This window comes from Sulfobacillus sp. hq2 (assembly GCF_002903155.1).
In the GTDB taxonomy this organism is placed as follows: domain Bacteria; phylum Bacillota; class Sulfobacillia; order Sulfobacillales; family Sulfobacillaceae; genus Sulfobacillus; species Sulfobacillus thermotolerans.
The window spans coordinates 230,686-288,356 of record NZ_NWUL01000047.1; the positions used below are offsets into that span (position 1 = coordinate 230,686).

General features: G+C 51.6%; 49 protein-coding genes and 8 tRNA genes (1 of these 57 running past the window's edge). 7 read left to right on the forward strand and 50 right to left on the reverse strand.

Annotated elements, in window-relative coordinates; genetic code table 11:
• From CO251_RS14585 to CO251_RS14730, 30 genes are all read right to left on the reverse strand, one after another.
• Nucleotides 1-502, reverse strand: the start of a protein-coding gene (locus CO251_RS14585) for an NAD+ synthase (RefSeq protein ID WP_103376540.1). Its footprint begins 1,205 nt before the window's first position; only the first 502 of its 1,707 coding nucleotides appear in the window; the start codon lies at nucleotides 500-502; its stop codon lies beyond the left edge, outside the window.
• Entirely contained in the window at nucleotides 499-840 is a 342-nt protein-coding gene (locus CO251_RS14590) for a hypothetical protein (protein ID WP_103376541.1), read from the reverse strand. The genes CO251_RS14585 and CO251_RS14590 overlap by 4 nt, the downstream gene beginning before the upstream one ends.
• The gene (locus CO251_RS14595; RefSeq protein WP_103376542.1) at nucleotides 827-1,465 is read right to left on the reverse strand and encodes a ThiF family adenylyltransferase; all 639 of its coding nucleotides are present in this window, start codon (nucleotides 1,463-1,465) and stop codon (nucleotides 827-829) included. Before CO251_RS14595 ends, CO251_RS14590 begins: the two co-directional genes overlap by 14 nt.
• Nucleotides 1,466-1,497: 32 nt before the next feature.
• Entirely contained in the window at nucleotides 1,498-2,220 is a 723-nt protein-coding gene (locus CO251_RS14600; protein WP_158246371.1) for a tetratricopeptide repeat protein, read from the reverse strand.
• Nucleotides 2,221-2,231: 11 nt separating this feature from the next.
• Nucleotides 2,232-3,425: a tyrosine--tRNA ligase gene (tyrS, locus tag CO251_RS14605; RefSeq protein WP_103376544.1), complete on the reverse strand. Its 1,194-nt coding sequence runs from the start codon at nucleotides 3,423-3,425 to the stop codon at nucleotides 2,232-2,234.
• A 60-nt stretch (nucleotides 3,426-3,485) separates the two neighbouring features.
• On the reverse strand, nucleotides 3,486-5,855 hold the full coding sequence (locus tag CO251_RS14610; RefSeq protein WP_103376545.1) for an endonuclease MutS2: 2,370 nt from the start codon (nucleotides 5,853-5,855) through the stop codon (nucleotides 3,486-3,488).
• Nucleotides 5,856-5,968: 113 nt separating this feature from the next.
• Nucleotides 5,969-6,253, reverse strand: coding sequence for a cell division protein ZapA (locus CO251_RS14615; RefSeq protein ID WP_103376546.1), 285 nt, complete (start codon nucleotides 6,251-6,253; stop codon nucleotides 5,969-5,971).
• 85 nt (nucleotides 6,254-6,338) lie between these two features.
• Nucleotides 6,339-8,681: a phenylalanine--tRNA ligase subunit beta gene (pheT, locus tag CO251_RS14620; RefSeq protein ID WP_103376547.1), complete on the reverse strand. Its 2,343-nt coding sequence runs from the start codon at nucleotides 8,679-8,681 to the stop codon at nucleotides 6,339-6,341.
• Nucleotides 8,678-9,736: a phenylalanine--tRNA ligase subunit alpha gene (gene pheS / locus CO251_RS14625; RefSeq protein ID WP_103376785.1), complete on the reverse strand. Its 1,059-nt coding sequence runs from the start codon at nucleotides 9,734-9,736 to the stop codon at nucleotides 8,678-8,680. Before pheS ends, pheT begins: the two co-directional genes overlap by 4 nt.
• A 261-nt stretch (nucleotides 9,737-9,997) precedes the next feature.
• The gene (locus CO251_RS14630; protein ID WP_103376548.1) at nucleotides 9,998-10,840 is read right to left on the reverse strand and encodes an RNA methyltransferase; all 843 of its coding nucleotides are present in this window, start codon (nucleotides 10,838-10,840) and stop codon (nucleotides 9,998-10,000) included.
• Nucleotides 10,841-10,842: 2 nt separating this feature from the next.
• Nucleotides 10,843-11,196 carry a 50S ribosomal protein L20 gene (rplT, locus tag CO251_RS14635; protein ID WP_103376549.1) on the reverse strand — a complete coding sequence of 118 codons (354 nt, stop codon included), beginning with the start codon at nucleotides 11,194-11,196 and terminating at the stop codon, nucleotides 10,843-10,845.
• A gap of 42 nt (nucleotides 11,197-11,238) precedes the next feature.
• Nucleotides 11,239-11,439, reverse strand: coding sequence for a 50S ribosomal protein L35 (rpmI, locus tag CO251_RS14640; protein WP_103376550.1), 201 nt, complete (start codon nucleotides 11,437-11,439; stop codon nucleotides 11,239-11,241).
• 3 nt (nucleotides 11,440-11,442) lie between these two features.
• Complete coding sequence (gene infC / locus CO251_RS14645; RefSeq protein WP_103376786.1) at nucleotides 11,443-11,955, reverse strand: translation initiation factor IF-3; 513 nt, start codon at nucleotides 11,953-11,955, stop codon at nucleotides 11,443-11,445.
• Nucleotides 11,956-12,010: 55 nt separating this feature from the next.
• Entirely contained in the window at nucleotides 12,011-12,421 is a 411-nt protein-coding gene (locus CO251_RS14650; RefSeq protein ID WP_103376551.1) for a hypothetical protein, read from the reverse strand.
• 151 nt (nucleotides 12,422-12,572) lie between these two features.
• Nucleotides 12,573-14,471, reverse strand: coding sequence for a threonine--tRNA ligase (gene thrS / locus CO251_RS14655; RefSeq protein ID WP_103376552.1), 1,899 nt, complete (start codon nucleotides 14,469-14,471; stop codon nucleotides 12,573-12,575).
• 348 nt (nucleotides 14,472-14,819) lie between these two features.
• Nucleotides 14,820-15,641: a sporulation protein YtxC gene (gene ytxC / locus CO251_RS14660; RefSeq protein ID WP_103376553.1), complete on the reverse strand. Its 822-nt coding sequence runs from the start codon at nucleotides 15,639-15,641 to the stop codon at nucleotides 14,820-14,822.
• A gap of 252 nt (nucleotides 15,642-15,893) precedes the next feature.
• Nucleotides 15,894-15,971 (reverse strand) — tRNA-Val (locus tag CO251_RS14665).
• Nucleotides 15,972-15,979: 8 nt separating this feature from the next.
• Nucleotides 15,980-16,054, reverse strand: a tRNA-Cys gene (locus CO251_RS14670).
• A 20-nt stretch (nucleotides 16,055-16,074) separates the two neighbouring features.
• A tRNA-Gly gene (locus CO251_RS14675) sits at nucleotides 16,075-16,149 on the reverse strand.
• A 78-nt stretch (nucleotides 16,150-16,227) separates the two neighbouring features.
• Nucleotides 16,228-17,037, reverse strand: coding sequence for a 3-hydroxyacyl-CoA dehydrogenase family protein (locus CO251_RS14680; protein WP_103376787.1), 810 nt, complete (start codon nucleotides 17,035-17,037; stop codon nucleotides 16,228-16,230).
• Between the two features lie 64 nt (nucleotides 17,038-17,101).
• Nucleotides 17,102-17,881: an enoyl-ACP reductase gene (locus CO251_RS14685; RefSeq protein WP_103376554.1), complete on the reverse strand. Its 780-nt coding sequence runs from the start codon at nucleotides 17,879-17,881 to the stop codon at nucleotides 17,102-17,104.
• A 218-nt stretch (nucleotides 17,882-18,099) separates the two neighbouring features.
• The gene (locus tag CO251_RS14690; protein WP_103376555.1) at nucleotides 18,100-18,765 is read right to left on the reverse strand and encodes a Crp/Fnr family transcriptional regulator; all 666 of its coding nucleotides are present in this window, start codon (nucleotides 18,763-18,765) and stop codon (nucleotides 18,100-18,102) included.
• Between the two features lie 66 nt (nucleotides 18,766-18,831).
• Nucleotides 18,832-20,088 (reverse strand): hypothetical protein, encoded by a 1,257-nt coding sequence (locus CO251_RS14695; RefSeq protein WP_103376556.1) that lies wholly within the window; start codon nucleotides 20,086-20,088, stop codon nucleotides 18,832-18,834.
• Between the two features lie 280 nt (nucleotides 20,089-20,368).
• The gene (locus CO251_RS17955; protein WP_103376788.1) at nucleotides 20,369-21,034 is read right to left on the reverse strand and encodes a 3D domain-containing protein; all 666 of its coding nucleotides are present in this window, start codon (nucleotides 21,032-21,034) and stop codon (nucleotides 20,369-20,371) included.
• Nucleotides 21,035-21,159: 125 nt separating this feature from the next.
• Nucleotides 21,160-21,235 (reverse strand) — tRNA-Phe (locus CO251_RS14705).
• A gap of 5 nt (nucleotides 21,236-21,240) precedes the next feature.
• Nucleotides 21,241-21,318: transfer RNA gene (locus tag CO251_RS14710), tRNA-Asp, on the reverse strand.
• A gap of 103 nt (nucleotides 21,319-21,421) precedes the next feature.
• Entirely contained in the window at nucleotides 21,422-22,072 is a 651-nt protein-coding gene (locus CO251_RS14715; protein WP_242968649.1) for a histidine phosphatase family protein, read from the reverse strand.
• 514 nt (nucleotides 22,073-22,586) lie between these two features.
• Nucleotides 22,587-23,522, reverse strand: coding sequence for a LysR family transcriptional regulator (locus CO251_RS14720; protein WP_103376557.1), 936 nt, complete (start codon nucleotides 23,520-23,522; stop codon nucleotides 22,587-22,589).
• A gap of 76 nt (nucleotides 23,523-23,598) precedes the next feature.
• Nucleotides 23,599-26,082: a YbcC family protein gene (locus CO251_RS14725; protein ID WP_103376558.1), complete on the reverse strand. Its 2,484-nt coding sequence runs from the start codon at nucleotides 26,080-26,082 to the stop codon at nucleotides 23,599-23,601.
• Nucleotides 26,079-27,719, reverse strand: a complete 1,641-nt coding sequence (locus tag CO251_RS14730; RefSeq protein ID WP_158246372.1) for a proton-conducting transporter membrane subunit — start codon at nucleotides 27,717-27,719, stop codon at nucleotides 26,079-26,081. Before CO251_RS14730 ends, CO251_RS14725 begins: the two co-directional genes overlap by 4 nt.
• A gap of 397 nt (nucleotides 27,720-28,116) precedes the next feature.
• On the opposite strand from CO251_RS14730, the gene CO251_RS14735 reads away from it, so the two are divergent.
• Complete coding sequence (locus tag CO251_RS14735; protein ID WP_369825297.1) at nucleotides 28,117-28,473, forward strand: PucR family transcriptional regulator; 357 nt, start codon at nucleotides 28,117-28,119, stop codon at nucleotides 28,471-28,473.
• 536 nt (nucleotides 28,474-29,009) lie between these two features.
• On the opposite strand, the gene CO251_RS14740 is transcribed toward CO251_RS14735, so the two are convergent.
• Entirely contained in the window at nucleotides 29,010-29,534 is a 525-nt protein-coding gene (locus CO251_RS14740; protein ID WP_103376561.1) for a GNAT family N-acetyltransferase, read from the reverse strand.
• A 464-nt stretch (nucleotides 29,535-29,998) separates the two neighbouring features.
• On the opposite strand from CO251_RS14740, the gene CO251_RS14745 reads away from it, so the two are divergent.
• The gene (locus CO251_RS14745) at nucleotides 29,999-30,769 is read left to right on the forward strand and encodes a sulfite exporter TauE/SafE family protein (RefSeq protein WP_158246373.1); all 771 of its coding nucleotides are present in this window, start codon (nucleotides 29,999-30,001) and stop codon (nucleotides 30,767-30,769) included.
• 212 nt (nucleotides 30,770-30,981) lie between these two features.
• Here CO251_RS14745 and CO251_RS14750 read toward each other — a convergent pair whose 3' ends face one another.
• Nucleotides 30,982-31,836: a hypothetical protein gene (locus CO251_RS14750; RefSeq protein ID WP_103376563.1), complete on the reverse strand. Its 855-nt coding sequence runs from the start codon at nucleotides 31,834-31,836 to the stop codon at nucleotides 30,982-30,984.
• A 1,456-nt stretch (nucleotides 31,837-33,292) separates the two neighbouring features.
• Between CO251_RS14750 and CO251_RS18115 the strand changes: the two genes are divergently transcribed.
• The 3 genes from CO251_RS18115 to CO251_RS14765 all read left to right on the forward strand — a co-directional run bounded on the left by CO251_RS18115 (nucleotide 33,293) and on the right by CO251_RS14765 (nucleotide 36,845).
• The gene (locus CO251_RS18115) at nucleotides 33,293-33,679 is read left to right on the forward strand and encodes a cysteine-rich VLP protein (protein WP_103376564.1); all 387 of its coding nucleotides are present in this window, start codon (nucleotides 33,293-33,295) and stop codon (nucleotides 33,677-33,679) included.
• 202 nt (nucleotides 33,680-33,881) lie between these two features.
• Nucleotides 33,882-35,246: a helix-turn-helix domain-containing protein gene (locus CO251_RS14760; RefSeq protein ID WP_158246374.1), complete on the forward strand. Its 1,365-nt coding sequence runs from the start codon at nucleotides 33,882-33,884 to the stop codon at nucleotides 35,244-35,246.
• Nucleotides 35,247-36,134: 888 nt separating this feature from the next.
• On the forward strand, nucleotides 36,135-36,845 hold the full coding sequence (locus CO251_RS14765) for a M48 family metallopeptidase (RefSeq protein ID WP_103376566.1): 711 nt from the start codon (nucleotides 36,135-36,137) through the stop codon (nucleotides 36,843-36,845).
• A gap of 2 nt (nucleotides 36,846-36,847) precedes the next feature.
• Here CO251_RS14765 and CO251_RS14770 read toward each other — a convergent pair whose 3' ends face one another.
• The 4 genes from CO251_RS14770 to CO251_RS14785 all read right to left on the reverse strand — a co-directional run bounded on the left by CO251_RS14770 (nucleotide 36,848) and on the right by CO251_RS14785 (nucleotide 43,811).
• The gene (locus CO251_RS14770; RefSeq protein WP_146039103.1) at nucleotides 36,848-38,089 is read right to left on the reverse strand and encodes a hypothetical protein; all 1,242 of its coding nucleotides are present in this window, start codon (nucleotides 38,087-38,089) and stop codon (nucleotides 36,848-36,850) included.
• 122 nt (nucleotides 38,090-38,211) lie between these two features.
• Nucleotides 38,212-41,154, reverse strand: coding sequence for a type I restriction endonuclease subunit R (locus tag CO251_RS14775; protein ID WP_103376568.1), 2,943 nt, complete (start codon nucleotides 41,152-41,154; stop codon nucleotides 38,212-38,214).
• Nucleotides 41,147-42,346: a restriction endonuclease subunit S gene (locus CO251_RS14780; RefSeq protein WP_103376569.1), complete on the reverse strand. Its 1,200-nt coding sequence runs from the start codon at nucleotides 42,344-42,346 to the stop codon at nucleotides 41,147-41,149. Before CO251_RS14780 ends, CO251_RS14775 begins: the two co-directional genes overlap by 8 nt.
• Complete coding sequence (locus CO251_RS14785) at nucleotides 42,339-43,811, reverse strand: type I restriction-modification system subunit M (RefSeq protein WP_103376570.1); 1,473 nt, start codon at nucleotides 43,809-43,811, stop codon at nucleotides 42,339-42,341. Before CO251_RS14785 ends, CO251_RS14780 begins: the two co-directional genes overlap by 8 nt.
• A gap of 1,459 nt (nucleotides 43,812-45,270) precedes the next feature.
• On the opposite strand from CO251_RS14785, the gene CO251_RS14795 reads away from it, so the two are divergent.
• Together CO251_RS14795 and CO251_RS14800 are read left to right on the forward strand one after the other, a co-directional pair.
• Complete coding sequence (locus tag CO251_RS14795; RefSeq protein WP_103376572.1) at nucleotides 45,271-45,453, forward strand: helix-turn-helix domain-containing protein; 183 nt, start codon at nucleotides 45,271-45,273, stop codon at nucleotides 45,451-45,453.
• A 162-nt stretch (nucleotides 45,454-45,615) separates the two neighbouring features.
• Nucleotides 45,616-46,767: a tyrosine-type recombinase/integrase gene (locus tag CO251_RS14800; RefSeq protein ID WP_103376573.1), complete on the forward strand. Its 1,152-nt coding sequence runs from the start codon at nucleotides 45,616-45,618 to the stop codon at nucleotides 46,765-46,767.
• Between the two features lie 77 nt (nucleotides 46,768-46,844).
• Here CO251_RS14800 and CO251_RS14805 read toward each other — a convergent pair.
• The 14 genes from CO251_RS14805 to CO251_RS17270 form a co-directional block, all read right to left on the reverse strand.
• Nucleotides 46,845-46,920 (reverse strand) — tRNA-Phe (locus CO251_RS14805).
• Nucleotides 46,921-46,926: 6 nt separating this feature from the next.
• Nucleotides 46,927-47,004 (reverse strand) — tRNA-Asp (locus CO251_RS14810).
• 17 nt (nucleotides 47,005-47,021) lie between these two features.
• Nucleotides 47,022-47,096 (reverse strand) — tRNA-Val (locus CO251_RS14815).
• A gap of 147 nt (nucleotides 47,097-47,243) precedes the next feature.
• A complete protein-coding gene (locus tag CO251_RS14820) occupies nucleotides 47,244-48,275 on the reverse strand; it encodes a hypothetical protein (RefSeq protein ID WP_103376574.1) in 1,032 nt (343 codons plus the stop codon).
• Nucleotides 48,276-48,343: 68 nt separating this feature from the next.
• Nucleotides 48,344-49,315 carry an electron transfer flavoprotein subunit alpha/FixB family protein gene (locus CO251_RS14825; RefSeq protein WP_103376575.1) on the reverse strand — a complete coding sequence of 324 codons (972 nt, stop codon included), beginning with the start codon at nucleotides 49,313-49,315 and terminating at the stop codon, nucleotides 48,344-48,346.
• 28 nt (nucleotides 49,316-49,343) lie between these two features.
• The gene (locus CO251_RS14830) at nucleotides 49,344-50,111 is read right to left on the reverse strand and encodes an electron transfer flavoprotein subunit beta/FixA family protein (protein WP_103376576.1); all 768 of its coding nucleotides are present in this window, start codon (nucleotides 50,109-50,111) and stop codon (nucleotides 49,344-49,346) included.
• A 26-nt stretch (nucleotides 50,112-50,137) separates the two neighbouring features.
• Nucleotides 50,138-51,526, reverse strand: coding sequence for an L-seryl-tRNA(Sec) selenium transferase (gene selA / locus CO251_RS14835; protein WP_103376577.1), 1,389 nt, complete (start codon nucleotides 51,524-51,526; stop codon nucleotides 50,138-50,140).
• Nucleotides 51,527-51,583: 57 nt separating this feature from the next.
• A complete protein-coding gene (locus tag CO251_RS17560; RefSeq protein ID WP_173677119.1) occupies nucleotides 51,584-51,760 on the reverse strand; it encodes a hypothetical protein in 177 nt (58 codons plus the stop codon).
• 86 nt (nucleotides 51,761-51,846) lie between these two features.
• Nucleotides 51,847-52,821 carry a porphobilinogen synthase gene (gene hemB / locus CO251_RS14840; protein ID WP_103376578.1) on the reverse strand — a complete coding sequence of 325 codons (975 nt, stop codon included), beginning with the start codon at nucleotides 52,819-52,821 and terminating at the stop codon, nucleotides 51,847-51,849.
• Nucleotides 52,822-52,836: 15 nt separating this feature from the next.
• Nucleotides 52,837-54,159 carry a uroporphyrinogen-III synthase gene (locus CO251_RS14845; protein ID WP_103376579.1) on the reverse strand — a complete coding sequence of 441 codons (1,323 nt, stop codon included), beginning with the start codon at nucleotides 54,157-54,159 and terminating at the stop codon, nucleotides 52,837-52,839.
• 13 nt (nucleotides 54,160-54,172) lie between these two features.
• A complete protein-coding gene (gene hemC, locus CO251_RS14850) occupies nucleotides 54,173-55,069 on the reverse strand; it encodes a hydroxymethylbilane synthase (protein ID WP_103376580.1) in 897 nt (298 codons plus the stop codon).
• Between the two features lie 41 nt (nucleotides 55,070-55,110).
• The gene (ccsA, locus tag CO251_RS14855; protein WP_103376581.1) at nucleotides 55,111-55,872 is read right to left on the reverse strand and encodes a cytochrome c biogenesis protein CcsA; all 762 of its coding nucleotides are present in this window, start codon (nucleotides 55,870-55,872) and stop codon (nucleotides 55,111-55,113) included.
• A gap of 18 nt (nucleotides 55,873-55,890) precedes the next feature.
• On the reverse strand, nucleotides 55,891-57,201 hold the full coding sequence (gene hemA / locus CO251_RS14860; protein WP_103376582.1) for a glutamyl-tRNA reductase: 1,311 nt from the start codon (nucleotides 57,199-57,201) through the stop codon (nucleotides 55,891-55,893).
• Nucleotides 57,202-57,421: 220 nt separating this feature from the next.
• On the reverse strand, nucleotides 57,422-57,589 hold the full coding sequence (locus CO251_RS17270) for a helix-turn-helix transcriptional regulator (RefSeq protein WP_146039104.1): 168 nt from the start codon (nucleotides 57,587-57,589) through the stop codon (nucleotides 57,422-57,424).
• Nucleotides 57,590-57,671 lie beyond the last annotated feature (82 nt).

Below are 57,671 nucleotides of genomic sequence, written 5' to 3' on the forward strand. Positions count from 1 at the left end.
TTAAAAGATTGGCCCCTTGCCGCGCTTGATCTAAGTACGGACCGTCGGGATACCAGACGTCTTCACAGATGGATACCCCAATTTTCCAGGCGCCCGCATCAATAATTTCCGTCTCACGCCCCGGCGTAAAATATCTCGCCTCATCAAATACCCCATAATTGGGCAAATACTGTTTTTGCACCCGCGTCACCCAAGTCCCTTCGTGCGCCACCACCGCTGCGTTGAACAAGCCCCCATCGGCATAAGCATAGCCAAAAATCGCCATCAGTCCTTGCGAATGCCTGACCATTTCATCACAAGCCTGTTGCAGGGTTTCAAGAAAGTCTGCACGAAACAGCAAGTCTTCCGGCGGATATCCTGCAAGCGCCAATTCTGGGAACACGACGACATCGATGTGATCGCGCCGGGCCCGCTCCATGGCGGACAGCATACGCTGTAAATTTCCTGCGACGTCGCCCACCACACTATTCATTTGCACCAGACGCACATTGAGTTGCGTCATGCTTCCATCTCCCCCGATGCTAAAGTCCGCAACCATTGCGTCATGGCCAAACCCATCGCCACCATCGTCTGACCGCCTTCACCGCTCACAGGAATCACAAGGTCTGGACAACGCCCACTTGAGGCTATAAGACGAAGATTCATAGAGGTCTTGACGGCGGGCCTCTCTTTGACCTCTAAACCGGCGGCGCGCAAATAGCGAGCAGCCCACTCACTCCACGGGTCTGGCCCCGTCAGCCACACTGTTTCCGAGAGCAGGCGCAACTGTCCATCATAGCCAATCTCATCCATCAATATTTGGCGAGAAAACTTTTCAATCGTCCGGTTATCGAGCTCCATGCGTGCATTGCACCGCCTTCATGCCAATTTTCGTTACGGCTCCTTGCACCCCATCGACTAAAAATAGACCCTGTGGCCAATACTGGACATCGTCAGGATGCTCCCGCCACAACTCCCACAACGTCACCGCTTGGCCGGCCACAGCAAGTGTCAAAGTTCCTAACACCCCCGCTTCAAAGCACCGAGGACCTTGCTGCAATGTGCCAAATAAACAAAAAAGACACTGCGTCTTAGGAGAAAGCAGTGCAGACATCCCTTCCGCGCGAAGCGCCGAGGAGAAAATCCAGGGAGCACCGGTCTGAAACGACCATTGTTGAATGGCCATGCGCGCAGGCCAATTATCCGAGGCATCAAAAACGATATCGCAACCCGCTAATAAACGGGCCGCGTTGTCGTCCGTCAACGCCTCAACCCGCGCCGACAAACGCTCTGGCGCATAGCGCACAAGACATTTTGCTTTAAAGTCGCCAATATCCGTCTCGTTGAACCATGGCTGCCTAGGCAAATTGGACAAGGCGATGCGGTCGGCATCAATCACCCGTAACTCTTCGATCACCGGATCATGCGCCAACTGCATCGCCAGTGGCGATCCAATCGCGCCGCCCCCCACTATGGCTGCTCGCACTGTCCGCTCCCTCCATTTCCTCCCCGCTCAGCTCACGCTTTCATGCATCGCCCCAGTTCCTCTTTGGCTTCTGGTGTCCATAAATCCACCATATCATCCACATAACGCGAGGTGCGCACAAAGGTCTCATCATCCGATTGCCATAATGGAAACGGCAATAAGGCCGGATAGTTGGTAATAAACAAGCTGAGATCCGGAATGACGGCTAACGCATCAGCCCAAGCCTGACGCGCATCTGTCAGTTGTCCTTGAAGAAAATGTGCCAGTCCCACACTGTAAAATGCTTCGGGATAACGTGACAAGCTTTGTTGAAAACATTCTACAGCTTCTGTCGGACGATTCGCGCGTAGCTGCAGCATGCCCAGCAAGTAATAGCCATCTTGACCTATCGCCTCGGTATCCCAAGCAACTAACTCTTCCAACGGTTCGCAGGCTTCATCCCACAGTCCTTGACGAAACAAGGTCACGGCCAGATGATACAAGCCCCGCAAGTAGGGGCGAATGTTGACATCTTCCCAACTCGTATGGCGTTGGTGATGCGGCAAATCCTCCTGCGCTTGCGCAATAGCCATCTGAAACAATTCTTGCGCTTGTTCGAAATCGCCCCACGACAAATAGACCTGACCCAGGCCGTTTAAAGCATCTGCACGGTAAGGGTCGAGTTCAAGAGCCCGTCGAAAATGAACTTCTGCATTTTCCAGTTGGCCTTGCTCCATCTCTTGCCATCCTAACCGCTCTTCATCTTGCGCTACCATGCCCTCACTCCTTACACCGTAAACCGGTAATACCGGCGTCGGCCAATACGCATCCATGACCCCGCAGCGATGCTCAGGACATCTGTCACCGCTAAGCGATTGCCATCCAGCACCACGGCTCCTTGCTGCAATAACCGCCGTGCTTCTTGTTTGCTAGGCACATCGGGCATCGCTGCCACACACTCAATCGCCGACACCTGCCATGGATTGCTAGGCATCGCCACCGAAGGCATGTCCTCGGGCACTTGATGCTCGCGAAACTTGCGGTCAAAAGCCTCTTGTGCTGCCACCGCTGCGTCCTCGCCCGCAAATCGCGTCACCAGCCGTTTCGCTAAATCGGCCTTCACATCACGTGGATTCTCACTTTGCACCCGTTCTTCCCATACCGTGCGATTTTCTCCTAAGAGCAGCATGGCCCACCGGGTAATCAAGGTGTCGGGAATGGACATGATTTTGCCGTACATCTCCTCGGGGGGTTCACTGATGCCGACATAGTTCCCCAAACTTTTTCCCATGCGTCGAACGCCGTCGGTGCCTTCTAAAATCGGCAAGAAAATTCCGACCTCCGGCTCCAACCCATAGGCTTCTTGAATTTGACGGGCCGTCATGATATTGAATCGCTGATCGGTGCCGCCCAGTTCCACATCCGCCTTTAATGCTACGGAATCATAGCCCTGCATCAGGGGGTAGAGAAGTTCATGAAAATAGATGGGCACATGTTCAGTAAACCGATTATGAAAATCGTCTCGTTCTAACAAACGGGCAATCGTCATTTGACCCATGAGCCGAATCGTGTCGGCCAGCTGCATCGGCTCCAGCCATTCACTGTTGTAGCGTAAAGTCAGCCGGTCTGCATCTAAGATTTTGCGCGCCTGTTCAATATAAGTGGCGGCAAAAGCCTTGACTTCATCCGCCGTCAGTTGCTTGCGCGTAGCCGCGCGGTCTGTCGGATCTCCAATGCGGCCCGTCATGTCACCAATCAAAAAGACCACGGTATGGCCCAGTTCCTGGAATTGGCGGAGTTTCTCGATGACTACCGTATGCCCCAGGTGAATGTCAGGGGCCGTCGGATCTACCCCCAGCTTAACCGTCAAAGGGCGCCCCGTCGCCTGCGATTTCTCTAATTTCTCTTTGAGCAACGCGGGACTGACGACGTCATCGGTGCCGCTGATAAGCCAGTCCAATTGTTTATGAATGTCTTGCAAACCCAATCCTCCCTATTATCCTGCCGAGAGTATATCATACTGATAGATTGCCTAAAAATCTTACTCTCGGTCTCCCAACGTCGCGACCGTTACGCCGTCGCCCCCTTCACCGCGCTCGCCCAGTCGGTAGGTGCTGACCCTAGGGTCAGCCTTTAACAGCTGTCCAACAGCCTTGCGCAACACCCCGGTGCCTTTGCCGTGAATAATCCGGACTTGAAAGGCTCCGGCCAAGACCGCGTCATCGAGGTATTTGTCCACCACATCCACCATCTCATCGACCGTCATCCCGCGCACATCACACTCCATGTGAAGATTTTGCGCTTTGGCCGACGACAGCCCTTGATGGCGACCCGGCGATTTTCTCGTTCGCCCCGGTTGCGGAGCCTTAGCGGCCTCTAAATCCCCAACGGGCACCTTGACTCTCAGCGCCCCCACTTCGACCAACGCCACCTTGCCGTTGACCTCCAGGACCTGCCCAAGCCCTTCAAAGTCGCGCACGTGAACATAATCTCCTGCCTGCCAATGCCCTTCGGGACGCGCTTTCGTCGTTTCTAACTCTTGGGGCAAAATGCCCCGCCGCCGCCAAGTATCCCGCAAAGCCTCCACAGCGCGCGCCTGGTCTGGTCCTTGTTGATGGCGCACTTCTAAAATGGCTTCGGTCATCTGATCATGCAACTGGTCCAGTTCATGCCGCCACTGATCGCGAATCCGGCGCATTTCCTTTTCCCGTGTGTCAAGCCATTTGCGCCGCTCTTGTTCCAAGGCCAAGGTTTGGGCCGCTAAGGCGTCCGCTTGTTCGCGCACTTGCTGTTTGGCAGCACGCAACTCCATTTGCAAGTGATTGGCTTCTTCAATCACATCGGCCAAGGTCGTGCCTTCTTCATCCATTAAGGCCCGTGCCTGGTCAATCACCTCAGCCGGCATGCCTAGGCGCTGGGCAATATAGAGAGCATGCGAGCTGCCGGGTTGACCCATGATGAGATGGTACGTCGGTGTGAGGGTTTCGCGATTAAACGCCACTTGGGCATTTTCAACGTCCGGCAAGCGAAATCCCAGCAATTTCAAACGGCTGTAGTGCGTCGTAACAACCGCATAAACATGATGAGCGCGCAAGCGGTGAATCATGGCTTCGGCGAGGGCCGAACCTTCGTCGGGATCCGTTCCGGCCCCCAATTCGTCAATGAGACAAAGCGTCTTGTCGTCGGCAAATTCCATCATGGGAATCAGCCGCGCCATGTGGCTCGAAAAGGTGGACAAATTTTGCTCAATGCTCTGCTCATCGCCAATATCCACCCATATCCGGTCAAAGAGCGGAATCGTTGTCCCTGCGCGGCACGGCACCATCATACCGGCCAAAGCCAGACTCACAATCAAGCCGGTCGTTCTCAGCGCGACGGTCTTGCCTCCCGTATTGGGACCCGTAATAATTAAAATATGACGGGACTTGGCTAATGACAAATCGAGCGGGACCGGGTCTTCAATCAAGGGATGTCGGCCCTCGATAATCTGTAAATCTTCCCCGCCGATAATGGGCAGAACTGCCCCGGAGTGCTGGCCGTAGCGGACAATCCCCAACAGTTCATCAAGCCAAGCCAATGTCTGTTCTGTCACCACACAGTCATCGGCCACACTTCCGACCGTGCGGGACAACTCCGCGAGCAAGTGGCGAATTTCTTCATCTTCTTGATTGCGCAGTTCTGTCAATTGATTTTGTTTCTGCACAACCGGCATGGGCTCCACAAATACCGTTTGCCCACTAGATGACCGGTCATGCACAATTCCTGGCACTTGATTACGAAACATCGCCTTGACGGGCACCACACGGCGTCCAAATCGTAGGGTGACTACGGGATCTTGCAAAAACTCGGCCCAATGCCCCGAATGAATAATCCCATCGAGCAGGCGGTCAATCTCCGCCTCCGATTGTCTGATTTCACGGCGAATTTTTTGTAAAACAGGACTGGCGTGGTCCTTTACCTGTCCATGCTCGTCTAATATGCGAAAGATAGCCTGCGCGACGTAACCTAAGGACGGCAAGCGGGCAATGCGCTGTGCCAATAACGGCATGTCTTGATCATTTGTCCACGTACTAACCGCCTCGGCAACCTTCAGCGTCACCCCAATCCCTAACAATTCTTCGGGGTTCAACATTCCGCCTTTTTGCGCCCGCCGCACCAAATCCTTTAGAGGAATGGCGCCTTTGAGGGAGATCTCCAGCGTCTCGGCGTCACGCACCAGTCGCATGACTTCTTGCAAGGCATCATGCCGTTGGCGCAACGCAGCCTCGCTCAAATACCCCGCGTTGACAATGCGCTCATGGCCCATGGGCGTATCCGTCCAGGCGGCGACTTGCTGAAGCACGGCAGGAAACTGGACTAAATCGAGACTGATCCGCAGCCGGCTGTCCGCTATGGTATCAAGAGTGTTCACGTGCCCCTGCCTTTCTCTTCTCTAAAGATCTGTTAAACTCTTGCGTATGCACCTTTGGATTATAGCACCTGAAAAGGCCACTGCGTTTGCAGTGGCCTTTTCCCTGTCCCCAATCACGGTGTCTTATTCTTCACGCTGCGGTTACTACGCCACTGTTCTTGCATCGCCCGGACAAGTTCTTCATTTTGCTCTTGAAGATGGTACAAATCTTCCGCCATGTTCAAAAGCGCCAAGACAGCAATGCGGGAAATCCCAAGATGCGGATTTTTGGCGGCCAGAACCCGCAGGCGGCCATCCACATGGTGCGCGAGTGCCTGAATCACATCTTTGGGCAGGTCTCCTTTGAGAGAATACTCCTCGCCATAAATGGTCACGGTCGTCCGAATGGGTTCTGTCACACGCCTGCCTCCCTTGATTATTCTGTCTTTCTCCTCCTCTCGACAATACCGCTTTTTTCCTGTGCTGTCACGCCATAATCAGGCATTATTGGCGTATTTTTACACCGTAAGGGTCCAGCGACGACAGAATTTGCTGAATCGCGCGATCGACGTCCTCTTCCGTCAAGGTGACCTCGTCGGGTTGGAAGACAAAGCGCAAGGTCCATGATTCACCAAATGCACCCACATAATGGTCGATAGGCGTCATGCGGCGCAAAGCCGGTAGGGCCAGAGCGTTGACCACATCCACGATTTGCTGGTAGGCGATATTGGCTGGAACCACCAAGGACAAATCTCGCACGGCTTCGGGCAGACGTAAGGGCCTATGCATTTGGGAAGACACGGCGGCCGAAGACGGCAGAAGGTCGAGCCGCATGACCCAAACCGCTAGACGTTTGGCATGATAGCGCTGGGCTATGCGCGGTCGCACTTCGCCTAGATACCCGCACACCGTGCCGTTGCGATTCGTTAGTGCTAACGTCCGTCCGGGATGCAAATACGCTGGCGGCTCCTCGACCTGGCGCCATGTCAAGCCCATATCAGCGCGCACATTGACCCATTCCATCACGCCTTTCAAATCCAACACATGAGGGGCTTCAGGATGGGGATAAGCAGGTTGTCCCTCCAGGGTTTGGACAACGGCCAGCTCCGCTATCTCTTGACACCCGTCCGCATGCGATTGATAGACGGGCGCAATTTCGAACAGGCGTAGGGCTAGTCCCCGCCGGGCGCGGTTCGCCTCAACCGTTTCGAGCAGGCCCGGAAGCAATGACGTGCGCAAAATCCGCTCTTCGTCGCGCAAGGGATTACGCACGACAACCGCATCTGAGACCGTCATTTCTGCCCGGGCTAACCGCTCCGGTGACGTAAACGAACGCGTCACAACTTCCCAATATCCCGCCTCAGCCAGCAAATTCTTTAAAAATTCCAGGTACGCTTCGTGGCTGTTTTTTTGACCGGGTACGGCAGGCGCCAGAAACACCGAGGGCTTAATGGTTTCTAAGCCATACAGCCTTGCCACTTCTTCGGCTAAATCGTGACTGCCACTAACGTCGTGACGCGCATGAGGAATCACGACGTCGCCTGCAGCTGTCACGCCAAACCCCAGCCGTTCTAACCCTTGACGCAATTTGTCATCGGCCCAGTCGACCCCCAATAAACGCCGAATCTTGTCCGGTTCAAAGACAATTTGGCGAGCCGGGGCAATACGCCCCACCACTTGGCTCGGCCCAGTAGCCACAAAGAGTCCGGCCTCTTGTAACAATGCACGGTAGCGGTCTGGGGCGGTGTACACCGCCAAGGGGTCCGTGCCTTTGCCAAAATGCAGTGCCGCATCGGAAAAAATTTGATGCCGACGCATGGTTTGGAAAATGCGCGAGGAATCAAAATGCGCCGCCTCCAACAACACATGGCGCGTCTTTGAAGAAATCGCCGACCGGGTGCCGCCCATGACGCCTGCTAGGGCCAGTGCACCCACATCGTCCGCAATCACTAAGTCCTCAGGCCCTAATGTGCGCTCTTCCCCATCCAAAGTCTCAAGCCGCTCACCCGGATGCGCCAGACGCACGGTAATAGAGCCCTGGACGGTATCGCGGTCAAAGGCATGGAGCGGTTGGCCTATATCCCACAGCAAAAAGTTCGTGATATCTACGGCCGGAAAAATCACACGCTGGCCAATGGCGCGCAACAAGACTTGCATCCACAAAGGTGTTGGCGCGTCCGGTTGAATCTGAAATGCTACAAGCCCATAGAGCGGACAGTCATGAAGATCTAAAACGCGCGCCAACGCATCTTCCCCGTATTCAAAACCGCGACTGTGTTCGGTCAACGGCAAAGACAATGCGGCCGCCAATTCGCGAGCAATGGCCTGCATGCTTTGACCAAAGACGGCTAAATTGGGTGTGAGCTCCAACTCAAAGACGGTGTCTTGACCGCCAATGACGTCAATAAAGTGCGTCCCAAGCGGTTCGGGCCCTGACCAAATCCATAAATCTTGAGGCCCTTGGTCAAATCCCAATTCTTCCGCTGACAGCAACATGCCTGGTGAAAGGATGCCGCGCATGCGAACCGCTTCCAATACACGGCCGTCAACCAGTTCGGTCCCCACAGGCGCATACCAGACGCGGTCTCCAACAAATCCATTGGAAGCCCCCGTGACAATGTCAATCGTGCTGCCGTCACCGCGCCTGACGCTGACCACCGACAAATGGTCGGCATCAGGATGCTTCACCCGCTGAACGACTTCCACCAGTTCCACGGGTTCGTACCACCGTCCCCAAGCCTCCATCTGCGCCACTTCCCACCCCATTTGCGTCAGGGTGTCGGCTACCTTCGCCGGCGCTGGCAAATCCGGAACATAGCGAGTTAACCACCGGTAACTAACTTTCATAACCCAGGCCTCCCTATGTACGTCTGAAATTGAGAGAGAAACTGCATGTCGTTTTGATAGAGCAACCGCAAATCATCAATACCAAAAAGACGCATGGCTAACCGTTCAATTCCTAATCCAAAGGCAAATCCCGTCACCACGTCGGGGTCATACCCCCCGTTGCGCAACACAGTGGGATGAACCATGCCCGACCCCAAAATTTCCACCCAGCCGGTGCCCTTGCACACGCGACAGCCTGTCCCCCCACAAGCCGCGCACGTGACGTCCATTTCCACCGACGGTTCGGTAAAAGGAAAATATGACGGGCGGAATCGGGTTTTGATCTCACTCCCTAACAGTTCTAGCGCCATCGCCGTCAACGTGCCTTTGAGATCTGCCAAAGTAATGCCGTGATCAATCACTAATCCCTCAACTTGGAAAAACATCGGAACATGGGTCGCGTCATCATCGCGGCGAAAAACGCGGCCGGGCGCAATAATTTTCACGGGCAACGAGCCCTGATATTTTTGCATGGCCCGAATTTGCACCGGCGAGGTATGTGTGCGCAAGACCCTGTCCGGACAGTTGGTAAAAAAGGAATCCTGCATGTCCCGTGCTGGATGATTCGCGGGAATATTCAACGCTTCAAAGTTATACCATTCTTGTTCAATTTCTGGCCCATATTCCAACGAAAAGCCCATCCGCAAAAATACATCTTCAATGAATCGGCGCACGCGCGTGGTCGGATGTAGCAACCCCGTGTGGGGAAGGGTCCCAGGAAGGGTCATATCTAACCGTTCTTGTTGCAACTGGCGGGTCTCTTCCGCCAATTCCAGAGCGGCTTGCCGCCCCCCTATCGTTTCTAGCGCCTTTTCCCGCAAAGCGTTCAATAGCTGGCCCTGATGGCGCTTTTCTTCAAGAGGCAAAGCCGCGAGTTCTTTCATTGCTTGGGCAATCAGTCCACGCCGACCCAGCCACCGGTTGCGCACTTCTTGCACCTGGTCAACATCCTGAGCCTGCGCGGTCTGTTCCTGTATGTCCTCTAACCATGTCTCATAGCGATTGTCCGATGGCACGACCGAATCACCCTTTCCAAAAAAAATCACGTTCCCCCCAAGGGCGAACGTGTTCGCGGTACCACCTTAATTCGACACAGGATGTGTCCTTTGGCTGTTGATAACGGCACCGGCCGGCAAACCCTACTGTAAAGTTCAAGTTTGCACTCCCCAGCGAATATCGACCGCCTGCAGATCCGTTCCCACCAATACCCGGATTCTCTGCGCTGCAGGGATGGCTGACATGTTCTGGATCATCGCTTACTGTCTTTTATTTTCCGGTTATTGTATCATAACCGGCGGAACTGGCAAAAGCCCCGCGTGGCGACGCGCCGCAGCCGCTTGAAAGACCAAAACAGAGCCCGCAACAGCCACATTCAAAGATTCTGCGGAATCCACCATAGGAATCGTGACCGCATGGGATTGTTGTACCACCGCGTCTGGCAATCCCGCTCCTTCGTTGCCGAGCACAAGGGCCACAGAACGCGTCCAGTCCATGCGGGTGTAGTCTTCTCCTCCTTCCGCTACGGCCGTGATGACCTGCACGCCGCGCGTCGCGAGGTCCTCTAGCCACGAGTCCTCTAGCGCCACCACCGGCAATTTAAACACACTACCGGCAGACGCCCGCAAAGCTTTGGGGTTAAAAGGGTCAACCGTACCTTTAGTCAAACCCATCATGTGAGCTCCCGCTGCGTGAAAACTGCGAATGAGGGTGCCCAAATTGCCAGGATCTTGGATCTCATGGGCGATGCCTAAAAGCCACGGCGTACCCTGTGGCAAAGGAAAGAGAGCAGGCCACTTGGGCATGCCTACCACCGCCAAAATGCCTTGATGCGTCTCGACGGCAGACAACTCACTGAGCACACGATCTGTCACATACACTAACCGCGTGCGTCCCGCTTGCAAGCGTGCCAGCAAGCTGCGTCCTGGCCCTTGTTGGGCAATGCGTTGAGAATAAAGAACAAGGTGGATGAGGGCCCCCGCATCCACCGCGTCTAATACCATGTGAAATCCTTCCAGTACCGCCTGTTTCTGCTTTTCGCGAAACGTCCGACTGGTAAGAAGATGACGCACTGTCCGAACAGATTTGTTGTCCAGTGAATCCAATGGCTGTATCACGGCCATAATTACAGTTGTTCTTTGGCTTTGGCTACGAGGACCTTAAAGCTGTCCATATCGCGTACGGCCAAGTCCGCCAAAATTTTACGGTCCAGTCCAATGCCTGCCCGGTGCAACCCGTTCATCAGTTTGCTATACGACAACCCATTCAAGCGAGCAGCCGCATTAATACGGGTGATCCATAGACGCCGGAAATCACCTTTACGCTTCTTGCGGTGCTGATAGGCATACCACAATGAATGCATAACCGCTTCGTTTGCCGGTTTAAAATGACGGGAACGTGCACCCCGGTAACCCCGTGCCATCTTTAAAATCTTTTTGTGACGGCGATGTCTCACCATCCCATGTTTTACCCGAGCCATCTTCCAAACCCCTCCACAACAATTAGTTTACCCCAAGGCCACTTACTTGCCGTTGGGCAACAAACGCTTTGCACGGTGGTAATCCGCATGAGACAACAGAACCCCTTGGCGCAACCGGCGTTTTTGCGACGGTGACTTGTGCTCGAGCAAGTGACTCTTGCCGGCACGGTTCCGCGCGACTTTCCCTTTCCCGGTAATCATGAGGCGCTTGGCGGCTCCACGATGTGTCTTCATCTTTGGCATGCGTTACACTCCCTTTTTCGGCGCTAAAATCATTATCATGCTACGTCCCTCTACACGAGGCGGACGCTCCACTATCCCCACATCGTTAACCAGTTCGGCCAACTTGCTCAAAGTCTCCTGACCCAATCCCGCATGCACAATTTCTCGTCCCCGAAACATCATCGTACATTTGACCTTGTCGCCTTCCGTCAAAAAGCGATGAGCACTTTTGACTTTGACGTCAAAATCATGGTCTTCAATGTTCGGACGAATTTTGAGTTCCTTGACACTCACAACCTTCTGCTTTTTGCGGGACTCCCTTTCGCGTTTCGCCTGCTCATATTTATACTTCCCATAATCCATAAGCCGACACACCGGGGGACGGGCGGTAGGGGATACCTCCACGAGATCAAGATGGCGCTCCTCAGCTAACGCTAATGCCTCACGCAATGACACGACTCCCAACTGTTCGGAGTCGTCTCCTACCAGACGCACGTCGCGTGCTCGGATCTCATTGTTAATCCTGAGATCTTTGATAGTTTTTTTCCCTCCTTCGAATGCTTTCTTGGTGGTCCAAACAAAAAAGGGCGGATCACTCCGCCCAAATACAGAAACCACGTTCCATCAACCCTTTTGGTCCAAACCGGAGGGTGAGAAGCTGATGCTTCTGCTTTGTTCGGCATATGCAGTAATATTGTAAGCGAAAAGCCTTACCCCCGTCAATCACAAAGATGCTACTCACCCAATGCTCTGGGATCTCTTGGCGTGTTGGCATGGCATGAATCTCAGCCATTTTGTGCACTAGCAATTGGGAGGACGCATCTTTAACCCAACGCCGGTCCCAAGTCGGTTCCGGATCGCCATCCTTGGATTTCGACCGTGTAGTGCGACACCAGAGGTACAGTGCTGTCGCGGGTAATGAGTTATATCGCCTGCGGATTTTCTTGAACACCGGATGTCCGCCCAGTTTTTGAAAGAACGACTGCTCAAGTTCTTTCCGCACTTGAGGCTTTCTCGCAAATAAACGGTCATACCAGCGTCGCGTTGCCCGCTCACTCTATCTTAAACAGCACAAGGAGGCTCATCTCCTATTGAGACGAGCCTCCTTGGTGAACATGCTGAGCACAAAGGGATCGTCGTCCCCCTTTGTAGGCCTAGTCTAAGGGCATTTGCGCTTGTTCAACCAACTCTTCTAGATATTCGGGCCAGGCCTTAGCACCAATATCCCCTTCTTCGCGTGTACGCACCGACACCGTGTGATTTTCCAAGTCACGGCCGCCGACAATCAACATGCGCGGCACCTTATTCACCTGGGCTTCGCGAATCTTGTAGCCCATTTTCTGATTACGGGTATCGACTTCAACGCGCAACCCCCGCCGCCTGAGTTTCGTGGCGATGTCTTGAGCATAGGCGCTTTGCTGGTCGGTAATAGGGATGACCATGACCTGCACAGGCGCCAACCACAGCGGGAAAGCTCCCGCATAATGTTCCACCAAAATCCCCAAGAATCGCTCGACCGATCCCATAATCGCGCGGTGAATCATAACCGGACGCTTATTAGTTCCATCTTGGTCGGCATAGGTTAGATCAAATTTCTCAGGCAATTGGAAGTCCAACTGGATGGTCGCCAACTGCCAATGTCGACCTAGCGAGTCAATCGCTGAGATATCGAGCTTCGGCCCATAAAACGCGCCGTCGCCCGGGTTGATTTGGTATTTAATGGCGCGTTCGCGCAAAACCGCTTCGAGATCGTGCTCCGCCTTGTTCCACAATTCCAAAGACCCCATATAGTCATCAGGGCGCGTCGAGAAAACCACTTCGTAAGGCAAGCCAAATGCCCGAAACACCACATCGACTAAATCTAATACCCCTAAGATCTCTTGGGTGATTTGGTCTTCTCGCACAAACAGATGCGCATCATCTTGGTGAAAGCCCCTCACACGCATTAATCCGTGCAACGTACCGGAACGTTCAAACCGTGACAAGGGTCCATATTCGGCATAACGAATCGGAAGATCTCGGTACGAGCGGACTTGATTTTTAAAAAGTAAAGCGTGTCCCGGGCAGTTCATCGGCTTGGCGCCCAGCACTTCTTCTTCGCGTTCCATGAGAAACATATTGTCGCGGTAATGATCCCAATGGCCTGAACGCTGCCACAACCCGACGCGGTAAATCCAAGGAGTCGAGACTTCCTCATAGCCCCGTTCCGTCTGCAAGCGGCGCGAGAATTCCTCCAGTGTCCGGTATAGTTGATATCCTTTGGGATGCCAGAAGGCAAAGCCTGGTGCCTCTTCCCGAAAACTAAACAAATCCAATTGCGGTCCTAGCCGCCTGTGATCTCGCAACTTCACCTCTTCCAACCGTTGAAGATGTTGTGTCAACTCTTCTTCGGAAGGAAAAGACGTACCATAAATGCGGGTCATCATGGGATTTTTTTCATCACCACGCCAATAGGCCCCCGAGACATTGGTCAACTTGATCGCTTGAATCACTCCGGTGCGGGGCACGTGAGGACCTGAGCACAAGTCCACAAACTCGCCTTGTTGATAGGCGGAAATGGTCATGCCCTCAGGAATTCGACGCACAATTTCCAACTTAAAATCTTCATGACGATCAGCAAAAAGTGCAAGTGCCTCATCACGAGTCAATTCCAAACGTTCGATCGCGAGATTTTCCTGAACAATTTGCCGCATCATCTCTTCAATCGCGCTCAAGTCTGTCTCTGTCAACGGTTTAGGGAGCCAAATGTCATAATAGAACCCGTCCTCCAACGCAGGACCGGTACCCAGTTTAGCCTCCGGCCATAAGCGTTTGACAGCCTGCGCCATTAAATGCGCGCTGGAATGTCGAAACACCTTTTGGCCACTACTATCAGCAAACGTCAACCATTGCAGCTGCCCGCCGTGCGTCAATGGCCGATTTAAATCCACCACGTCTCCATCAATCCATGCCGCCAGAGCGTCTTGCGGCATTTCTTCTTGAAAGTCAATAGGCCGCACCCCTGGACTCTTTACGACATAATCGCCGTGTAGCTCAATCGTCAAGTCCTCCATACCTTCGTCCTCCCCATAAAAAAATCCGCCACCCCATCTGTCTGGGGGACGGAAAAATTCCGCGGTTCCACCGCCATTGGCATACAATCTGCCCGACTTTTGTGCGCAATATCGGTCGCCGCCGCTAACTTCGCCTGCTATAGGCTCGCTAGACGCTCCAAGGTGGTTAGAACTTCCGCGTCACTAAGACGTCTTTCAGCCAAGGACATCTCTCTCTTAAAGAATACGGAAATTCACATCTCTTCATCGCAGTACTATTTGCCCTTTACGATACCGAAAAGCGCAAAGCCGTGTCAATAGCCCTTAGGCATGGCAAGCAGCGTCCATGGGAGTAGTATGCCCTGATTTTCATGAATCAGCCCGGGCCGGCCGTTTCGCTGAAGACGCTGGATGCAACTTTGTTTCAACCGATTGAATGCGATCGTCAAAAATAGCGCGCAGCATCTCTTGCAAATTGGAAGGCAGTGTGCTGTCCAATACAACGCGCGCAGGTGCGAGCAACACCAAGGCACTCACCAAGAGCTCCTGGCGCGTTTCTTCGCTATCATCCAAATCTTCGGCTAAAGCATCGATAATCTCGCGGCCAACGTCAGTCCCTTGCGCATCCGCAATATGCATGTGTTTTCCACAACACCGAACATGCACGACGTCTGCGTGAGGCGCTTGTTGACTGACATAATCCTTAAGAAACCCAATAAATTGGCGGTATTCATGCTCCGCAAAATACTCATCCACGATATGTCCCACCACGTCGATCAAGCCCGCACGGACATCATGCAACAAAAAATCTTCGGCGCCTTCAATCACCAGCACATCGTGTGTCCAAAAATATGCGGTGAGCCGAGCAGCAATCGCATCCACACGCGCTTGCGCCGCCTCAGGGTCTTCCGTACGAAGGTTTTGGACTACCCGGCTCAAAATGATGCGGCGTTCTTCCTGTGTCAAGTAGCTGTACTGCTGCCGCAAAATCCGCGTCACCCAGGGTTCATAATGGGCACTAATGAGTTTGGCCACGGCGCGGGCCATGGTATAGGCTCCCTCCGTTCTTGTGCCGTCCATGTCGCAGACAGCCCACTCCATTCGGGATTGCCTGGTCCACTCTACAGGCGCCTCCAAATATGCATCAATCCGCGGAGTATCCTCTTGACTGCCAATACACCACTGCACCACCCTGTCGCCTCCATCTCTTTGAAATATCCCCACCTGTATTAGTTCTAAGATATTGCTAGTATATTCCAGATTATCAAAACCTATTCACGCCTAGGTTTTCTGCCAAGCTGAAGAACATCTGAATCACATTTCTATTCGTAAGACATCGATGTACCATGATGAAAACGGAAGCATTGAACGGAGATAAAGGAGGTAACCAGGAAATGTACTTTGCGCAAAATAAAAAATCCGCATACAATTTGCGGGTTTTTATGGTGGGCGGTACAGGACTCGAACCTGTGAACCTCTCGCATGTCAAGCGAGCGCTCTAACCAACTGAGCTAACCACCCATGTGTATTGGAGGCGACGCCCGGATTCGAACCGGGGCATAGAGGTTTTGCAGACCTCTGCCTTACCACTTGGCTACGTCGCCTGATAGGTCAGGCGGCAGATTGGAGCGGAAGACGGGATTTGAACCCGCGACCCTTGCCTTGGCAAGGCAATGCTCTACCACTGAGCTACTTCCGCATCACGCTCTGCTAGTATAACAACTTCTCTCGCATTGTGCAAGTCACCTAGGCCACAAAATTTTCGTTTTTAGCGAGTTTAATATTGGTAAAATCCGCGGCCACTTTTCTTACCAAGACGGCCCGCACGCACAAGACGGCGCAAAACTTGAGGCGCAGCAAACCGGTCGTCATGAAACTCATCATACAAATAATCCATCACTTCTAAATCCACATCCAACCCCGTGAAATCCGCTAGCGTCAACGGGCCCATCGGATGATTGAGGCCTAACTGCACCGCTTTATCGATATCCTCCTTGCTCGCTACGCCTTCCTCAAGAATCCTCATCGCTTCAATAAATAAAGGCATTAGTATCCGATTGACAACAAATCCCGGTGTGTCTTTTTGTACCACCACGGTTTCTTTGCCAAATCGCCGGGCAATATCTTGCGCGAGCGCCACCGTCTCATCGGAGGTATCTTCTCCGCGTACCAGTTCCACCAATTTCATCACTGGCGCCGGATTGAAAAAGTGCATCCCCAAGAAGTTTTCGGGATGGCGGGTTGAACGACTAAGTTCCGTAATAGAAAACGATGACGTATTGGTCGCCAGCAAGGCCTGTGGGCGAACTACCGCATCAAGGCTTTTAAACACCGCTTTTTTGACATCCATGACTTCAACAACCGCTTCGATGACCACATCTGCTACCGAAAAATCTTCCAGCGAGGCTTCTTTAAGGCGCTCCATGGCTGATTCCGCCGCGTCCGCCGTCATTTGGCCCCGTTCAACGGCCCGCGCCAACCGCGCAGCAATTCGGTCCTTTCCGCGTCCTACAGCCCCTGGCGCCGCATCATGCATCAACACCTCAAATCCGCTTACCGCAGCCAGTTGGCTGATTCCCGCTCCCATGGTGCCGGCTCCCACAATCCCTATCGTTTGCACCTTAGTGCCTCCTTTACCCTATTTGATGCTTTTAGTAACCCATAATGTGAAATCCACTGTCCACAAACAGGATATGTCCGGTAATGCGTTTAGCCCAATCTGACGACAGAAACACCGCGGCATTGCCGACATCGTCCGTCGATATGTTCTCGGGAATGGGGGCCCGTTCGGCCGTACTGTGTAGCGCCGATGAAATGCCTTTCACCCCAGACGCTGCCAATGTTTTCACCGGTCCAGCTGAGATCGCATTGACACGAATATGGTCTTTACCGAGGTCAAAAGCTAAGTAGCGTACCGACGCTTCTAACGACGCCTTTGCCACCCCCATCACGTTGTAATTGGGCATGACGCGCGTAGCCCCTTGATAAGTTAGCGCCACAATGCTAGCCGATCCCGCCTTTAATAGCGACGGATAAGCAGCCCGCGTGAGTTCGGTCAAGGAATAAGCACTGACCGTCTGCGCTAACGTAAAGCCCTCGCGTGTTGTATCCAGAAAACGCCCTTCTAAATCTTTACGGTCGGCATACGCGATGGAATGGATTAATGCATGAACGCCATCAGGAGCCATATGACCCAATTGGTCAGCAAACTCTGCCATCAGAGTGTCGTTCATCACATCTAGTAAGACGGTCTTGACCGGCGTATGCAACTCCTCGATCAATTTATCCAAATTTTCTTTCAGTCGATCGTTTTGATACGTCAAAATCAACTGAGCGCCTTCCCGTTCAAAAGCCCTGGCAATCCCCCATGCAATACTCCTCTTATTCGCAATGCCTGTAACAATGGCCGTCTTTCCCTCTAAAAGCCCCAAAAATATCTCTCCTCCGTGGTAATCCGTTTTTTGGAACATCATACCGCATCGAGACATGGACGGCTATACGTAGAAGTCCTCTTTTCATCACATGGTGATATGAGCACGTCATAGGATATCGCACGCGGGTTTAACGGACGTGAACGATCCGGCGGTAGAGCGACCGTTGTCTAGTCGCCACCTTGGAATCCCGCCATGATGGTCGCTTTTTGAGGATTCTAATCGCTATCTTTATCCACCACCGCCATCCATTGCTTCAGCTTGACCGCGTCAGTGACTTCCAGCATCCCATGGTGCGCATAGATCACGCCATCTTGCGCAAGTGTGTGAATGGCACGCGTCACTGTCTCCCGACGCGTGCCAATTAACCGGGCAATATCTTCATGGGTCAGATTAATCATGCGCCCCATCCGAATAAACAAGGTCCATAGGACCGAAGCGACTTGGTTCACCATTGGCAACCCTTTACGGTCGGCAATGGACTCTTGGATGAATCGCAAACGTTCGGCCAACACCCGACTAATTTCGAGGCCAAACGCCGGGATTTCTTGATGCAGCCGCAGTACCATCGTGCGCGCAATCCAGCCCATCACCGTCGGCGTTGACAGCGCCCGAGCCGACGCAGGATAGCCGCTCTGATCCCAAAGCCCCGCAATCCCCACAATATCGCCCAGCACCCACACACCAGTCGTGGTTAATTGGCCTTCGAATCCGATCCGTTCCATCGCCACACGTCCCTCGAGGACAAACCATAACCCTGACGTCGGTTCGCCCTGTTCAAAGACTCGGTCGCCCGCCTCATAATGACGCATCACGAGGATCTCGGACAATGTCGATTCCGGAATTAACTGAAGCAAGGGCACATCATAGCGCTTACCGGTCATGGCGTCCCTCCCTATGCCCGATATTATACGCGTCACGCGTAGCAATCGGTAGAGACGTTGTGCACCCTATACTTGTGCTTCACGTCTTTTGGACGCGCGCCTTATTGCCACAACCATATTAATTACCTGCGTCACAACCAGTCCCAGAGCCACAATCCCGCTTGCCGACACCATAGCGCCAAAATGACCAACCCATCCCACTACAGATAACAAGGCCCCCGTGACGCCTAAGACAGCGACTACGATGGGTTGCCGAGGCGAATACATTGCTTGAGCCAAGAAGAAAGCCTTGAACACAGGACCTGGCAGTTTATTCGATACAAGTAGAGCCACCATAAAAGGAATGATGCGAGATTGATAACTAAAGATAAGAATGAGAAACCCCCAAAACGCGGTTACCACCGCCAAAGGGCTAAGCCATATCCCTAACACGGAGGATGCAAGAAATAGCGCCCAAGCCGTTCCCACCCCTGCAAACACCCAGTCAAACATTTTCCCCTGCCGCACGGTACTAACGAGTTGCACGATAGATGCCACCACGGCGCCCACCCATATGGTGGCCCCCAGTCGCATTACAAGTGCAGAGGTCAGAAGCGAGGCCCACACCATGAGCGTCCCTATTCCCGCCAAAATAATCGGCAGAGCGGGTTTCGTGCGTTCAGCTTTAGACATTGAAAACATGGGGTTCAGTTTTAATTGCACACTTAACACTAAAAGACCCAACCAAGTCCCGAGCGCTGTCGCGATATGTACGCGCAGCACTTGATACTCAGGCCACCATCCCAAGAAAGACAACGCCATAAACAAACCCAGAATCCATGTCGCGTTAAACCCCAGAATTGCTCCTTGAATACCTCGGTAGACGCTGCCGTGTTTCTCAGATCGCCTCATTTGTCCCCATAATGCAACTGACCACAATACAATGGCAACGGCTAAGATCCCTCCACTCAGCGCCAACACTCGCCAGTTCCCATACATCAATCCCAACGCGAACCCGATAACGCCGCTCAGATATACAAGAAATTGGATGACCGTACGGCGAAAAGATAGCGGTGGGACATCAAACACCACCGGAATCCACTGGGTTAAGATGCCTTGAGCTGTCATGGACAAGAATCCCAACGTAAAAAAGTGAACAGCCATAATCACGTGCGGCTCCCCGGCGCGTCCCAAAGCGATAGGCTGCCCCAGGACGATAACCTCGATGGCCGCCAAAATGAAAAATGCATATCCCGTGCCCATATACAGCAGCGGCGCCGAAATTCGCGGGGCCTGTGCGATATTGATACTGGGTTTATAATGCACCATTTCGGACAAGTTCATCACCGTCTCCTTCTCTATTGGGCCTTCAAAATTCGAACAACGGCCGAATCGTCGGATCCTGCCAGGAAAACCCGCCTCACACTGATTATTGATACACGGTCGTCGCGGACCCTACGAGCATTAACCGCCAACGCCCCATTGTTTGTTTCACAAGACTTTTGACTTTGATGCCAGCCGTTTCCACCGGGCATGCGCTCCTTTCATGCCCACACTCTATCGCAGCACTTTAGGGAGCATTGTGACATCGATCACGAAGAACACCATTCAGAAGAGAGCGAGATTAGCCGGGATACGAAGAGGGGCGCTGGGTTAGAATGTACACCGTGTGAAATTGAATTCCATAACGAGCAATTTGAGAGGCGGGCTCCGGAAAGAATAAGTCAATATGATCCCCAATAATGGCCGAGCCCGTATCCACAGCCCGCGCGGGACCATATCCATCAATATACAAATACGTTCCTAACGGGATGACATTAGGGTCTACCGCCACATCGCCTTGGTGCAAGGGAAGTCCGTCCCAAGCCGCCACCGCGCCGGACGGGCCGTTCATGGAGTATTGGCCATTGTAAGCGGTCGTCAAAACAGAGAAGACCCGGTCGTAATGATACGTAACCCCGTTAATGACAATCGTATGGACGGGCGCCGTTCCTTGAGCGACTATTTGTTGGGTGGGCGCGGTGATAGACGTGCGAACAGGACCCACTTGAAAGACAATGCCCGGTCGACCCGGCTGCAACAGCAACGTCTGGCCTTGGGGCAGCATATTGTCTTTCACGGTTTTCACCGGATAGGCAACGGGCGTAAATTGCACCGATTCCGCTGCAAAACCTCGGCCTGACCATGGCCACGGCGGCATTTGATTGGGCGCTGACCCGCTTGCATTGGCAGATTTTAGCCCTATGCCCATCGCCATACAGGCGATCGCCACCACCACTGCCCACTTCATGACGCTGACGCCTCCGCCTCTTTTATGACGGTTAGTTTCCCCAAATCCTCGGGCATCATGTGCATAGGCATTGATGACAATAAAAAAAGCACACCCAAATGGTATGCACATCATTTACCTTATAGTGGTGCCGCAGGGCGGAATCGAACCGCCGACACGAGGATTTTCAGTCCTCTGCTCTACCGACTGAGCTACCGCGGCATTTGTGGCGGAGGCGACGGGATTCGAACCCGTGATCTCATGCGTGACAGGCATGCGTGTTAGGCCGACTACACCACGCCTCCGAGTTCCACCACAGCAACGTTGCTATTATCCACTACATTAAGGAGTTTGTCAAATACTTTTTTAGGACATGGTGGTTTTCTTCTATGGCCGCCTAAGGGCTAATTACCTCAGTTCAGTCATGGCTGCCGCATTTTCGGTGGTGGAATTTCTATGCGCGCAAGAAATTCCAGGTTTCCACTTCATCTCCCCCATTTCTCCAATCCTCATCACCCAAACGTCTCCATTATCCATTTCAAAGTGACGATAACTGGCCAACGGCAATGCCAAAGATGCGGCAATAAAAAGACGCATCACGGTATTGTGGGACGTGACCAACACATTTTGAAACGGCCAACTTTTCACGTCCTCAACAAAATGCTGCATGCGGACTACAGCCTCCTGCCCCGTTTCGCCCGTTCCTCCTGCTTTGGTCACGGCAGGATCTTGCACCCAGCGTTGCCACTGGAGCGCATCCGATGACTCGATTTCTTGTTGGGTTAATCCTTCCCAGTTACCGAAATCAATTTCTTGCAACCGGCTATCGATATGCAAGGACACGCCCGCGCGGTTGGAAATCGGAAACGCTGTCGCAATAGCGCGCTGCAAAGGTGACGCAAAGGCCACATCTAAAGGCACATCCTCAAATAGTTGCGCAAGCCGAAGAGCTTGACCCATTCCCGCTTCCGTCAACTCTAAATCTGATCGTCCACAGTAACGATTGCCGCGGTCATTCCATGTTGTTCGACCATGCCGGACAAAGTACACCGTTTTCATCGCCAATTCTTCGACCTCCAAATGTTCATCGCTTCTGTTCACCCTGATGACTTTGCCGCTTAACAGGGTTTGGGGGACTGCGAGCGTCTATACATAAGCAGTTCAGAGCACTGGTGGCCGCAAAGCATACCGTACGATTCACGCCAATCCCCCCATTAATATCTTTAGCCGTCCTGACAGGTTCTCCAGCCTTTTGTTTCGATGATAGGCCTTGTGAGTACCTATTACGTGGTTTTTTTGTGAATTAAGCGTATCAGCTCAGCCCATTGTTGACTAATACCGAAACATAAAAGAACCCATAAGTCAGAAATAATGGATAGGCTAGGTGACCGGAGGATCCCCTGAAGGCCATTGCGTTTAGCATGTGTACGTAATTAGAGCAGGCCATGAGGCTACCTAGCGTCAACATGACCCGGTGCAAGAGAATATCTTAACAAACCGTGTCGAACAGCCCCATCACCGCTCCTGGCACGCCCGCTGCATGCCTAAGGGCGCGACAGTTCAATGCCACAACTTAAGAGGAGACATCCAAGGACGGCTTGGGAGTGGAGATGTGTTTGAGCAACAACGCCTTAAAATGCACTGCAGGCGGTGGCAACATCCGGTCACGCAATTGGACCACATGCCAATAGCGTACCCGAGGGAATCCTTGGACGTTCAACACCACTAATTGCTGAGTTCGAAGTTCCAGTTCAATTGCGCGGCGCGGAACGATTGCAAGCCCAAGACCGTGGACTACAGCCCGTTTAATGGCGCTATTGCTTGCGACTTCCATGCCAATACGAGGCCTGACGCCTGACTCGTCAAAAAACTGTTCCATCGTTGCCCGGGTGCCTGAGCCTTCTTCTCGAATCAGAAACGTTTCGTCTGCAAGCGCATTTAATGGAATGTTCTCATGATGGGCCAAAGGGTGGTCCGGCCACGCAATGACCACAAGTTCATTGACCAAAAATGGGATAGCCTCCAATTCCGCTTCATGAGGAAATTTGCCGATAACCGCTAGGTCCGCTTCCCGAGACAATAACCGTTCGATGGCCGTCTTGCGATTTGTAACATCGAGGTTAATGTCCACTCGGGCAAACTTTTGACGAAAAATGCCTAAATACTCGGGGACCACATAGACCCCAGCGGTCGTGTCAGCTGCGACCCGAAGACGTCCAGCATCGCCCCCTTGCAACGCATCCATCGCTTCACGCGTTTCTTGCAACACGGCGAATACCCGTTGACTGTACTCTAACAGCTGAGTTCCCGCCTCCGTGAGATAAATTTGTCGGCCGACTTTTTCAAATAGCGGCATTCCCATCGTTTCTTCGAGGTGTTTGATATGCATGGACACCGCCGGTTGACTCAAAATCATTTCCTCCGCGGCCCGGGAAAAACTCATGCGACGCGCTACTTCTCGGAAGACCCGTAATTGATGGAGATTAATGAGAACCTCGTCTTCTTTCAAATCGCGTCCCCTCCTGAACCCTTTGCCTCTCACATTTTATCGCCTACCAATATGAGGCTTGCTCACCCTAATCAAATCACTGGGCGCCCACGAGAGCCCATTGTTTATTAAGACCACGGCGATGGATACGCCCGTCGTCATCAATCTGAAACAGATAAATCCATGCATCTTCGACAAGGTGCTGCACCTCGTCATGGTGCGCAATGACCTCATCGATGGCCTCCCGAGGGGCCTCAATGAGCACTGTGAGACGCATTGGCTCATGCATCCAGCGGGTACCGTCATGCAAAGACTGCCAGGCTAATCCGGCCCGCAAATCGCCTCCATTTCCTTCGAGCACCCCAACAGATCCCCCCGTCACGTTATGCAACACTTTATTGCCACTGCCCAAACGACGCGGATCCACCATAGACCCGTAATATTGCATATTAATCCACTGTGCTACAACCATCGGTGCCGTCATGATTTGCTGCAGGGTGCTAAATGTGGGGTCAAGGTGCCAATCATATTCATGCAAAAACGCCCGGCCCGCTAAATCTCGCTGACGCGTTCTGTGCCGTGGAGCCGCGATAAATGCGGCATTGCCGGCTAAAGCCCACTCCGGTCGCACCTCTGCCCAATCACGGGCCCGTCGCCATAAGACTGCACGAGCCTTAGCCGGGGTGTTCTCCTGATCTGTCTCACGGGACAAGCGTTCTGCCCGGGCAAGCTGTCCCGCTTGCTGTAACCACTGTTCCAATTGCTGAACATCTAAGACATGTGAAGACGGTATGACCTCTTTATTTAACAAACGTATCTCTTCGGTCACGGTGTCATGCAATCCCGCCAAAAAATAGGTGTCATCAGGAATGGCTAACCCTCGCTGTGCCAAGCCGTGGCGTGTACCCGGGTCATTTAACAAAGCGGCTGCCACTCGCGCATTGGCCTCTCCGGATTGCCCTCCACACGCTCCACAGTCCAACGCAGAAGCCTGAGGATTGTTCACCGTCATGCTCCCATGCCCGACTAAGAGCACTAGACGGGCGAAGTTCCCCATCAAGCCCATGTTGCGTAACACCGATTCCGCTAGGGCAGGTCGATCGGCTTCGGGAATACCGGTGATCATGTCGGAAACAAGGTCCTGAGATTTGCTCTCAGATGACAGTTGAGGCTGCATACGACGGCGGTCAGTTCGTGATAGGCCCACGTCATCTGGTTTGGGAACAGGACGGGTCCACCCCATACTGTCGCTGATTAGCTTGGGCGCCCATAAAAGCCCTACGGATTCCACAAACGCAAAGGTGGACGTTGCCGAAGTTTTAAAGATTTTCCAGACCTTATTTAACCGTAGCTGGTTATGTCGTTTGACCAAGAGGGTTTTCGTGTCTTGTCGTTCAGAATCCGGATTCAAAGATTCTGCGATACGGTAGCTAGGCGTGAACAAGACCGGAAGATGGGCCTGCCCTGCACTATCGCCAAAGCGAACATATTCCATAGGTATGCCAAAAAATCCGGCAAAACCTAAGGTCTGCACGCCCGGCTCCACCGTCTCGAAAGCGCGGCGAAACACCTCTGAACGCACATCGATACAAAACACCGCTTGCACCGGTGCCCGGTCCTGGAAGGGTTGTGATTCGACAGAACCGTTCAAAAGCCCCAACAACTGGCGCTGGTATCCTATTTCCAATGCCGTTTGCCAAATCGGATCGATTGGGATTTCCTTGGACGAATGCCCTGCGGACTCGGCGGCTTGGACCAAGAATTCACGCCACCGACTCTTCAATAGATCGCTGGACTTTAACTGATACAACAAGGCCTCCCACGACAGACGAATCGCTAGCAGATCCTGGAGGTCAGCATTGTCGTTTCCTTGCAGTTCGGCCTGGAATCGCAAATACCGTGTCCACCCTGCCCATCCCCCAATGCTCAACAAAACGGCATAAAGATAGTCGTCCAAAACTTCCCCTGGCACATCGAGTGTTTGAATCGCTTGCACGATGGCCCCTTCGGCCGTATCCGGCCACCGGTCCAACGCCTCGCCAAAACCTTTGACGCCCCATAGCCGTGGGCTTTTATCATACCGCACAAATTGGCGCCAACTGGTATACAGCGGCAAGTCTTTCCAAGGAAATGACCAAAGAGCCTGCCCTTGGTCGTAATACGCGGCGCAATAACGACTGGTGTGTTCAACAACAAAGGCTGACCAATCTTGCTGCTCGATTTGACCCAAAATATCCGTCAGCAACTTAAAGGGTATATCGCGGGAGCGGGACGGTTGGACTAACATCTGTTCAATACCCGCCGTCTCGTCCCCATAACCAAATTCTTGAATGGCTGTGGCGATATCCTCATGCGTGATACGGCCGTCTTTCATTTTCTGCCAATAATACTCTCGCGGCATGCATAGACCTTGGCCCACAACACGTTTCAACGTTTCGTGCGCATCCCAAAAGGACTGCATGAGGCCCATATAGGGATTGACGGCGACAAAACTGTCTAGCGGCCACAGTGGGGCAATCCGTTCCATGACACTTTGTGCTTGCTGGATGAGTTGTGGGCCCTTGAAATGCACCATCGTCATGACAAGACCTCCGATGGATGAGCAGCCGGTAGGACCGACGCTTGCACGATCTTACAGCCCCACAATTGGCGCACCCACCGCGTGACTATCATGTCGACATAGTCGGTATACAAATGCAAGTAAATGGCCAACCCCCAGGGATGCCGGCGGATCCGCGGCAAATTGTACTGAACGAAGAGCAAGCCGACAAAGCTCACGATAATCAATCCCCATAGCACGTATTGCAAAACTCCCCCATTGGCATGAGCTACGGGCGGCCACAAAGTCGCCAAGAACCCATTGAACACGGACCCAAGCCCTAAGAAGGCCAAAGACACACCAACGCTCAGCCCCATAATGAGCCCCACGAATTGGATTCCTTCGACAGCTCTCTCGGTCAACGCCAGCATAACCATTTGAATCAAGGCGATTAAAAGAATCGTTTCCATCACCAATAGCGGAACGTGCGCGAATAGTGGAAGTCCCATCGCAACACTGACACCCACAACCGAACCCAAGGCCACTCCCACACTCATCAGCATGCGCGAGGCTGAAAGAAACACCGGCCCGCGTTGTAATTTGGGCGCTCGAAATTGTTCCACGACACTTCCCGACGAGAGAAAGGCATGAGCCTTATACACGGCATGTGACATAATGTGTAACAACGCCAGACTATAGAGCCCTAACCCACATTCAATCAGCACAAAACTCATTTGCGCGTGCGTCGAATAGGCTAAAGACGCCTTGATATTTGACGCCGCCATCATCATCAACGACCCTGAAATCATCGACAGCAATCCAATTCCAATCAAAACGTCGCCTGTCCATGTTTCTTGCGCTACCAGCGGTTCTAGCCGTAGTAACAACAATACCCCTGTATAAATGATGCCAGCATGCAGCACCGCAGAAACCGGCGTCGGCGCTTCCATGACTTGAATCAACCACCCATGGAAAGGAAATTGTGCACTTTTGAGGACGGCACTCACAATCAGAAGTCCCCCAGCCAGTTGCAAAGCGAAAGGCAGCGGACCCGAAAAATTCATCAACGTGCTCCCAATCACAGCAAACTGGGCTGTATGCAGAGTACGTGCGATGAGGATAAAGGCGACCAATAGACTACCGTCTGCAAGGCGGTCGACAAAATATTTCTTACGCGCCGTCAACACCGCCGCGGGACGCCCGCGGTAAAACGCTAACAATGGATGCAAACTCAAACTGGCCGCAATCCAAAAAATGAAAAACGTCCACAAATTGGAAGCCGCAATCATCCATAGAAATGATCCTAATGTCAGGCTTAGCCATTGGTGAAACCGTCCCTCGTGCACATCGCCACGCATATAGGTATAGGCATAACGTGTGACGACTAATCCTACGAAGCTCACCAACAACGACATCAAAATGGTTAAGACATTGACGTCAACCCACGCTCCCAGCCCCCGTGAAGAACCTAGCGGCGCGTGATGCGCGGTGGACCAGCCCACAAAGTATAGAACGGCGTCCAACCCTGCCAATAGTAAGGTGACCACTGACGCCCCCAAGACCATCTTTTTAATGACCCCAGGATTGCGGTAAGCGCCCATAGCGATTAACCCTGCGAATACGAAAGGCCATGGCAGTATCTCCAAGATGTCTGATATGACTTTCGACAATTCCATCATAGCCCTTAACTCCTCTCGTCGCTCACCACAATGCATCAGTTTACGGAAGTTCACTTCACGACGTTTTATATACGATATAAAATTCGTGAATTCAAAGTCGTTTACTATTATACGAGTCCTCTGGTTGAAAATGCAATCACTTTAAAAAAATTTCCGTGCGTTGATATCCCAGAGCAATGCCATTAACCTCTCTCGTTTCCGAATCGCTATTCTTGCCGCAGACAACCAATGAAGAACGCCCCCTCACTGGCGAATAGCGGTTCCGAAAAAACGGAGGCGTCATGTATCTATCATTGCGCACTTATAAATAGTTTCGGATTTTGGTATTAGTCGGCGGTTAGGCGAGATGCTATTCTCAAGGTGGCAAAGCGAGAAATTGCCTATGCTTCAAAAGGAGATGTCACAATTGTCACGCTGGTTCGATACTATACCGGAATCGGTGCAGGCGGAATTTGTCCAAGAAAAACTTGGCGCCTTATTGCAATCTAGCGCGTATAGCCAAGAATTGTTATGGACCTTACAAGTCTATCTGGAAAGCAATGGCCACGCACGGGCCGCCTCAAAGCGTCTATATATCCATCGCAATACCCTTTCGTACCGTCTTAGCCGCTTGCAGACGATACTTGGCTGCGATCTTAAGGATCTCGATACAATCATTGACCTAGGACTGGCACTCGCTTTTTACCGCAAGAACCCGTTAATCCATGGAGGTGAAGAAGATGTTCAAATCGAGAAAATCGCCCCTATTTCGTAAATCTCCTTCGGCAATATGGGAACCCTGTCTTCAATGCTTTGGCTATGGCGAAGATATTTGCCCAGAATGCGAAAGTGAAGGCTGTATCCACTGCGACCAACGCGGGTACACCACGTGCCGCATGTGCCGCGGCATGGGCGAGGTCCGTGTCGATGAATTAACGTGGCGGGCCGTCCAAGGCTAGACCAATGCCCCATCACAGCCTCTATCCCTGAGATGATCTACGACCATCTCAGCATATTCAGTCGCACACCGAACCCGCAACGGCAGTGCAATGAGCCGTCTACCCTCGTGAGGGGCAACCGCCAAGTTTCTTATGGGGTCACAGCTCCTTGCATGCACTGAATGTCTTAGCCTCTGCGCTATCCTATTACACGTCTATACGTACCTGCTTCTATGTATAACGTCTACTATTTGGTGCAGCAGCGGTGGACCTTGTGCATCAGTTTCTCGCACAACATTCAGCTCGAAGAGGTTGTCGTTCCCGAACCAATACAAAGAGCGCAAGCAGGTGCACAGCCCGGCAGATGTTCAACTCAGGTAATGGGAATAAACCCGAGTTTTTCGTACACATGCCTGGCAGGTTCATTTCCCACGGTTACAAACAAATAGAGGTCTTCATGCCCCCTCATCAGCAACGCATTGATGCTATTCTTGATTAAATTTGTCGAAAGACCTTGATTTAGATATTGAGGATGCGTTGCCGTATACGCCAGCAACGGTCTCCCCTGCCACATCGTAACCAGTGAAAACGACACAGGCCTTCCCCTCACTTCGGCTACAAAGGAACAGTCGTTTATAAAAGGCCCGTACTTGCCATTAATGGTATCATTAATTTCTTGAACAGCTTGTTCTGGCGTTTCTCCCTCATAATCAATGGTGTCATAATAGGCTTCGTAAAACAGCTTTCCTAAACGTAAAACATCATTTTGTTGGATATTTTTGAGGACAACTTCTCCAGAAAAAGCGACGCCTTGCTTGACTAACATCATTTTCATTTTTGTACGCATTTTTGTCCCCGCATTAGATTCAATTTTTTGTGTGACCCTTCTATCCATCATAACACCACGTGCTTGCTTTGCCTTATCCCTTCACATAGACTATTTGGCGCCACGCATGGCGTCAATGGTCAAGTGATCAGAACCTCTGAAACATAACAGCAACGTTCTCATAAGCACCCCCAAGAGAACTTTTCTTGCCATGCCTACGACTGTTCGCAAAAACGGCCTGCAAGCAATTGGGGACCAGTCCCGAGCGTTAGCGAAACATCCTCTCCTGTCACCTTTGACTGATTGCGGCCTTACGCATGTCTCCGATCAACAGAAAAACGTCTTTATCAAGACAGATACAACGGTTGATCGACCATAAAATACCGATACTCCTAGCATTTGATTGACCTTTATTGCTATACTTTGTATAGTAATAGAGCCGTTGTGTTCTAACGCCTTACGCCAAACACCTTTTCTTAATAATGAAAATAGGCGCCAGAGAACTCAACGTTACGTGCAGAGGAGCCTTATGCGAAATGGATATCGTAGTGTATTTAATCATTGGCCTCATTACTGGTGCCCTGACCGGATTTTCCGGAGCAAGCGCGGTCGTTATCGTGGTACCTGCTTTGACTTTGGGTATGCATATCCCTTTTCGCACGGCCGTTGGCACCAGCCTTGCTGTCGATGTAGTAACGTCGGTCACGGTGGCATGGAGTTACGCTCGGCAGCGTCACGTGGCGTTTAATCAAGGAGCGCTCCTCATGGGAGGAGCCATGGCTGGGGCTCAAACCGGAGTGATTTTGTCGCACCACATTCCGACTGCATGGTTGACGGTAGCGTTTGGCATTTTCATGGTCGCCATGTCCTGGAATTTTTTGTCCCACGCATGGCGTAATATCCCCCTCATCACCCCTCCCCCGGCCGGCCAGGCACCAAAACCCCCAAACTGGAAAGTGGTAGCAGCGGTCAGCGCCTGGGGGTTTCTCATTGGCAACATTTCTGGACTGATCGGCGCTTCCGGAGGCATTCTCTTTTTAGTTGCGCTGCTCTATGGCCTACGATATCCTCTGCGCACCGCTATTGGCACAGGAACCGCTGCCATGGCGTTATCAGCCCTCAGTGGCGCTTTAGGATACGGCTGGCATCACGAAATAGATGTCATCGGCTTTCTGCTGATTGGAGTGATTGCCGTCATCACGGGGTATCTCGTAGCACACTACGCTCAGGGTATTCGTGAACGCTATCAAGTCGGCGGAACCGGTCTACTCCTTTTTGCCGTCGGACTTTGGATGTTGATCCATTGACTTCGGTTTTATAGCATAAAAGGCGGTCGACGTTCCCAATCTAAATCACCTTTTGTATGACACATCGGAAATAGTGGTCTGTGCTGCAGATTTTTTAAAAAAGCGCATAGAAAAGTTCGATGGTTGGGTTCGCCAAATCATTACACCCAAATTGGTTAAGTCACACACTCACCGTCAAGGGGAAATTTACAACAATTCAGAACTTTATCCTATTATCGCAAGGGCGGCCATGAACACATTAAACCCGATCCACCACGGTTTTCAAATCCCTCGGCGGTCTCAACAAAGACAGCAATGTTATCCTTTCGGCACAAATCTTCGATGACCGCGTCCGAAGATTGACAGACGATGCCACTATAAACGTGGTGCTTAGGATAACCTTGACCATAGAGTAGCGTGTAACCGCGGATTTGTCCGTAAGCTTGCCAATTTAGCGTAATTTTTCCTTCAAATAACCAAACATGGTTATCTGCCTCACAGACAACGTCAATTTGTTTAAGTTCTGGTAGCCACACGTTTTCGCGATAAATTCCGGTTATGATGCCTGACCTCCGAAATCTATCTAATAGGCGCCGCTCTGGCGTACCTTCCACAATAAAACATAATTCTTTTAATAAAGGCGTACCGCGTTGCAACACCGCATCAAGAAAATCCAGCCGGTCCGGACGATACGTGGTTCTGTCTTTAGGCACAAAACGCCGAAATGACGCGTTAGACCCCGTCGCCCAACCAATGTGATCATCTTCGACGACAATAACCCTACCTGATATATATAGGTTGCCAGAGCGTGATTTAAAACATCTACGTAGAGAATCCTCTTCAAGTCGAGGAAGTAGAATCGAGGCCCATGGCCAAATGTCCTCGCGATAAATTTTTTGTTCCACTGTTTCATCTAATCCGCCTAGTGGGGTGACGGGAATCCGAATCACCTCACAAGGAATCTGGTGCAGTTCCCTAATTTTCTCCATGAGTTCAAGGGTTTGTCGGTGATACGATTGCTGTACCTCGTCTTCCTTCCAGTAATGCCAGTAACTATCGTCTGGACAATAATACCGTAACCCGTACATAATGGCTCGTCCCTTCGTAAAATTTATATCGGTGCTCAATCAGGATACCGTCATATCAGCGACGCCATTAAAACATGTTTATACCTACAATATCACGTAGACTAACTAATCGAAATAAAGGCCACATCGCCACTTTATGGTATGTTTTGTCGAGTTCTGATGACGCCACACGAATGTTCAATCATCAATGAAGGATTATCACTAAAAACAAAATAGAAATCTCCACCGATGAAGCCATATGAATTATTAGAGGGGATCTTTGGGAAATAGCAATGATTGTTAAATGACAGGCAATAGGAACAAGGCCACTTGTACGTGCAGAGAGTCAACCTAACAGAAGACGTATCTCAATTTGAGGTGTCCACACTACATCCACGTTTACGGTCTGCCCCTACCTGCGTAATCTCACCGTAGATGATAACGGAAAAATCCGAAACTTGTAGGTGACCGAGTAGAATACGCAGTCCTATTTGAGAATGGCATACTAAAGAAATAAAAAATCACCGTTGGCCTTGGCCATGGTGAAAAATAGATAACCGTTAAATTTGAAAAAAATGGTGCCGCAGGGCGGAATCGAACCGCCGACACGAGGATTTTCAGTCCCCCACAGTGCTCGATGGATGTGTTGGGGTGAGTAAGGCAGAGTGGGTCAGAGTGTGATTCTCTAAGGCTTTCGAGACATTGGCTTTGACTCCACGATTGGCTGAATTTGGCCCGGTTTGGCTGAGTTGGCACACATTTGGCACACAAAAATGTGACGTTAATTTCAAGCCGTTGGCCATCTCAAACAGAAGTCGCCAGACGAATTGTAAGACCCCCTTCACGGCATTCGGCCATCAAATTGAGCTGCTAAGGGACTTTAAAAATTCGGGACAAATTTTGGATTTGCGGGTTCGAACGCTCAGTAGATGGATAATTTTTAGTATGGGCGTCGCGACACCGTTAATGCCACCCACTAAAAAATTTTCATGGTGAGCCGTTTTGAATTATCCTGCTTTTTGGATGATTTCGCGGCTTATATTGTGAGAGCATGTATGGTTGCTCTCAGCTACTACCACGTTAACCCCCACTGGAAGAGCCGCGCTCATCAGAGGGTATCCGGAATGTCTTCGGAACCTTCTAATTGGAGGCTGACCCCCTATCTACCCGAATCCGATGGTCTAAGAGATGCATAGAAGCTCCTCCGCGCACATTTCCGTCCACAAGGGAGGCTTATTGCCCTTGGTCAGTATGGGGGCTTCTACACGCTTCTGACGCGATTTTTATGAAGAAGGAGGATGTCATCGAATGCGCCAAGCCGTTAATAACGTTACCTTACGAATCCCGGTCGCTATCGTGGAAACAGTAAAGCAGTTTGCCGAAGACCATAGAGTCTCGCAAAATCAGGCGTTTGTCCAACTTCTCCAAACCGGACTCCAGTCTCACGAGATCCCCCAACGAAAGGACTCTTAAAGCGATGTTGTCAGAGAAAGTACGACACCAGAACATTAGACGGACCGTGCAAGCCGACTGTGCCAATTTCGTTGGGGGACGGTGCCTTGAATCGGAACAGGCATGTTCCCTGCTGACGTGGACTAAAGGACAGGATTCATACGCCTGTCAGTATTTTGAAGAAGCGGTCCTACCCGCAAACCCGGTGCTCCGAGCCGAATACCAACAGAGTTCCAAGACCCCAGACAACAAGCAGATGGTACAAACAGGTCAATGCCAATCGTGCAGAACCTCATTTGTCAAGACCGGGCGGAATCAAAGGTATTGTCCCCCCTGTGGGCGGCAGGCTCATCGAAAGGCCCAAGCTTCGGCATCTCGGGCGTATCGCCGCCGCAAGGCCAAACCGTCATAGTTTTTAAGGTGGAGCGCCAAGTAGGACAAGGCTTTCCAGCCCCGGTTGTGAAGAGGGTGGTATGATTGCCTATCCTCCTGATTTTTACCCATCAAAACGTATGACGGCAAGCATGGATCTTCCAACAACAGAGAGCCGTCCCATGCGATGGTTCTTTTTGTTTTCGACCACGATAATGCTCCACGGAAAGGACTGCGTCCCTATGATCAATCTTCCCTCCCTATCTCACATTCAACAGCCTGTAGATTATGCGCTGTGGCTCCACGGGGAGTCCTCTGGCTACGTGACCTTTGGCATGATGGAAAACGGCAACAATCCGAAGGCTTGGGATACGCAAGCCGTCTCCGCAATTCCGACGGTATTATCGAAGTATGCAGACAATGTCGACATCGTCATCACGCTCAACCGCTTTAACGGGCCTCGCCAATCCAAAAATCTTCGGGAACTTAATGCGATATGGGTCGATTTGGACTACCACACCAAGCCCCAGTGGCAACAGGCAAGCCCCGAGGCCGTACTAGCAGAAGCCGTGAAGGTGCTCAACCATGCTCAGATTCCCCTCCCGACCTTTGCCCAAACATCGGGGAACGGGATGTGGCTCCTCTGGCGCATTGACCCCATCCTGCCCACCATGCTGCCACGGTGGCAAAAAGTCATCAAACGCTTACGCCAAATTCTGAGTCCCCTCGGGGCGGACCCCATGGCAACGGATGTCGCCCGGTGCATCCGCCTCGTCGGCGTGAACAACAGCAAGAATGGCAAGCGAACGGCTGTATTAGACTCGATGGTCATCCATTGGGCCGCTGCGTGGGATGCCGCCCTCCCTGATGCCGCAACCTATTATTGCCATACGCGATGGGACTTCGAAAGTCTCGAATACGCCATCCTAGGCAGGCACGACTCCCACAGGACGCCACAAGCTACGCCCCACAGGAAAACCCCTGCAACACGAAGGCGTAAACCGGAATGGCTCCGTAACTATACCATTGAGACATGGTATCAAGCCGTGGTTAAGGATATTTTGAACTTGATTGTGATGCGACATGGGGAATATCTCCCACCGGGAGAGCGAGATCGGTATATCTTTCCGCTGGGTGTAGCCCTGAGCCATTTGGGAGAGGAAGATATTGTATCGGCGATGAGAGAATTTGTTCACTCAGTGGGTGGCTGGGACGAACAAGAACTCACCAATCGATTGCACGCCGTCATCCAAACGGTTCAAAAGCACAGAGCCGGGGAAACGATGGAATGGAAGGGACGCACGGTTTCTCCGTTGTATCGCTTTCGAAACCACACGCTCATTGATTGGCTAGACATTACGGAAGAAGAACAACGGCAGATGACCACCATCATTGGTGCCGAAGAACGTCAAAGACGGGATCGAGAGCGCAAGAAACAAGAACGTGCAAAGCATGGTAAGCCATCACGAGAAACTCTAGCCGCAACCCATCGGTTGGAAGTTCAGAAACTTTATGCTTCAGGATATAATAAGTCAGCCATCGCAAGACAGGTGGGCATTAGTCGGATGCAGGTATACCGTTTATTGGGACCGCAAAGTGTAACATGAGTGTCTTGTTGTATGAAAAATACCTAGTACAAGGGGAATTTCATGTTACACTTCCAGAATTACTGACACTAGTTAGCTGTCATTCCTTAAATTTAGCGCGATTAAATCCCGTGGATTATTCTAACCCTGTATATTCGTGGCTTTCATTGGACAGCACGGTTTACACAGAGGTGGAAAAATTGTCCACCAACAACACATGCAAGAAGTGGACCTCGTAGCGGTTCGCTTGGCAACTACGCCAAATCCCCTAGGTCTCCCTAATGCGTTAGCCTGCGAAGTGAAATCGTTTTTGGGCTCCCATGGAGTACACTATAATCATGTTTTTAACTATGGTAGCCAAAATGCTAAACGGTATGCACTGGTAAACGATCCCGTTGTTCGTCAGCAAGTGCTAACCAACTCCAAAACGACTTCAATACCTCATTTGACATCGCATTGATCGCGGGAAAATTTTGTCCGCCTGATGTGACGAAATTTTTTCCGAATGGGCCAAGCCGATTTGTCCCACACCCACACCCATTAGGGAGTGCATACGTCATCGATGCTCAACCATGCATAAACGACGTGATAACGTTAATAAAAGGCAATGGAAGATCCTATAGTAGTGACGAACTAGTGCAGTTAATTCGCCTTTTGGGTCTAACGGGGGAACTTTGATTGCAATGGCCCAAGTTCCCCATCATCAGGACCGTCAACAAGAAGGTACTTTTGCCATACTTAGCCCAGAATAACTGAATGGCTATCCATTGCACTCCCCCTCTTTTAGGCATTTTCCAACAATCCCGCCAAAAATCTTAAAAAATCCTCGATGGTTCGCTCTTTAATTTTCCAATGCCCCTTTACGATTACATCCGTTTCGGTACAATGCGAAGGTAAGGAGCGAGAATAATGCCAACGATTACGATTGGAACCACGACCATCCCCTATACTATTGAAGAACGGCCTCGTCGCCAACATCCCGCTATCCAGATTGATGCTTCTCGACAGGTGACTGTTTTGGTGCCTGTGGGGTTTGACCGGCAGCAAATTGAGCCACTTGTGAAGCACAAAGCGCGATGGCTCTTAAAGCATTGGACCGCCCCGCCAACACCACAGACCCTCCCCGCCAAAGAATTTGTCAGTGGCGAGGGCTTCTTACTGCGTGGATATACCTTGCGGCTTAAAGTGCAACGAAGGGACGCCAGTGAATCGCCCGTTGTTTTGGAAGGCCGGAACCTCATCGTCACCGTGTCTAAAGGCCAACAACCGTACCGTATCCGTGAGATCCTTGTTCAATGGTACATGGAGCAGGCATGGTCTCTTTTTCCGGAACGAATTGCGCATTATGCCCCCATCGTGGGCGCGGCGCCATCACGTCTCAAGATTGCGGAATACAAATCCCGCTGGGGCTTCTGTCGCGAGGACGGGTTAATTGCCCTAAACTGGCGCATTGTCCAGGCGCCTCTCTCCGTCATTGACTACGTCATTGTTCATGAACTTACACATCGGCGTTACCCCCATCATCGCCGGACATTTTGGGATGCGGTCCGGGTGATACTCCCGGATTTTGAGGTGCAGAAGCAATGGCTCCGGGATCACGGGGCGGAGTTGGGGTGGTAATATTAAATAGGAACCCGACCTAACAATGATAATAACGATTTTGATAGACCGTCGATTCCTTGTAGCCAAGCCCATCCCATATGCTGTAATGTAATTAATGAAAGTGTACGCCAGTTGTCAACTTCATTTCCAATGCGCATAGAAAGAAACGGTATCCATATTCTTCTCATGAGTTTCCCAAGATCGGTTTCGGTTCCAATATCGCAAACGATGATTATGGGTGGTTTTCTGATACCGATTCGCGTTGTAAGTGCTTGCCCGAGAATCGCGTTAATGTGAATATCGCAACCGCCATAGCCAATGAGCAACCAAACATCATCATTAAAAGCATGTTGCCGAAACAAGCTTAAATACGCTGAATACGGATAGGTAATGGTATTCGCAAGTTTGTTTCGACCTGTAATCATGACGGGCTCCAACTGCCAATCCTTGTTGGACGAATAACTCGCGCCTGACTTGTGTCTTAAATTTTCCGCTATGTCAATATCTTCCACCCATAACGGTTGTGTTGGATTACTTGGGAGAGACCGATTTAAAGCATAGGATGGAATAAAATGAATCGAGCCGTGTAAAGGTAGATACAGGGTCGTGTTATCTCCCGAAAATTCTATTGTAGGATCGAATTGATAGATACCTTGGTGGTAAGGGAGCCGGAACCCTGTCTCCAATGGAATTCCGCTAAAATCTAACATATTGTCATAATTTAAGGATGCGACCGTTAATTGAAAATACTGATTTAGGGTTCTTAACACAGTATTTATGGCGGACGTGGACATTTTCATTGGATTCGACGATTGGTAAATTAAACTTAATATGCGGGTTCGTGCTTCATGCGCAAGAAGCCTTAAAAAACCCCCGTTCAATGTTAGTTGTGGTATAGTTCCCCGTCTAAACGAGCGGCGTCGGAAGGATCGACTTATCAACCACAACGTTGGATAGAAATCGAAAGCCCCATTAGCAGTCCAATTAAGGGAGGCCAACAAATCAAGAAAATCAATGAGATCTTCGAAATTTGGGCTCTTCTTCTCTCTTTGGGACATTTTCATAAACGGCGCAAAAAACGGTTCGTTAATAATGGTACTTCCATCGCTAGGTGCAATCCATGTTAACAGATCATTCGTTATCTCTGCGGTTTGAGGCACGATAGAATATGATGAACCAGCTCCAAGGAGCACTAAAATGGCTTTCTTACTGTGGCTCATTATTTTTTCCCTCGTTTTTTTCTCATAGGGTATTGCAACCACAACTCAGGTAACCTCCGACTTTCCCCACTATGATTGGGATAAAAAACCGAATCAGCATCACCTTGTGCGCAAATAGTTGTGTTCCCTTATGATGGGTAGGATTGGTAAATATAGCAATATCGCTATGCCAGACGTACTCTTGCCAACTCCATCAACTGGCCTGTCAACCGATCTAATACGCTGGACTCCGTAACCCCGGCCACCCGCAATTGCCTCCGAATAAACCTCTGCATTTCCCGCTGCACATCCTCTTTGACTTGCCAATCAATCACACGGAGCCCTTGGAGTCCTTCCACAATCGATTCAGCCAATGCAGTCATGGTATCGGTCCGTTCTCCAGAAGCATCCAATGCCTCCACCAACAGGCTCCGAAACGCCGACACGGTAGGGGATAGGCCATCGGCTTGACTGCCTTGAACAATTTCCTGTGCCTCGGTCCGCATGGTTGCCATGGCTTGGAGTAGTTCTGCCAATGTAATCCGGAGTTGGCGGTATTGCTGAATCAACTCATCCAACCGTTGCCGCAGGGATGTCCAAGCGACCGGGTTTTCTTTTTGACGCACCCGAATCTCATGACGCAACGCATGTTCCATCTCATGCGCACGGGCTTCAGGACTGGGGAGCCCTTCTAAGATCTTTTGATGAAAGGCGGGGTCCAGAATGGATATCGGAGCTAAAAGGCTCGTTACGCCCGAAGACCGAATATGGTCCTCGATGAGATGGCGAACCTTCGCACCGACACCAGAAAGATCCAAGGTCTCTTGCCGATACCGATTCTTGGCCCCCATGCGAATTTTTCCGAGCCAGCGCATGTCATCGAGATAAGGTGCCGCCACCGGATCGGGCATCACCCGGTCTAAGTGCTTGGCAAATTGCAAAAAAGCGTTATCAAAATGAATCCGACGATCTTCCGGTTCTAAATAGCGCACCAACGCATCTAAATCATTCGGGTCAATGCCATCAAAAATCCGCATGATGGTCCGGTGGGCTCGTTCCAAGGCTGGAAGATCATCGGTTAACGGGTGCAGGATCTCTTGAACATCCTGCGCCTCGAAAATGCCTAACGCCTCATCCAACAAGCCACCAATGCCGTAATAATCCACCACCAGCCCATAGGTTTTACCGGGAGCGGGCCGATTCACCCGGGCAATGGCTTGGAGTAAGGTATGTTCGCGCAGTCCGTCATCCAAATACAGAACTTGTTCTACGGGGGCATCAAAGCCGGTGATGAGCTTATCGCACACGATGAGAATGGCCAACGGATCCACCGCTAATGGCTGCTTAAATCGATCAATGAGTCGTGCTTCTTGGTCTGGCGTCAGCTTATATTGCTTCATCCGCGCATCATCGTCATTCGTTACGGAAATAATCACGGCATTTTCTGGACCATTTAGGCGTCGAATGGTTTCGTGATAGAGCACGGCAGTCTCGCGATCAATCGCCACAATTTGGGCCTTATACCCATTGGGCTGGATATGGGTTTCATAATGCTGAATCAAATCTAGACATACCTGCTCAATCCGTTGCGGACTTCGAATAATGCTTTTCAGATTAGCGTAACGTTTCCTAATCGCTTCCCGTTCTTCATCGCGATAGTCGCGAAACACGCGGTCAAATAAGGTATCAAGCGAGTGTCCTTCCACCTGCACCTCCGGCAGACGAGATTCATAGAAGATCGGCACCGTCGCCCCATCCTCGACCGACTGCTTAATGGTATAGGTATCGATGTAAGAACCAAACGTCTGGGGCGTGCTTCGGTCCTTTTTATCAATGGGGGTACCCGTAAATCCCAGAAAACACGCATGTGGCAACGCGACCCGCATATTGTGCGCCAATCCGTGATATTGGGTCCGGTGAGCCTCATCGACCATCACAAAGAGATTGCTGTCTTCACTCAGGACGGGGTGCTTGGCCGTAGGGGAGGTTTTCGGGACTTGGAACTTTTGAATGGTGGTCATTAGCGTCTGCCCCGGCCCGCCATTCAGCAACCGATCCTGTAATTCCTGAATGCTCTCCACGCGCACGGGATTGGGGAATCCGCACCGTTGGAAGGTTCCCGCGATCTGCCGATCTAAATCTCGTCGATCCGTTACCACCAGAATAGTAGGGTTTTGCAAACCGGGAGTTCGTCGCAGTTTCAAGGCCGTATAGACCATGGTCAGAGACTTTCCCGACCCTTGGGTATGCCAGATCACACCGCCCCGTTGCTTGTTGTGCGGCACATGAATGATCCGATCCATGGCTTTAGACACCGCTCGCCATTGCTGATACCGAGCCACTTTTTTAATGACCGTGTGACCATCCGGTTCAAAAACGATGAAGTTTCGCGTCAGATCTAATAGGTGCGCTGGCGTCAAAGCACCCGCTAGCAAAGTATCTTGGGGCAACGCATCCGCGCCCAAGTCGTCTGCCGTCCAAGGATAAGGATCTTTCCACTCCGCCCAATGACGCGCCGGTGCCTGAATGGGGGCCAGCCGGGCACCTTGTCCCCAAATGGCCACGCACAATTGATTCGTCCAGAAGAGTTGGGGAGCCACCCGTTGATAGCGTTCCAATTGATCCGTCGCCTCTTGGAGGGGATGAGAGACTAAGGCAGGATTTTTGGCTTCAATCACCACCAAGGGAAGCCCGTTGACGAAGAGCACGAGGTCAGCGCGAATCTTCTCCCTGCCATGCACCCAAAACTGATCAACCACAACAAAGTCATTATTCAAAGGATCATCCCAATCAATGAGCCTTACCGTCTGATGACGACGTCCCTGTCCGAGATCTTGTTCGAGGCTAAAATACGTAGTCAAATCTTGATGCACTTGCGCATTGGCTTCCAAGAGGCTGGTGGCATTGACTTGGGTGACCCGGCGCGTGGCTTGAACAGCATTGTCCGTGGAGATCCATGGGTTAAGACGTTTGATGGCGTTAAAGAGACGTTGAGGCAAGATGGGATACGCCAAAGAATCCCGCTCTTGGTCGATGGTGGGACCGGGAATGTGTGCCCAACCGAGTGCGACCAGCCGGTGCAGGGCGGGGGATTCTGAAAGTTGGGATTCAGACCAATGGTTAGACATGGGTTACTCCTTGTACGGCAGGCTGCGTTATTAAAAACTTTGAAAGGAGCGTCGTCTTTAAAGAGGTAATTTTATCTTTCTCTGCACTGTAGGATGCTTTAAGTTGCTGAATTGAATTCACAAAACCTATAATTTTAGTCTGTTCTAGTATAGGAGGAACCGGAACTAATATTTCCATTAGATTAGATGCGCTAATATTGGCTTGGCTAACCCCAGGAGTAATTATTTTCCGGATTTGTTGTTGACCTTTTTCAGAGTTCAGAAACAACGTAAGAAAATGTCCAACTACAACCTTACTATTTGGTTTGAGCCGAATTAGATAAGAGGCAAACGTTAGGGGAAGGATTAGATTAGCATCGTAACAAGCAGATTTTCCGACCAAATCAAGGCTGTTTGTGCGATTAAATAAGACGTCGCCGTCATCCAAGATATACTCTGGGGTTACGTCAGTTTGAGACAAAAATTTGACATCCGATATGTCAAGGACACCATGTCGGATGTTATTCATTCGTAGAACTGGTATACCACTACCAGGGTCGGATGCCATTAAAGGTAGAGACAGTCCGTACTGTGCTTTAAGAAGAATAGACCTAAGTGGCAGTATAGACCAACGTGTTGGAACTCTACCCACGCCAGGATGCGTACAATGTTCAGACTGTTCAAGTCCACGAGAAAGCAGATATTCTATAATTTGGCCCTCTAGTTGGACTAAGGTGTCTAATGACGATCTTAGCGAGTCAATCACCGCATCCACACTCCCCAAAATCTCCGCAATGCGCCGTTGCACGGGGAGTGGAGGGAGAGGGATAGTTTTTTCGATTAACCATGATTTATCTACGTGTGGAATTGCTCCTCCCACTCGGTTCATTTGTAGTTCTGGTTGGATATACTCAAGAAAATAAAATAAGTACTCAGGTAACAAGTTTCTGGAAATCGGACGTATTCTTAGTAGTGTCGATCCTACTGCGCCATATCGATTCTTGAATACTTTTCCACTTCCCGACCCATCAACTATCATAAGGATGTCGTCCGGAAAACAAATCGGGACTGTTTCGTCGTCAGTGAACAAAGTCTGGGATTCATCTATTAGAATATATGGAACTGACTTGTGCGGCCCTTTGCCATATATGGAACGTGGTTTTTTTCCCTTGGTAACTGTTATCATCTCGCCTAATCGAGCAAGTTCAATCAATGTATCCCAACTCCTTCAGATATCCATACATCTTCGCTTCCAATTCATCCCGTTCTACTTCCAGTTGTCGTAATTCCCGGATCAGTACGCTAATGTCTACTTCTTCCTGCTCTTCAGAGGTGTCCACATAACGCGAGATGTTGAGGTTGTATTCATTTTGCCGAATCTCCTCCAGTGACACCACACGCCCATACTTCTCCACGTCCTGATATGCGGCATATGCATCCACAATCTTCGCGATGTCCTCGGGTCGCAAGCTATTTTGGTTTTTCCCCGGTTGGAAGTCACGCGACGCCTCAATAAACAACACGCGGTGACGATGGCTCTCGGGTTTGGACTTCCGGATGATCAGGATGGCCGCCGGAATGCCGGTCCCATAGAAAAGGTTTGGGGGTAGCCCGATCACGGCATCAATCAAATCGTCTTCCAAGAGACCCTGCCGAATGTGCTGCTCGCTATTCCCCCGAAACAAGATCCCGTGGGGCATCACAACCCCAAGCCGTCCGGTGACGTTTAAGGTCGCCACCATATGTTGCACGAAGGCCAAATCGCCATAACTCTTTGGCGGCAGGCCATATTTAAAACGTCCATATGGGTCATGCTCGGCCTCTTCTCGGCCCCAGCCTTTCAAGCTAAACGGGGGATTGGCTATGACTCGGTCAAACAACATCAACTCGCCATGGTCCACCAGTTTAGGATCGCGGATGGTATCGCCTTTTACAATCTGGGCATCCACCAAGCCGTGGAGGAGCATGTTCATCTTGCAAATGCTCCACGTGTTGAGATTCTTTTCTTGTCCGTAGAGACTCACATTCTTGGCATTGCCACCGTGGGCCTCAATGTAGTGGACCGACTCAATCAGCATCCCGCCCGAACCCACGGTCGGGTCACAAATGCGCATGCCTTCTTCAGGTTGGAGCAGGGCGACTAGCAGTTGCACGACACCCCGAGGCGTGTAGAATTCGCCACCTTTCTTCCCCGCATCATCGGCAAATTGGGCAATGAGATATTCATATGCACGGCCCAGCATATCGGGTTCGGGAAGATCCTTATTGCCTAGTTGCACGCGACTGAAGTGTTCCAAGAGGCGCAGGAGCACGTGATCAGGCAAGCGATCTTTATTGTTGAAATCAATGCTAACCAATACACCTTCGAGTCGGCGGTTTTGTTCTTCCAAGGCTTCAAAGGCTTTGTTAATCGCTTCCCCGACATTGACCGCGACAGTGCGCAAATGACTCCATCGAGCCCGTTCCGGCACGAAAAACTGATATTCCACGGGCTCATCGGGATCGGCACCGGGAATGTGTTGCAAGTCTTTCCGTTCTTCCTCGAAAACGTCATTAAGCCGTTTCAGGAATAATAAGCCAAAGATATAATTCTTGTAGTCCGCTGAGTCAATACTCCCTCGCAGGATGTTGGCGGATTCCCAAAGGTGCGATTCGAGTTCTTGAAGCGTCAGAGGCATAGATATTCGGAACCCCTTCCATTCGACAAAACATTCGATGATATTGAGAATTATACTGGATTACGAAGGAATTAGGGAGAGGTCGTACCACAGTGAAGGTGACTTCGGAGGGCAGCATCCACAACGCTGACTTAACGTGCTCGGGAAGGTTGCGACTAACGCGGACATAGCAGCTTTAATAACGTCGCAGTCAAGGTATAAGGCCTGTCCGGGTCGTCTTTATATGTGACCGCCAGAGGGCATATTACGTCAGGTTGGTCATCGGTATCTGACGCCGACCAACCGCACACAAGGATCGCTCTCAATAAATCGTATCATAGTGAATAATTATGCCATAAGAAACGGGGCCGTGGGTCTAGTTGGTATGCTTTGGTAAAAACCTTATGTTTTGCTTGATCAGTGCGAGTTCCTTAGTAGTCTTTAAGCAAGGATAACACCTCTTCATCTAGATCGTGTCATCACGGATAAACCCTGTTCCCCCTCCCACTTGAGCAGACGCTATTTCCTTTGCAATCTCCTCATCTCTCCTAATTTAAGACCCCGCAACCAATTCAAGTCATTAACACGATGGTATCGCTTATAAGCCAATCGCGTAAATCCTAGTGACATGGCTTGAGTTGACCTGCTATTTAAACCGTGGCTAATCCTCTTACCATGAAATAGTATGGACGTGGAATACATGACATCTCTTATATACGGGATAACCTCCCCAAAATGGCCCCTCTCTCGGCCATATTTTTCAAAAAAATTCTTTTCTCTCACAGGGGCCAAAATCACCCCCTCATCCCGAGTAATACAGATGAAGAGCACATTGAAAGTCACCATTAAGGCATTAAAGGAGGAATCCTTTATCATGCACTGACTAGCCTGCAATACGCTCCAACGCCTTGATAGATAACGGTTTCAGGATTTGGCGTCATCTTGACGGATGATTAAAATTGATAGAATTTGGGCATTTTCAGGATTCACTTTGAGGGAACCGGCGGGTTGAACGCCGACTCGCCGGTTCTCTTTTTTTCTCAACACCCGCACAAACGCCATGGTCATCGACAGGAATTTAATAGAACCGCTTATACTCAGGAAAGCTATCGAGACCCTTTTTATGCAATAACCACACGTATGAGCTGGCTCCTTATGAAGTGCGGTTCATCGAAGAGACTGAGGCCATGCAAAAAAGGATGCTCCGTTTAATCCTTCGCTGGTCCCATATCATATGCAAAATGGAGGTGAAGTCATGAGTATCGGCCTGTATCATCCGAGCACCCATAGACCACGGTTCGAGATTATACGACAACTCATCAGCTCGCGTAGAATCAGTGCTTCATGACGCGCTTGGTGCCGGTGTTTGTTGCACCCATGGCTTGCACTTGATGCACCGCGATTCACGCCGTTTTTTTCCGTGTGGGTATACCCGTGTATGACGCACCACCAATTCAGAAACCGACAAGGAGACGATCACATGAATATCTACCCTGTTTTGCTCACGGCCCAAGAAGCGGCAGACATTCTCCGCGTGTCCCGCTGGCGCATTTACGACCTCATCGCACAAAACGTCATCCCAGCCGTGCGTCTGGGCCGTCAAATACGCATCCCCCGTGACAAGCTGTGGGAACTAATCCAAGCACAACGTCAGGCCATATAATGCCATGATTCCCCTCCCGTTCCTAATCTCTATTCGATATCTACATGATGAGCAGGAGATAATTAATCTCCTGCTCACTCTTGAAATCATTACTACACAACAATATCATGATGGCTGTGTGCCAAATGTGTGCCTTTCCGAAAAACACACAGGAGGAAAAATATGGCTGGACAAATCATCTCCCGAGGGGACCGGACCTGGCTGATCCGGATCTTTATTGGCCGTGACCCGAAGACGGGAAAACGGAAGTATCTCAACAAGACGGTTCATGGAACAAAAAAAGAGGCGCAACAGGAACTTAATGCCTTGTTGCGTGATCAAGATACGGGTACCTTGGTAACAACGCAACGGATCACACTCAATGAATATCTCGATCAATGGCTGGAAGCGGCGGCAAAGCCACGGCTCCGCCCACAAACGTCTGAGGATTATAAGGCTATCTTGAATCGGTACGTCCGCCAACCACTAGGATACCGAAGATTATCGACTATACAGCCATTGGACTTGCAAAAGCTATATTCAGAGATGCTGGAGCGCGGGTTATCCCCACGAACGATCCGGTACACCCATGTCATTCTCTCATCCGCGCTGAAGCAGGCGGTCCGCTGGCAGATGCTTAGTCAGAATCCAGCGGACAAGGTCTCGGTGCCTAAACAGCAACGACGCGAGATGCACGCACTGAATCCAGAAGAAACGAAACGCTTTCTCAGCGCCGCAGAATCCTCTCGCTGGTTGACGTTGTTCCAATTCGCCCTCGTAACGGGGATGCGACCGGAAGAATATTTTGGTCTACGCTGGGAGGACATCGACTGGCACAACGGCAGAGTACAAGTGAAAAGAGTGCTGGTGCGGCCCAAAGGTGGTGGCTGGCGATTTGACGAACCCAAGACGAAGAAAGGCCGTAGCATACCAATTCCTCAAACCCTCGTCGCATCGCTCAAAACGCTGAAGGTGGAACAAGCTAAGCAGCGCCTAAGTCTTGGGGAAAGGTGGAAGGACCACGGGTTGGTGTTTACCGCAGAAAACGGGGAACCGATTCATCATTCAAATTTCACGGCGCGCCACTTCAAGCCGATCCTGAAGGCGGCTGGATTAGCCGAGAATATTCGGCTCTACGACCTCCGCCATACCTGTGCCACATTGCTACTAGTGGCAGGCGAAAATCCCAAGGTGGTCAGTGAACGATTGGGACATGCGAGTATTACTCTCACACTGGACACCTACAGTCATGTGTTGCCGACGTTGCAACAGCAGGCCACGAGTAAACTCGAAAGCCTCCTGTTTGGCAACGGCACACAAGTTGGCACACTATAGGCACACAAAAGAAAACTCACCGCCCCTAAGGGATACGGTGAAAAACCTCGAAATCGTTGCTGTGTCTCAAAAAACGATGGTGCCGCAGGGCGGAATCGAACCGCCGACACGAGGATTTTCAGTCCTCTGCTCTACCGACTGAGCTACCGCGGCGTGTAGTGGCGGAGGCGACGGGATTCGAACCCGTGATCTCATGCGTGACAGGCATGCGTGTTAGGCCGACTACACCACGCCTCCGTAATATAACTTCATCATGGTAGGCGGAACAGGTCTCGAACCTGTGACCCCCTGCGTGTAAAGCAGGTGCTCTACCGCTGAGCTATCCGCCCACAACCTTAAGAAGCGTTTTTGATTATACATGCTCTGACGAGAAATAGCAACGCCTCCGACACGAAAAGATCCCTTTCTAGATGCCATGTCAGCGGAGATGACGGTGTGGTGAAGCCATCTCCGCCGGCCCTACGTTTTTGTCACGGTTATGACGCATCATTAATCCACCATGCGTACGTCCCGTGGTGAGGACCCTGTGGCACTGTAACTAAGACCCAGTGTTCGCCTACGAATCCTAACAAATGATAGTCCGACACCGAAGAAAATGGCATGCGAATATTTAATGCCCGATGTGGCCCATAAAGGAGCAAGTGCCAGACGCCTTGGTGTGACTGGCCCAAAGTCGCCGCCATGTCCCCTTTGGGGGAAAATCGAGGGACCCCAACCCACTTCACCTGCGCGGGCAAAGGATAATGGAACACCTGTCCCCGGTGCCACAATACCACTTGTTGACCTGATTGGCCTAATGCCGTCGCATGATGACGCGAGACCCGGAGTTCCGACAGACGTGGCAGCTTGACCAATCCATGGCCTTGCCAGAGAACCGTCCCATTACTCAGTGCCGCAATGACACTTTGGTCACGGGTTACGCCAAAATTGATAATATCATGGGGTGATTCGGGAATAATAGCCGGAGACAAGTGGTGGTCGCGTGTCCAAACATATATACCCGATCCCTGAGCGGCTTGCCCTAAAATGGCTGCGCTTTCCGCATCCGATGCCCAAACGACCTGATGGCTCGTTTGCAGCCCTCTTGCCGCCATATGCATGGCGGAGACGACAGGTTGCGTAAAGTAGAGTTGCTGGCTTCCTCCATCTATCCACAAAGCGCTCGTGCCGTTGGGTGCGGGATAGAGTTTGCCCCCAATCCCTAGCAAGGCATGGCCAGCACTGACTCCCACGCGCCACACGCCTGCTCCAGATGGTTCCGGCACGTCTTCCCACGCAAGAGGCGTTGGGGAATCCGTGGTAATATGAATCCCTGTGGCATGGATCGTCATGGCCAACTCGGGGGTCACAAGATAAAATTGACCATTTTGCTCCACTAACCCACCAGGCTGCGCGCTCACCATCATCCAACTAGACGTTTGCACTTGGTGCGAAGCGGGGACTTTTGCCACATAGATTTGCAGCACGGCAAACATCAGCAATAGAAAAACGGAAATGGGACGTTTCATAGGGATATTCCTCCTTGGCGCCTTCCTCCATATCCCTATGCCCGTCCCATTGTTTTATGCGAAGGGATTTATTGTTGCGCCTTCAAGGCTTTAATCTCCTCCGTCAGGCGGGGTACGACTTCAAAGAGATCCCCTACAATACCATAGTTGGCCACTTTAAAAATGGGAGCTTCCGGATCGTTATTGACCGCTACAATATACTTCGACCCCGAAATTCCTGCTAAATGCTGAATCGCCCCCGAAATGCCAATAGCAAAATAGACGGTAGGGCTCACGACCTTGCCCGTTTGGCCGATGTGATACGAATGCGGAACCCAGCCTTCATCGGCCACCGGCCGCGACGATCCCACCGCAGCTCCCAGCGCTGCGGCAAGGGCATCTAACAACTGAAAATTTTCTGGGGCTTTCATACCACGCCCGCCGGATACGATAATGTCCGCTTCCGTCAATTCTATGGTGCCCGTTTGCGCCTCCTTGCGCTCCACCACAACGGCTTGAAATGTCGCAGGGTCAACAGATGGAGCAATGTCCAATATCTCTGGGGTCACCTGGTGCACTTCAGCGGCATTGATGTTCGGACGCAATGAAAACATTTGCACAGGTGTGTTGATGACCACCTCAGCTAACGCCTTGCCCGCATAAACAGGACGAATAGCCTTCACTCGCCCCGATGCCTCCGCCTCTAAATGGAGGCAGTCGGTGGCCAATCCGGCTCCAAGAACTTCGGATAGGCGAGCGGACAAGTCTTTGCCCCACGCATTCGCTGGAAAGAGGATCACGTCCGCGTCAAACTGCGGAAAGCTTTGCGCAATCGCTGCCGAAAATCCATCCGAACTGTATTGTGTGTACGATTCCCAAAACACCGCCCGATCGGCTCCATATTCGGCTAATTTGGGAAGAGTCTTTGCCGCATCTGTACCGAACGTCAAGGCCGTTACGGGTCCTTTTCCCAAAGACCGCGCGACCGTCAACATCTCTAAGACAACATGGCGGATATCGCCCGCATTTTGATCAAAAATTACCAACACGCCATTAGCCATCCTAAATCCCTCCTACTTCTGCATTTCCCTATAAAACTTTTGCCTGGTTGTGCAGCAGGCGTACCAATTCCTTCGCCGTTTCGGCAGGATCCCCACTGAGAATGGTGGGCTCTGGCCGTGTTGGTGGTTCAAATAACCGGTTAACCGTCACCCACGGTTGGGCCGGTAACGACAACGACTCTAAAGTGACCCGCCGCACTTCTTTCTTCTTGGCCTTCATAATATTGGGCAACGTCGGATAGCGCGGCTCGTTTAAACCCCGTTGAGCTGTCACAACGGCGGGATAGGGCAATTCCACAATCTCGCTCGCGCCTTCTAATTCGCGTTCCGCTCGCAGCCGTTTCGACGCTTCATCGACTTCTAGGTGAATCACCACCGTCACTTGTGGTAAGCCCAATCCCGCCGCAATCATAGGCCCAACCTGAGCGGAATCATCGTCAACCGCTTGTTTGCCCGTAATAATCAAATCAAATCCCTCTTGTTGGCAAATGGCGGCCAAGGCATGAGCCGCTGTCGCGGGTTCCACTGAGCCCTCAGTCGTAACAATGACAGCCCGGTCCGCTCCCATCGCCAGCGACTGGCGCACAGCCTCTTCCACGCGTGATGGTCCCAAAGCCAGAACCACCACTTCACCCCCATGCTTTTCTTTTATACGCAAGGCTTCTTCAATCGCAAATTCATCATAAGGATTAATAACCCATTTAATCCCTTCTTCGTGAATGCCTTGTCCGTCCGCACGAATTTGAATCTTCGTCGCGGTATCGGGCACCTGCTTCACGGTGACTAAAATTTTCATCGCTATCTCTCCCTTGCTCTTGAGTATCAGGTAAAGAGCGCCTCTTCCAGAGCCATCACTATAGTATCAATCAACAAAGATTCTTGACTAGGGAAAATTGTGCGCAGATCAAAAATTACCGAACCATGACTAATGCGTGCAATCACCGGCATCCGGGCGTATCTTAGGCGTTGTTCGAAACGCGGTACCACGCTGCCGTCTTGCGGCGTCACCCGGACAACAACCGAGGGAATATGGGTCCCAGGCATAGACCCTCCTCCAATTTGGGAAAAATCGGGAGCGGTATCAATGTCCACAGGGCCGCTTACGCGCTGGCGAAGCACCTGCGCCACGGCCGTGGCACGTTGCTGAAGGGTATCCACCGTTTGGGTCATCATGTGCCACAGTGGCAACTCTACAGCGCGCCCTTCCAAATACCACCGAATGGTCCCCTCTAAAGCGCTCAACGTCATTTTATCGACCCGAACGGCCCGAGCCAACGGATATTTTTTCAGCCGGTCAATAATCGCCGCCTTCCCCACAATAATGCCGGCCTGCGGTCCCCCAAGCAGCTTATCGCCCGAAAAGGTGACGATATCAACTCCAGCGCCCACAACCTCTTTGACGCTAGGCTCGACCACATCCTCCAGCCGCAGCGGATCAATCACGCCACTTCCTAGATCTTCCATCACCACAATCCCATATTCACGACCAATGCGAACAAGATCAGCCGTGGATAACCCTTGGGTAAATCCAATCACACGAAAATTTGACTGATGGACCTTAAGCAGCATGCCCGTGTTGGTGTTAATCGCGCCAATATAATCGCGCGCATGCGTCTTATTCGTCGCCCCCACTTCGCGCAAAATCGCACCCGACAAGGCCATCACCTCGGGAATGCGAAAAGAACCGCCAATTTCCACCAATTCTCCCCGGGACACCACCACTTCTTGGCCCCGAGCCAATGCCGACAACGCCATCAAAACGGCAGCCGCATTATTATTGACCACCATCGCGGCCTCGCCGCCTACCAGGTCCGCCAAAACCCCTGCCACATGATCATGGCGCGAGCCCCGGCGCCCGGCTTCCACTTCATATTCCAAGGTCGAATATTGGGTCGCAACGTCCTTTACCATCTCCATAATCTCAACCGGTAACGGAGAACGCCCTAAATTCGTATGGATAAGGACCCCTGTAGCATTAATCACCGGTTTGAGGTGCGGAATGGCCCACTCTTCGGCCTTATGCAAAATGTTTTGAACAATTATGGGCACGGGCGGCGGCAACTGTCCTTGTACCGCCTCTTGTCGTAACTCGTCCAGTACCACGTCCATCGCCCGCCGGACCCAATAACGGGACACAGGCAAAGGGTTTGGCATGGCTTGCCATATTTTTTGCGCTGCAGGAATTTGTCTGCGAATATCTGGGTCTTGCATATTGTCCGGCCACACTCCTACGCAAGGCCGCCACAAGGCGGCCTTGTCTTTGCGGTTTTAATGCATCTTCTGGTGCTCTGGGGAGACTGGAGGAACCGGCGAAGTGATCATACCCAGTGACGAATCTATCACTAGGTAGCCTTGAGACTCGAATAGGTCGTCAGCATTCATGTCATAGAGAAACACGGCCTCATTACGCACCTTACCGGGTTTGCGTTGAGATGCGAACTCCATTCATAACGCCTCCTCTCCTCTATTCAGCAGGGTTAACAGAAAACCCAGTCCCCTCTTCTATTGTACCCTGTGCGCCCCTCTTCCCCCTAACGCTCTTGCGCCCAGCGGGCCATATCAGGCGCGAAGTAGGTGATAATCATGTCAGCGCCCGCGCGTTTGATGCTCACTAATGATTCTTCAATCACGCGACGTTCTTCCAGCCATCCCAATTGTCCGGCCGCCTTGATCATGGCAAATTCTCCCGACACTTGGTAAGCCGCCACTGGCACTCTGACCGCTTTTTTGACATCAGACAGCACATCCAAATACGGCATCGCCGGCTTCACAATGACCATGTCCGCCCCTTCTTCTAAATCCAGCAACACCTCTTTTAAGGCCTCTTGGCGATTGGCCGGGTCCATTTGGTAAGCCCGCCGATCACCAAAGGTCGGGGTATTCTCTGCGGCTTCGCGAAAGGGCCCGTAAAAACCCGACGCATATTTGGCCGCATAAGACATAATCGGCACCTGTTCAAAGCCAGCAGCGTCCAAGGCGCGACGTATAGCGCCCACCCGCCCATCCATCATATCCGAAGGCGCTACCACCGTGGCCCCGGCCCGCGCTTGGACGACAGCCGTACGAGCTAAGACATCAATCGTCGCGTCATTGTCCACAATCTCTCCATGCAATAGGCCACAATGACCATGGTCCGTATATTCACATAAACACAAATCGGCAATCAAGGTCGCGTCGGGAAGCCGTTCGTGAACCGCCTGCAGCGCACGCTGGACAATCCCATCAGGACTATAGGCTTCGGATCCTTGCGCATCCTTATGGCTGGGAATGCCGAAGAAGAGAAAAGCATGCACACCTAATGCATAGACCTCTTCAAGATGAGCACATAAGGTATCTACCGACCACTGATAAATCCCTGGCATCGAGCTAATGGGTTCTTGAAGTCCTTGCCCGGGGCGAACAAAAACCGGATAAATTAATTGTTCGACGGCCACGCGTGTTTCACGCACCAATGCCCTTAGCCCTTCAGTTTGACGAAGACGTCTCGGACGTTCTATCGGAAACATAATGGAAATCACTCCTTAACGATGAGTTTGATAATGCCGCACCAACGCCTCAACCATGGCTTCCATAGAGGATGTCTCGGCCTCCAAGATTTCCCCCACGACATAGTGATGTAGTGTCCTTGTTGTTAAGGGGCCGATACTCACGGCTTGCGTTTGCCGCAACGCCTCGCGCAATTCGGGATGCGGTTCCCATAAATGCTCAACCGCCGACGATGCCGTATAAAACACAGCGTCGATGTCGTGAGCAGCTACCCGCTTAGCCACTGCAGGGCTTAAGGGCACTAGGAGATTTTGATAGAGGGCGATAGACGTGACCAATGCGCCCTGCTGCATAAGAAAGTCCTTGAGATAAGAGCGATTGAGGTTGCCGCCCGGAAGCAAAATGCCTTTGCCCAACAACGGTAAAGACGCCAAGCGCTCCGCCAGTCCCTCCTGACTATATTCTTCATCAGGCATAAGACTAGGGTAAATGCCGTAGTCTTGAACCGCAGCCGCAGTCTGCGGTCCGACTACAGCAATTTGCGCAGACAACTTACGAATGTCCAGGCGCAAGCGCCGCATCGCGGAAAAGAAGCGCGAGACGGCCTCTTGACTGGTAAAAATGACCCAGTCAAACCGTTCTAAATGCGTGATTGCTTCGTCCACCGCTTCCCATGATACGGGATCGGTAACAGCCGACACCGGTGCGAGTAAGACCGTAGCGCCATACTCCTCAAGTCGTTCGCGGGCCCGAGCCGCCGCGCGGCCGGCCCTTAAGAGCATGACGGTACGACCCGCTAGGGGCCTGCGGGAAAACCACAATGAAGGAGCAACAGACGCGGGGGTTTTGACAGTCAACCAGGCCTTAAAATCCATTTCGTCATTGCCTATCTGCCTCCATTGCCCAGGCGCCCTATATGCCCAAGTTGTCGTGTCAGCTGAAAGGGTATACGTCGCTATCTGCAGGTGTTGCGCAGGCTCCACCGCTTCAAGCGGTTTCGCGAGGGTAAAGCCTTCGGTATCCAACACGGCCGTCATGCGCCAAATCCCTGGCACAACCGCCCCCAATTGCCTGCGCTCTTGCACCAAAGTCACCCATGTCGGCAACAAGGGATGGTGAGCAGGAGATTCGGGCACCAGAACCGCCACCGTCCGGTCCTGGTCCGTCCAGTGCTTTAAACGAGAGATGACCTCATCCGCTGTGATATGTTCTGCCTGTGCTGGCCACGGCCACTCGCCTTCCGGCACTGCTTGATCCGTAACTAATGCCACATCCACGCGCGCAAGGATATCCCAGCCTTGTTGGGTTATCCACCGCACGCCAGCTGGGCCCGCCCCGATAAAATATACCCTAGCCACCACACACCCCCCTCTAGAGCAATTTTAAGGCACCTTGTTCTATCAGACGCTGTCCTGCTTCGCGCCCAATCCGTTCCGGGTCAGCCACATCGCCCTGAACATCAGCAACAAGAATATGTTCGCCTTGAAGATCACCCACTTTTGCACGCATCCGCAGGACATGCGAATCCACAAGTTCGGCATAGGCGCCAAAAGGAATTTGGCAGCCGCCGCCGAGTTGCGCTAAACAGGCGCGCACCGCCCGCGCACGCAAGGCCGCTTGTTCATCATTGAGTGAGGCGAGTAACTGTTGAATAGGTTCGTTATCACGGCGTATTTCGGCCGCCAAGACTCCTTGGCCCGGGCTCGGCACAAACGTCCAAGGGTCCATGTAACTGGCGATCATGTCCTGCCAGTGCAATCGGTGAACGCCTGCAGCCGCTAATATCAAGCCGTCCCAGCCTTGGGACTTCCATTTCTCGACGCGAGTCTGCAAATTGCCTCGGACCGGCACAATTTCTAAATCGGGGCGCATGGCGGACAAAAACGCCTTGCGGCGCAAACTGGAGGTGCCAATCACCGCCCCCGAAGGAAGTGTCTCCCAAGTAAGGTGTGGCGCCGCAATCAAGACATCGCGTGGATCTTCCGGCAAGAGATAGGCGCCAATCGTCAAGTCCTCCATCAGGGTAGTCGGCAAGTCTTTAAGCGAGTGCACAGCCAAGTCAATCGTCCCGGCAATCAGCGCATTTTCAAGCTCCGTGGTAAAAAGCCCTTTATCGCCAATCGCGTCCAAGGCCCGATCAAGGATTTTATCGCCCTTCGTTTCAAAGAGGACAAGTTCGCACGCCACACCCGCATCCGTAATTAAACGCACCACCTGTTCTGCCTGCGCTGTTGCCAAAGTGCTAGCGCGTGACCCTACTTTGAGCATCGTTTCTTTTGCCTTCTTTCTGCCTTCAAATCCCCATGCTTTTAATAAAATGCTCCGTGGGAGAGACTCCCCACGAGAAAGACGTCTACCAAAATCAAGACAAACGCCAGCATAAGATACACCGCAGCCCGGTGTCCTTGCCAACCCCATTGCCGAAGCGCGACATATAGCGCATAGATTACCCACACAATGACCGTCGACACGGCACGAAGCCCCATCCGGCTCCCAGTCGGCACCAAAAATCCCGCACCTAACGCCATTGTCAACAATGCGAGTCCGAGCCACACCAACCGGGCACTGACCATATCCATCACGTCGAGGGAAGGCAATTGATAATAGAAGACGCGAACTTTCTTCCATTTAAGCTCCCGCTCTTTTTCAAAATACATGACACTAAACACTGCGGCAATTAAAAAGGCCACGTATGCCGCCATGGAGGCGATGGAGGATACAAGAACCGTGGACGTGCCGGGCGTTCTCGGTAGCACCTGCCCTCCCAACCATACCACAACCACCACAGGCATTAAAAATCCCCCAAGCGGCCATGTGGGACGAAGCCGTTGATAGAAGACAAATGCCACAATGGACAGCCAAACGAATCCGGCTGTCCAGTCATACATCGTGGTGATAGGCCATAGCCCCCGTTGAAAACCCTCACGGACCAGCCATGCGGTCTGTGCCCCCCAGCCCACAGCTAAACTCGAAAAAGCCCAGCGTTTCCACTGGGCATCATATAAAGCGGCCACAAATGCGGCCGCTGCTATCATGTATCCTAAAAAGGTTACGGCTAACAGCGCTTCCACCGGTATCCCCGCCCTAGTTTACCGCTCTGGTTCGAGCGCCACACCTTGCATCGGGACAGTGGAGGGCTCGTTGGACTCCGTCAGCTTAAACAGTTCGCGCACGGCATCAATATGATTTTGCTTGTCCCCTTCGGCTGCCCAGGAGCGCATAGTCACCATAGCATCATTAAGAAACTTATTGAGGATAAGCCGTGTCGTATCAGCCACAACGGCCTTTTCCTCAGCAGACAAGTGCGGCAAACGGTTCATAGCCTTCTCCAACTCAGCCGTGCGAATGGCATCGGCCTTGGAACGCAGCTGGCGAATAACGGGCCCCACTTCCGATGCCGCCAATTCTTCTTTCAAAGAACGGATCTCCTCCTGGATAATGCGCTCGACTTTCACGGCTTCTTTTTGCCGTTGTGCCAAATTTGCTTGCACAACCGCCTCCACATCATCGACATCATACAAAAAGATTCCCGCCCCTAATTTAGCAATGGCCGGGTCGATATTGCGAGGCACAGATAAGTCAAAGAGAAACCGCAACTTCTGGGTGTTTCCCCGAATTGCCGTGCGTACCATGGTTTCGTCAAGTAAAAACCCCGACGCATTCGTGGCCGTAACAACAATATCCGCTCCACGCAATAGTTGTGGGAGAGCTGCCATATCCGCATAGTCGGCGCCCAATTCCTCTGCTAATTCTTGCGCCTTGGCAACCGTACGATTGACCAGCGTCAACCTGCCCACACCCGCTGATGTTAAATGACGGCCCACCAGCGTTCCCATTTCACCCGAACCAATCACCAGGGCATGCGTCTTATGAATATCCTCAAACACCTTGCGTGCCAATTCCACCACGGCATGCCCCATCGACAGCGCATTATGACTAATGCCCGTTTCGGCATGGGCTCTTTTACCGACGGTCAGGGTATAGCGAAATAGACGGTGCAGGGCTTTGGCCGCACCATAGCGCTGCGATACCTCATAAGCCGCTTTGACCTGCCCCAGGATTTGTGTTTCGCCCAAAACCATTGAATCCAGCCCCGCTGCCACCCGAAAGAGATGATCGAATGCCCGGTCATCTGCATACCAAAACACTGCATCGACAAATTCACTCTGATCGACGCCAACAATCTTCGCCCACCATTTCACCATTGCGGCATAAGACACATTTCCGGCGACATATATTTCTGTGCGATTGCACGTCGACAAAATGACCACGCCTTGATTACCATGCAACTCACCGAGTCGCTGATATGCATCAGCAATTAACTCCGGCGTGAGCCCCACCCGAGCGCGTATCTTTAGCGATGCAGTTTTGTGATTAATTCCGACAACCTGTATCTGCATCCAAGCCACCTCAAATCTAGCGTGACCGTATTCTGGCAAACCTATGTGCCGATCACTATTTCTCTCATCATAACACGTTCATCGGCTATGAACGCATCCAATATTAAAAAATCAAAGGAAGTTTAACCGAAATTAAACAACATTAAGCATTCACTATACTAGATACGGCAACCAAGTGTTCGCCATAGCCTTTTAGGCCACTCATCATCGCGACCTAGGGCTATCGTTGTAAAATAAAAGCTTCTTCAAGCGTCATCCCTAAGAGCAGCACGCCGGCTATAAATTTGGCTCCTGGCTGCCTTTTGCCTCCCAGTACCCGATTCACATAAGAATACGCTAAATCCATATGGGCCGCCAGGTCACGTTCGGACCATCCTCGTTGTTCCATATAATTCCTCATTGCCGGTATATTTACTGTTAACGTAGCCATGACAATCCCTCTTTTACCTTTTTGGCAAAATCATAGCCCA

Coding starts and splice junctions, on each gene's coding strand:
- CO251_RS14590 (WP_103376541.1), bottom strand. CDS start 840: ATGGAGCTCGATAACCGGACGATTGAAAAGTTTTCTCGCCAAATATTG.
- CO251_RS14600 (WP_158246371.1), bottom strand. CDS start 2,220: ATGGTAGCGCAAGATGAAGAGCGGTTAGGATGGCAAGAGATGGAGCAA.
- pheT (WP_103376547.1), bottom strand. CDS start 8,681: ATGAAAGTTAGTTACCGGTGGTTAACTCGCTATGTTCCGGATTTGCCA.
- CO251_RS14630 (WP_103376548.1), bottom strand. CDS start 10,840: ATGGCCGTGATACAGCCATTGGATTCACTGGACAACAAATCTGTTCGG.
- rplT (WP_103376549.1), bottom strand. CDS start 11,196: ATGGCTCGGGTAAAACATGGGATGGTGAGACATCGCCGTCACAAAAAG.
- rpmI (WP_103376550.1), bottom strand. CDS start 11,439: ATGCCAAAGATGAAGACACATCGTGGAGCCGCCAAGCGCCTCATGATT.
- thrS (WP_103376552.1), bottom strand. CDS start 14,471: ATGGAGGACTTGACGATTGAGCTACACGGCGATTATGTCGTAAAGAGT.
- CO251_RS14680 (WP_103376787.1), bottom strand. CDS start 17,037: ATGGGAGCGGGAATCAGCCAACTGGCTGCGGTAAGCGGATTTGAGGTG.
- CO251_RS14690 (WP_103376555.1), bottom strand. CDS start 18,765: ATGACCGGTAAGCGCTATGATGTGCCCTTGCTTCAGTTAATTCCGGAA.
- CO251_RS14695 (WP_103376556.1), bottom strand. CDS start 20,088: ATGAACTTGTCCGAAATGGTGCATTATAAACCCAGTATCAATATCGCA.
- CO251_RS17955 (WP_103376788.1), bottom strand. CDS start 21,034: ATGAAGTGGGCAGTGGTGGTGGCGATCGCCTGTATGGCGATGGGCATA.
- CO251_RS14715 (WP_242968649.1), bottom strand. CDS start 22,072: ATGAAAACGGTGTACTTTGTCCGGCATGGTCGAACAACATGGAATGAC.
- CO251_RS14725 (WP_103376558.1), bottom strand. CDS start 26,082: ATGACGATGGTGCATTTCAAGGGCCCACAACTCATCCAGCAAGCACAA.
- CO251_RS14730 (WP_158246372.1), bottom strand. CDS start 27,719: ATGATGGAATTGTCGAAAGTCATATCAGACATCTTGGAGATACTGCCA.
- CO251_RS14735 (WP_369825297.1), top strand. CDS start 28,117: ATGTCACAATTGTCACGCTGGTTCGATACTATACCGGAATCGGTGCAG.
- CO251_RS14740 (WP_103376561.1), bottom strand. CDS start 29,534: ATGATGGATAGAAGGGTCACACAAAAAATTGAATCTAATGCGGGGACA.
- CO251_RS14745 (WP_158246373.1), top strand. CDS start 29,999: ATGGATATCGTAGTGTATTTAATCATTGGCCTCATTACTGGTGCCCTG.
- CO251_RS14750 (WP_103376563.1), bottom strand. CDS start 31,836: ATGTACGGGTTACGGTATTATTGTCCAGACGATAGTTACTGGCATTAC.
- CO251_RS18115 (WP_103376564.1), top strand. CDS start 33,293: ATGTTGTCAGAGAAAGTACGACACCAGAACATTAGACGGACCGTGCAA.
- CO251_RS14760 (WP_158246374.1), top strand. CDS start 33,882: ATGATCAATCTTCCCTCCCTATCTCACATTCAACAGCCTGTAGATTAT.
- CO251_RS14765 (WP_103376566.1), top strand. CDS start 36,135: ATGCCAACGATTACGATTGGAACCACGACCATCCCCTATACTATTGAA.
- CO251_RS14775 (WP_103376568.1), bottom strand. CDS start 41,154: ATGTCTAACCATTGGTCTGAATCCCAACTTTCAGAATCCCCCGCCCTG.
- CO251_RS14785 (WP_103376570.1), bottom strand. CDS start 43,811: ATGCCTCTGACGCTTCAAGAACTCGAATCGCACCTTTGGGAATCCGCC.
- CO251_RS14795 (WP_103376572.1), top strand. CDS start 45,271: ATGAATATCTACCCTGTTTTGCTCACGGCCCAAGAAGCGGCAGACATT.
- CO251_RS14800 (WP_103376573.1), top strand. CDS start 45,616: ATGGCTGGACAAATCATCTCCCGAGGGGACCGGACCTGGCTGATCCGG.
- CO251_RS14820 (WP_103376574.1), bottom strand. CDS start 48,275: ATGAAACGTCCCATTTCCGTTTTTCTATTGCTGATGTTTGCCGTGCTG.
- CO251_RS14825 (WP_103376575.1), bottom strand. CDS start 49,315: ATGGCTAATGGCGTGTTGGTAATTTTTGATCAAAATGCGGGCGATATC.
- CO251_RS14830 (WP_103376576.1), bottom strand. CDS start 50,111: ATGAAAATTTTAGTCACCGTGAAGCAGGTGCCCGATACCGCGACGAAG.
- selA (WP_103376577.1), bottom strand. CDS start 51,526: ATGCAAGACCCAGATATTCGCAGACAAATTCCTGCAGCGCAAAAAATA.
- CO251_RS17560 (WP_173677119.1), bottom strand. CDS start 51,760: ATGGAGTTCGCATCTCAACGCAAACCCGGTAAGGTGCGTAATGAGGCC.
- hemB (WP_103376578.1), bottom strand. CDS start 52,821: ATGTTTCCGATAGAACGTCCGAGACGTCTTCGTCAAACTGAAGGGCTA.
- hemC (WP_103376580.1), bottom strand. CDS start 55,069: ATGCTCAAAGTAGGGTCACGCGCTAGCACTTTGGCAACAGCGCAGGCA.
- hemA (WP_103376582.1), bottom strand. CDS start 57,201: ATGCAGATACAGGTTGTCGGAATTAATCACAAAACTGCATCGCTAAAG.
- CO251_RS17270 (WP_146039104.1), bottom strand. CDS start 57,589: ATGGAACAACGAGGATGGTCCGAACGTGACCTGGCGGCCCATATGGAT.